This is a genomic window from Rhizobium sp. CC1099 (assembly GCF_029714385.1).
GTDB lineage: Bacteria > Pseudomonadota > Alphaproteobacteria > Rhizobiales > Rhizobiaceae > Rhizobium.
Genome location: NZ_CP121642.1, coordinates 2,288,716 through 2,345,550 on the forward strand (window position 1 = coordinate 2,288,716; position 56,835 = coordinate 2,345,550).

The 56,835-nt window shown below is 59.7% G+C and carries 49 protein-coding genes and 13 pseudogenes (2 of these 62 cut by a window edge); 36 read left to right on the top strand and 26 right to left on the bottom strand.

Translation table 11 applies throughout. From position 1 onward, the window contains the following. The 7 genes from eutB to QA644_RS32280 form a co-directional block, all read right to left on the bottom strand. A protein-coding gene (gene eutB / locus QA644_RS32250; protein WP_283073099.1) for a hydroxyectoine utilization dehydratase EutB crosses the window boundary here: on the bottom strand, window positions 1–546 show its 5' portion. It extends 456 nt beyond the left edge of the window; the window shows 546 of its 1,002 coding nt (coding positions 1–546); it begins with the start codon at window positions 544–546; its stop codon lies beyond the left edge, outside the window. Window positions 547–550: 4 nt separating this feature from the next. After that, window positions 551–1,330 (bottom strand): ectoine utilization protein EutA, encoded by a 780-nt coding sequence (gene eutA, locus QA644_RS32255; protein WP_283073100.1) that lies wholly within the window; start codon window positions 1,328–1,330, stop codon window positions 551–553. A 1-nt stretch (window position 1,331) separates the two neighbouring features. Beyond that, complete coding sequence (gene ehuD, locus QA644_RS32260) at window positions 1,332–1,991, bottom strand: ectoine/hydroxyectoine ABC transporter permease subunit EhuD (RefSeq protein WP_074072804.1); 660 nt, start codon at window positions 1,989–1,991, stop codon at window positions 1,332–1,334. Between the two features lie 4 nt (window positions 1,992–1,995). Then, window positions 1,996–2,655: an ectoine/hydroxyectoine ABC transporter permease subunit EhuC gene (gene ehuC / locus QA644_RS32265; protein ID WP_074072805.1), complete on the bottom strand. Its 660-nt coding sequence runs from the start codon at window positions 2,653–2,655 to the stop codon at window positions 1,996–1,998. Window positions 2,656–2,724: 69 nt separating this feature from the next. Then, window positions 2,725–3,564 (bottom strand): ectoine/hydroxyectoine ABC transporter substrate-binding protein EhuB, encoded by an 840-nt coding sequence (ehuB, locus tag QA644_RS32270; RefSeq protein ID WP_074072806.1) that lies wholly within the window; start codon window positions 3,562–3,564, stop codon window positions 2,725–2,727. A 50-nt stretch (window positions 3,565–3,614) separates the two neighbouring features. Further along, window positions 3,615–4,400 carry an ectoine/hydroxyectoine ABC transporter ATP-binding protein EhuA gene (gene ehuA, locus QA644_RS32275; protein WP_074072807.1) on the bottom strand — a complete coding sequence of 262 codons (786 nt, stop codon included), beginning with the start codon at window positions 4,398–4,400 and terminating at the stop codon, window positions 3,615–3,617. A 120-nt stretch (window positions 4,401–4,520) separates the two neighbouring features. Further along, complete coding sequence (locus tag QA644_RS32280; protein ID WP_283073101.1) at window positions 4,521–5,906, bottom strand: PLP-dependent aminotransferase family protein; 1,386 nt, start codon at window positions 5,904–5,906, stop codon at window positions 4,521–4,523. Window positions 5,907–6,006: 100 nt separating this feature from the next. Between QA644_RS32280 and QA644_RS32285 the strand changes: the two genes are divergently transcribed. From QA644_RS32285 to QA644_RS32305, 5 genes and pseudogenes are all read left to right on the top strand, one after another. Continuing rightward, window positions 6,007–6,486 (top strand): Lrp/AsnC family transcriptional regulator, encoded by a 480-nt coding sequence (locus QA644_RS32285; RefSeq protein WP_283073102.1) that lies wholly within the window; start codon window positions 6,007–6,009, stop codon window positions 6,484–6,486. A 7-nt stretch (window positions 6,487–6,493) separates the two neighbouring features. Then, a pseudogene (locus QA644_RS32290) lies at window positions 6,494–6,663 on the top strand (Ku protein); the annotation flags it as partial. A 623-nt stretch (window positions 6,664–7,286) separates the two neighbouring features. Continuing rightward, entirely contained in the window at window positions 7,287–8,783 is a 1,497-nt protein-coding gene (locus QA644_RS32295) for an NAD-dependent succinate-semialdehyde dehydrogenase (RefSeq protein WP_283073103.1), read from the top strand. A gap of 31 nt (window positions 8,784–8,814) precedes the next feature. Continuing rightward, window positions 8,815–10,194: an aspartate aminotransferase family protein gene (locus tag QA644_RS32300; RefSeq protein ID WP_283073104.1), complete on the top strand. Its 1,380-nt coding sequence runs from the start codon at window positions 8,815–8,817 to the stop codon at window positions 10,192–10,194. Between the two features lie 11 nt (window positions 10,195–10,205). Next, window positions 10,206–11,276 carry an alcohol dehydrogenase family protein gene (locus QA644_RS32305; protein ID WP_074072811.1) on the top strand — a complete coding sequence of 357 codons (1,071 nt, stop codon included), beginning with the start codon at window positions 10,206–10,208 and terminating at the stop codon, window positions 11,274–11,276. 82 nt (window positions 11,277–11,358) lie between these two features. On the opposite strand, the gene QA644_RS32310 is transcribed toward QA644_RS32305, so the two are convergent. Next, entirely contained in the window at window positions 11,359–11,592 is a 234-nt protein-coding gene (locus QA644_RS32310; protein WP_167364053.1) for a hypothetical protein, read from the bottom strand. A 430-nt stretch (window positions 11,593–12,022) separates the two neighbouring features. Here QA644_RS32310 and QA644_RS32315 point away from each other — a divergent pair, with 430 nt between their 5' ends. Next, window positions 12,023–12,799: a phosphodiester glycosidase family protein gene (locus QA644_RS32315; RefSeq protein ID WP_283073105.1), complete on the top strand. Its 777-nt coding sequence runs from the start codon at window positions 12,023–12,025 to the stop codon at window positions 12,797–12,799. Between the two features lie 649 nt (window positions 12,800–13,448). Here QA644_RS32315 and QA644_RS32320 read toward each other — a convergent pair. From QA644_RS32320 to QA644_RS32330, 3 genes and pseudogenes are all read right to left on the bottom strand, one after another. Next, on the bottom strand, window positions 13,449–14,066 hold the full coding sequence (locus tag QA644_RS32320) for a hypothetical protein (RefSeq protein WP_283073106.1): 618 nt from the start codon (window positions 14,064–14,066) through the stop codon (window positions 13,449–13,451). 351 nt (window positions 14,067–14,417) lie between these two features. After that, window positions 14,418–14,552, bottom strand: a pseudogene (locus QA644_RS32325) (AAA family ATPase); the annotation flags it as partial. 283 nt (window positions 14,553–14,835) lie between these two features. Next, a complete protein-coding gene (locus QA644_RS32330) occupies window positions 14,836–16,278 on the bottom strand; it encodes an FAD-binding oxidoreductase (protein ID WP_283073107.1) in 1,443 nt (480 codons plus the stop codon). A 188-nt stretch (window positions 16,279–16,466) separates the two neighbouring features. Between QA644_RS32330 and queC the strand changes: the two genes are divergently transcribed. From queC to queE, 3 genes are read left to right on the top strand one after another with little or no spacing between them, the layout of a single operon-like run. After that, the gene (queC, locus tag QA644_RS32335) at window positions 16,467–17,177 is read left to right on the top strand and encodes a 7-cyano-7-deazaguanine synthase QueC (protein WP_283073108.1); all 711 of its coding nucleotides are present in this window, start codon (window positions 16,467–16,469) and stop codon (window positions 17,175–17,177) included. Further along, a complete protein-coding gene (queD, locus tag QA644_RS32340; protein WP_074073169.1) occupies window positions 17,177–17,533 on the top strand; it encodes a 6-carboxytetrahydropterin synthase QueD in 357 nt (118 codons plus the stop codon). The genes queC and queD overlap by 1 nt, the downstream gene beginning before the upstream one ends. Next, window positions 17,530–18,267, top strand: a complete 738-nt coding sequence (gene queE / locus QA644_RS32345; protein ID WP_283073109.1) for a 7-carboxy-7-deazaguanine synthase QueE — start codon at window positions 17,530–17,532, stop codon at window positions 18,265–18,267. The genes queD and queE overlap by 4 nt, the downstream gene beginning before the upstream one ends. A gap of 79 nt (window positions 18,268–18,346) precedes the next feature. Here the strand turns inward: queE and QA644_RS32350 are convergent, their stop codons facing one another. After that, window positions 18,347–18,532: a hypothetical protein gene (locus QA644_RS32350; RefSeq protein ID WP_239602682.1), complete on the bottom strand. Its 186-nt coding sequence runs from the start codon at window positions 18,530–18,532 to the stop codon at window positions 18,347–18,349. Between the two features lie 145 nt (window positions 18,533–18,677). Continuing rightward, window positions 18,678–18,887: pseudogene (locus QA644_RS32355) on the bottom strand (3-keto-5-aminohexanoate cleavage protein); the annotation flags it as partial. Window positions 18,888–19,078: 191 nt separating this feature from the next. Here QA644_RS32355 and QA644_RS32360 point away from each other — a divergent pair. The 9 genes and pseudogenes from QA644_RS32360 to QA644_RS32400 all read left to right on the top strand — a co-directional run. Further along, window positions 19,079–19,414 (top strand): annotated as a pseudogene (locus QA644_RS32360) (IS30 family transposase); the annotation flags it as partial. Between the two features lie 93 nt (window positions 19,415–19,507). Beyond that, window positions 19,508–19,754 (top strand): annotated as a pseudogene (locus QA644_RS32365) (plasmid stabilization protein). Window positions 19,755–19,829: 75 nt separating this feature from the next. Next, window positions 19,830–20,753, top strand: a complete 924-nt coding sequence (locus QA644_RS32370) for an ArsR family transcriptional regulator (RefSeq protein ID WP_283073110.1) — start codon at window positions 19,830–19,832, stop codon at window positions 20,751–20,753. A 212-nt stretch (window positions 20,754–20,965) separates the two neighbouring features. Beyond that, complete coding sequence (locus QA644_RS32375; protein WP_283073111.1) at window positions 20,966–22,474, top strand: alpha-N-arabinofuranosidase; 1,509 nt, start codon at window positions 20,966–20,968, stop codon at window positions 22,472–22,474. A gap of 190 nt (window positions 22,475–22,664) precedes the next feature. After that, complete coding sequence (locus QA644_RS32380; protein ID WP_283073112.1) at window positions 22,665–24,569, top strand: ABC transporter substrate-binding protein; 1,905 nt, start codon at window positions 22,665–22,667, stop codon at window positions 24,567–24,569. A 116-nt stretch (window positions 24,570–24,685) separates the two neighbouring features. Continuing rightward, a complete protein-coding gene (locus tag QA644_RS32385; RefSeq protein ID WP_283073113.1) occupies window positions 24,686–25,690 on the top strand; it encodes an ABC transporter permease in 1,005 nt (334 codons plus the stop codon). Window positions 25,691–25,693: 3 nt separating this feature from the next. Further along, window positions 25,694–26,551 carry an ABC transporter permease gene (locus QA644_RS32390; protein WP_283073114.1) on the top strand — a complete coding sequence of 286 codons (858 nt, stop codon included), beginning with the start codon at window positions 25,694–25,696 and terminating at the stop codon, window positions 26,549–26,551. 1 nt (window position 26,552) lies between these two features. Next, window positions 26,553–27,542: an ABC transporter ATP-binding protein gene (locus QA644_RS32395; protein WP_283073115.1), complete on the top strand. Its 990-nt coding sequence runs from the start codon at window positions 26,553–26,555 to the stop codon at window positions 27,540–27,542. Further along, on the top strand, window positions 27,539–28,351 hold the full coding sequence (locus QA644_RS32400) for an ABC transporter ATP-binding protein (RefSeq protein ID WP_283073116.1): 813 nt from the start codon (window positions 27,539–27,541) through the stop codon (window positions 28,349–28,351). The genes QA644_RS32395 and QA644_RS32400 overlap by 4 nt, the downstream gene beginning before the upstream one ends. A 123-nt stretch (window positions 28,352–28,474) precedes the next feature. Here QA644_RS32400 and QA644_RS32405 read toward each other — a convergent pair. Both QA644_RS32405 and QA644_RS32410 read right to left on the bottom strand, forming a co-directional pair. Then, window positions 28,475–28,624 (bottom strand): annotated as a pseudogene (locus QA644_RS32405) (restriction endonuclease); the annotation flags it as partial. An 87-nt stretch (window positions 28,625–28,711) separates the two neighbouring features. Beyond that, window positions 28,712–28,959: pseudogene (locus QA644_RS32410) on the bottom strand (diguanylate cyclase); the annotation flags it as partial. Between the two features lie 353 nt (window positions 28,960–29,312). Here QA644_RS32410 and QA644_RS32415 point away from each other — a divergent pair. Both QA644_RS32415 and QA644_RS32420 read left to right on the top strand, forming a co-directional pair. Then, on the top strand, window positions 29,313–30,998 hold the full coding sequence (locus QA644_RS32415; protein WP_233450595.1) for an adenylate/guanylate cyclase domain-containing protein: 1,686 nt from the start codon (window positions 29,313–29,315) through the stop codon (window positions 30,996–30,998). Window positions 30,999–31,328: 330 nt separating this feature from the next. Continuing rightward, window positions 31,329–31,784: a helix-turn-helix domain-containing protein gene (locus QA644_RS32420; RefSeq protein ID WP_283074072.1), complete on the top strand. Its 456-nt coding sequence runs from the start codon at window positions 31,329–31,331 to the stop codon at window positions 31,782–31,784. A 201-nt stretch (window positions 31,785–31,985) separates the two neighbouring features. Here the strand turns inward: QA644_RS32420 and QA644_RS32425 are convergent, their stop codons facing one another. The 3 genes from QA644_RS32425 to QA644_RS32435 form a co-directional block, all read right to left on the bottom strand. Then, on the bottom strand, window positions 31,986–32,618 hold the full coding sequence (locus QA644_RS32425) for a tyrosine-type recombinase/integrase (protein ID WP_283073117.1): 633 nt from the start codon (window positions 32,616–32,618) through the stop codon (window positions 31,986–31,988). A 320-nt stretch (window positions 32,619–32,938) separates the two neighbouring features. Then, the gene (locus QA644_RS32430) at window positions 32,939–35,590 is read right to left on the bottom strand and encodes a hypothetical protein (protein ID WP_283073118.1); all 2,652 of its coding nucleotides are present in this window, start codon (window positions 35,588–35,590) and stop codon (window positions 32,939–32,941) included. Between the two features lie 346 nt (window positions 35,591–35,936). Beyond that, window positions 35,937–36,350, bottom strand: a complete 414-nt coding sequence (locus QA644_RS32435) for a hypothetical protein (RefSeq protein ID WP_283073119.1) — start codon at window positions 36,348–36,350, stop codon at window positions 35,937–35,939. On the opposite strand from QA644_RS32435, the gene QA644_RS32440 reads away from it, so the two are divergent. Next, entirely contained in the window at window positions 36,349–37,026 is a 678-nt protein-coding gene (locus QA644_RS32440; protein ID WP_283073120.1) for a hypothetical protein, read from the top strand. The two genes, QA644_RS32435 and QA644_RS32440, sit on opposite strands and share 2 nt — an antisense overlap. A gap of 289 nt (window positions 37,027–37,315) precedes the next feature. Here the strand turns inward: QA644_RS32440 and QA644_RS32445 are convergent, their stop codons facing one another. From QA644_RS32445 to QA644_RS32460, 4 genes and pseudogenes are all read right to left on the bottom strand, one after another. Then, on the bottom strand, window positions 37,316–37,948 hold the full coding sequence (locus QA644_RS32445; RefSeq protein ID WP_283073121.1) for a class I SAM-dependent methyltransferase: 633 nt from the start codon (window positions 37,946–37,948) through the stop codon (window positions 37,316–37,318). 101 nt (window positions 37,949–38,049) lie between these two features. After that, window positions 38,050–38,463, bottom strand: a complete 414-nt coding sequence (locus tag QA644_RS32450) for a nuclear transport factor 2 family protein (RefSeq protein ID WP_072378902.1) — start codon at window positions 38,461–38,463, stop codon at window positions 38,050–38,052. Between the two features lie 84 nt (window positions 38,464–38,547). Beyond that, a pseudogene (locus QA644_RS32455) lies at window positions 38,548–39,146 on the bottom strand (NAD(P)-binding domain-containing protein). Between the two features lie 32 nt (window positions 39,147–39,178). Next, a complete protein-coding gene (locus QA644_RS32460) occupies window positions 39,179–39,931 on the bottom strand; it encodes a glucose 1-dehydrogenase (protein WP_283073122.1) in 753 nt (250 codons plus the stop codon). A gap of 217 nt (window positions 39,932–40,148) precedes the next feature. On the opposite strand from QA644_RS32460, the gene QA644_RS32465 reads away from it, so the two are divergent. Continuing rightward, complete coding sequence (locus QA644_RS32465) at window positions 40,149–41,072, top strand: LysR family transcriptional regulator (protein WP_283074073.1); 924 nt, start codon at window positions 40,149–40,151, stop codon at window positions 41,070–41,072. A gap of 236 nt (window positions 41,073–41,308) precedes the next feature. Further along, a pseudogene (locus QA644_RS32470) lies at window positions 41,309–41,622 on the top strand (IS5/IS1182 family transposase); the annotation flags it as partial. Window positions 41,623–41,733: 111 nt separating this feature from the next. Here QA644_RS32470 and QA644_RS32475 read toward each other — a convergent pair. Continuing rightward, the gene (locus QA644_RS32475) at window positions 41,734–42,630 is read right to left on the bottom strand and encodes a LysR family transcriptional regulator (protein ID WP_283073123.1); all 897 of its coding nucleotides are present in this window, start codon (window positions 42,628–42,630) and stop codon (window positions 41,734–41,736) included. A gap of 129 nt (window positions 42,631–42,759) precedes the next feature. On the opposite strand from QA644_RS32475, the gene QA644_RS32480 reads away from it, so the two are divergent. From QA644_RS32480 to QA644_RS32520, 9 genes and pseudogenes are all read left to right on the top strand, one after another. After that, window positions 42,760–42,975, top strand: a complete 216-nt coding sequence (locus QA644_RS32480) for a hypothetical protein (RefSeq protein WP_283073124.1) — start codon at window positions 42,760–42,762, stop codon at window positions 42,973–42,975. 181 nt (window positions 42,976–43,156) lie between these two features. Then, window positions 43,157–44,510: pseudogene (locus QA644_RS32485) on the top strand (epoxide hydrolase family protein). 77 nt (window positions 44,511–44,587) lie between these two features. Next, the gene (locus QA644_RS32490) at window positions 44,588–45,244 is read left to right on the top strand and encodes a DUF6875 domain-containing protein (RefSeq protein WP_283073125.1); all 657 of its coding nucleotides are present in this window, start codon (window positions 44,588–44,590) and stop codon (window positions 45,242–45,244) included. A 101-nt stretch (window positions 45,245–45,345) separates the two neighbouring features. After that, entirely contained in the window at window positions 45,346–45,819 is a 474-nt protein-coding gene (locus QA644_RS32495; RefSeq protein ID WP_283073126.1) for a DUF6130 family protein, read from the top strand. A 253-nt stretch (window positions 45,820–46,072) separates the two neighbouring features. Further along, window positions 46,073–46,411: a carboxymuconolactone decarboxylase family protein gene (locus QA644_RS32500; protein ID WP_283073127.1), complete on the top strand. Its 339-nt coding sequence runs from the start codon at window positions 46,073–46,075 to the stop codon at window positions 46,409–46,411. A gap of 19 nt (window positions 46,412–46,430) precedes the next feature. Continuing rightward, entirely contained in the window at window positions 46,431–47,192 is a 762-nt protein-coding gene (locus QA644_RS32505; protein WP_283073128.1) for an SDR family oxidoreductase, read from the top strand. A gap of 479 nt (window positions 47,193–47,671) precedes the next feature. Continuing rightward, complete coding sequence (locus QA644_RS32510) at window positions 47,672–48,415, top strand: SDR family NAD(P)-dependent oxidoreductase (RefSeq protein ID WP_283073129.1); 744 nt, start codon at window positions 47,672–47,674, stop codon at window positions 48,413–48,415. Then, the gene (locus QA644_RS32515) at window positions 48,412–49,329 is read left to right on the top strand and encodes an RNA polymerase sigma factor (protein ID WP_283073130.1); all 918 of its coding nucleotides are present in this window, start codon (window positions 48,412–48,414) and stop codon (window positions 49,327–49,329) included. Before QA644_RS32510 ends, QA644_RS32515 begins: the two co-directional genes overlap by 4 nt. 297 nt (window positions 49,330–49,626) lie before the next feature. Next, complete coding sequence (locus QA644_RS32520; RefSeq protein ID WP_283073131.1) at window positions 49,627–50,736, top strand: sulfite oxidase; 1,110 nt, start codon at window positions 49,627–49,629, stop codon at window positions 50,734–50,736. Between the two features lie 276 nt (window positions 50,737–51,012). On the opposite strand, the pseudogene QA644_RS32525 reads toward QA644_RS32520, so the two are convergent. Next, window positions 51,013–51,234: pseudogene (locus tag QA644_RS32525) on the bottom strand (kinase); the annotation flags it as partial. 126 nt (window positions 51,235–51,360) lie between these two features. Between QA644_RS32525 and QA644_RS32530 the strand changes: the two are divergent. Then, a complete protein-coding gene (locus tag QA644_RS32530) occupies window positions 51,361–52,095 on the top strand; it encodes a phosphotransferase (RefSeq protein WP_283073132.1) in 735 nt (244 codons plus the stop codon). 98 nt (window positions 52,096–52,193) lie between these two features. Here the strand turns inward: QA644_RS32530 and QA644_RS32535 are convergent. Next, window positions 52,194–52,385, bottom strand: a pseudogene (locus QA644_RS32535) (tyrosine-type recombinase/integrase); the annotation flags it as partial. A gap of 103 nt (window positions 52,386–52,488) precedes the next feature. Between QA644_RS32535 and QA644_RS32540 the strand changes: the two are divergent. Continuing rightward, window positions 52,489–53,688, top strand: coding sequence for an IS256 family transposase (locus QA644_RS32540; protein WP_283070916.1), 1,200 nt, complete (start codon window positions 52,489–52,491; stop codon window positions 53,686–53,688). A gap of 70 nt (window positions 53,689–53,758) precedes the next feature. Here the strand turns inward: QA644_RS32540 and QA644_RS32545 are convergent. Then, a pseudogene (locus tag QA644_RS32545) lies at window positions 53,759–54,208 on the bottom strand (integrase); the annotation flags it as partial. 579 nt (window positions 54,209–54,787) lie between these two features. Between QA644_RS32545 and istA the strand changes: the two are divergent. Both istA and istB read left to right on the top strand, forming a co-directional pair. Beyond that, window positions 54,788–56,272: an IS21 family transposase gene (gene istA, locus QA644_RS32550; protein WP_283072757.1), complete on the top strand. Its 1,485-nt coding sequence runs from the start codon at window positions 54,788–54,790 to the stop codon at window positions 56,270–56,272. Next, window positions 56,269–56,835, top strand: the 5' portion of a protein-coding gene (istB, locus tag QA644_RS32555; protein WP_283072758.1) for an IS21-like element helper ATPase IstB. It continues 354 nt past the right edge of the window; only the first 567 of its 921 coding nucleotides appear in the window; the start codon lies at window positions 56,269–56,271; its stop codon lies off the right edge, out of view. Before istA ends, istB begins: the two co-directional genes overlap by 4 nt.

A 56,835-nucleotide genomic window follows, 5' to 3' on the forward strand; every position in this document is an offset into this window, starting at 1 on the left:
GGACAGCGGCACGAGGACCGTTGCGGCCTCGGGGCAATCCTTGAAGACTTCCAGCCCGAGTGACCCCTGCCCCGCAATCACCCTGGCGTCATCAAAGGGTGGGACCGCGACCAGCCCGTCGTCTTGTACAAGACGGTCGACCTCCAACTGGGCGTCGTCTTGGGAGCGCCCGATGATCCGGACATTTGCGCCGAGCCGGCGGATCTCGGCCACTTTGTTTTCGGGAACCAGCCGCGACATGCAGATGGTCGCCCTAGAACCCGCCGCCTTCGCGGCATAGGCAAGCGCGCGCCCGTGATTGCCGGTCGAGGCGGCAACGACGCCGCGCGCCTTCTCCTCTGCCTTAAGCGAGAGCACGGCATTGGTGGCGCCGCGCAGCTTGAAACTGCCGGTAATCTGCTGGTGTTCGAGCTTCAGGTAGACAGCTGTGCCCACACGTTCGCTGAGCGCGTCCGACCTTATGATCGGGGTTTTCCGGACCCGGCTGGAGATGCGCTCGGACGCAAGAATGATGTCCCTTAGGCTGACTGGCAAAGAAGTGGTCATGACATCAATTTTCCGGATAAGGCATCGTCATGAGACGGGCGACTTCCGGCCGCGCTTGATCCTCGCCGCAAAGCCTCAGGCAGGCCCAGGCAGTCGCAAGATTGCTGCTGACTACCGGCTTGCCGATCATCCGTTCGATCCTGCCTGCGACCTGGGCGGCACGCAGCGCCGTACAGGAGATGAAGAGGGCATCGGAGCCTGGCGCAGTGGCGTCAAGCGCAAGCGCTGCGATCTCGTCCGGCGCAATCCGCGCCATCTCGCGGTCGTCGGTGAATCCAAGGCAGGTGAATCGGTCTATTTCGAAACCGAGATGTGCAAAATAATCCGCCATCGGCCTGCTTGTTTCGACGGTGTAGGGCGTCAGGACCGATATTCTTTTTGCGCCGAAGGCGCGCAGGGCGTCGACCGCAGCCGCCGTCGGCGTGACGACCGGCACGCCGGGCTTTGCAGCGGCGATTGCAGCCTCGACCTTGGCATCACCGATGACGACCGATGCCGACGTGCATGAATAGATGATCGCATCGAGCGGTTCGCCGGGCAGGATGAGACCTGCTCCTGACGTCAGCGAAGGCTGCATTTTCAGGAGGTTTTCCGGCGTCGTCGGATTGGCGTAACGGATGCGGCTCACATAGACGCCGATGCGATTGCTCGCGACCATTCGCTGGAAGTCGACTTCCGTCGTATGGTCGGTTGCAAGGATCACAAGGCCCACGCGTTTTTCCAGAGGGCGCTCGTCCAGCCGCGGACGGCGGCTCGCCGTCAGGATATCGATCGTTGCCGTCATCTCAGTCTTCCGTCCGAGCGTAGCGCTCTTCGAGCCAGCGCAGGCCGATCACCGAGATCAGGCTGATCGCCAGGAAAAAGATACCGACCAGCGTCATCGGCTCGATATAGCGGTAGTTGCTGTTGGCGATGCTCTTGGCCTGGTTCATCAGTTCGAGCACCGTGATTGCCGAAAGCAGCGGCGTCTCCTTGAACATCGCGATGAAATAATTGGCGAGCGCCGGGATCATCGGAGGGATCGCCTGCGGCAGGATGACATGGATCCATGCCTGGCGCGTGGTGAGGTTCGTCGCCTTTGCCGCTTCCCACTGCCCTCGCGGCACATTCTCGATGCCGGCGCGGTAGACTTCGGCGGTATAGGTCGCATAGTGGAGGCCGAGGCCGATGACACCGGCGACGAGTGGCGCAAGTCTGATGCCGATATCCGGCAGCACGTAGAAGATGAAATAGAGCTGCACCAAAAGCGGCGTGCCGCGGATGAATTCGGAGAAAAAGCCGACGCCGCGCGATACCGCGGTGATCGGCGAACGCCGCACAAGCGCGATCGCAAGGCCCAGGATGGCCGCAACCACCGCACCGAGTACCGTCGCAAGGATGGTGATCTTGAAGCCTTCGATGAGCGTCGGCATGATCTGCCAGACGAAATCCCAGTCCCATTCCATCGATCTAGACCCTCATTCCGTCGAGACCGCGGGTCATGCGCCGCTCGAGCCAGCGCATCGCAGTCGAAATTGCCCAGGCCATCAGGAAGTAAAGAACGAGAATGGTCGCAAACGGTATCAGCGTATTGCCCGTCTGTGCCCGCACGACCTGCGCCTGGAAGGTCAGATCCGTCAGCGAGATCAGCGAGACGACGGCGGTCCCTTTCAGAAGTTCGATCGCATTGTTGCAGAAGGTCGGCAGCATCAAGGGCAGCGCCTGCGGCAGGATGATGTAGCGCATGCGCTGGTAGCGCGACAGGTTGAGCGCGATGCAGGCTTCGCTCTGTTCGCGCCCGATCGCCTTGACGGCACCGCGAACGACTTCTGCCGCATAGGCGCCGACATTCAGTCCGAGAGCAAGAACGCCTGCCTGGAGCGGTGTCAGGGTGAGCCCGGCAAAGGGCAGCACGAAATAGACCCAGAAGAGCTGCACGAAGATCGAGGTGCCGCGAAAGAACTCGATATAGGCTGTTGCAAGCGCCCGCACGGCGAAGAAGCGCGAAAGCCGCGCAAGCCCAGCCACGAATGCCATGACAAGCGCCAATGCCGATCCCATGAGCGTGAGCTTGATGGTGACGAGCGCACCTTCCAGGATCAATGTGAGGTAGCCGGACCATACCGACATCTGGACGGGTCCCTTTCAGGAGATTTAGAAACCGGCTCCGCTCGTTGGCGGAGCCGGACGTCCGCAGGCTTACTTTGCTGCGCAGAGCTTTTCGCGGCTGGTCGACATTGCGGCTGCGGCCGAGAAGCCGTAGGGCTCGATGATCTTTGCGAACTCGCCGGATTCCTTCATCTTCTTGAGCTCGACGTCATATGCGTCGCGAAGGGCAACGTCCTGCTTGCGGAAGGCCGCACCATCGCAATAGACGGGGGCGCCCACGACCGGTGCAACCGTCTCAAGGTTCGCATCATTGGCCTTTGCCATCAGATCGTGGATCGACAAAACCGGCAGGGAGTAGGCGTCGATGCGGCCATCCTGCAGCATCTTGATGCCGCTCTGGCCGTCCGGAACGACGATGACGCGATCGCGCGGCACGCCGGCCTCAAGCGCGAGCTTTTCTTCCGTGCCGCCGCCGGGTGCGCCGATCTTGGCATCCGCATTGTCGGCGATATCCTTATAGCTCTTGAGCTTCAGCGGGTTGCCCTTCTTGACGGCGAAGGCTTCCGCGTCGCAGAGCATCGGCTCCGAATAGGCGACGGCAGCACAACGCTCGGGCTTCATGAAGAGGCCGGCGGTGATCGCATCGTGGCGGCCGGCCTGCAGGCCCGGGATCATCGCGCCATATTCGGAGATCGAGGCGACAACTTCCTTGACGCCGAGACGCTCGAAGATCACCCGTGCAACGTCAGGCGCTGCGCCCGACACCTTTCCGTCCGCGCCGACCGACGTGAATGGCGGCTCGTTTGCGATGGCGATGCGGGCAAAGCCCTGCTCTTTCAGCTCTTCGAGATCGACGGCCTGTGCTGGCGCAATCGCTGCCGAAAGAAGTGCGGACAATGCGGCTGCACCGAGAAGAATTGTCTTTTTCATGTTCCCTGCTCCTGGTTTTCCTTGGATTATTGCTTGAGGCTGCATAGCGGTCAGATGCGATGTCCGGCCGCGATGATCTTGCGCAGGAAGGTTTGCGTCCGCTCCTGCGTCGGATTGCGGAAAATGTCGTTGGGACTGCCTTCCTCGACGATCTTGCCGCGGTCGAAAAAGAGCACGCGATCGGCAAAATCGTGGGCGAAGCCCATTTCGTGCGTGACGAGCAGCATCGTCATGTCGGATTCCGACGCGAGGTGCTTCATGACGCTCAAGACCTCCTCGACGAGTTCGGGATCAAGCGCCGATGTCACCTCGTCGAAGAGCATGATCTTCGGTGACAGCGCAAGCGCTCTGGCGATTGCGACACGCTGCTTCTGGCCGCCGGACAATTGGGCAGGAACGCTCTTGGCCTTGTCAGCCATGCCGACCATGTCCAGGAGCTCCATCGCACGCTTTTGCGCATCCGCGCGCTTGATGCCTTTCGTCAGCATCGGCGCAAGCGTCACGTTGTCGAGGACACATTTGTGGGGAAACAGATTGAAGTGCTGGAAGACCATGCCGATCTTCTCACGCATGCGATGCAGGTGGCGCTCGTCTGCCGGGACAAGCTCCTTGCCGCGCGGCATGTGATAGAGCTGCTCGCCGTCGACCTCGATATGACCGCCGCTGATCGATTCAAGCGTCATCAGGATGCGAAGGATGGTCGTCTTTCCCGATCCGGACGGCCCGATCAGAGCCAGCTTCTCGCCCGGCATGACATTCATCGACAAACCGTCGAGCACGGTCAGTGGCCCGTACTTCTTGACGATGTTGTCGATGCGGATGATCGGCGCCGTCATTCATCTCTCCCTGTTGAGACAGGCAATGCACTAACGATGACGGCCGATCCAAATCATGTCAATTCGCAAAATAATATCATGACAATTATTCTGACGCTGCTCATTTCGCGAGCAGTCGCGTCAAATCGCAAGCAGCAGCGCCTCGGGATTTCCTTGCGCCAGAGATGCGACAATCCCAAGGCCGGTGCGCAATTCGTTTTCCGTGGTCGAGCCGAGTGAGATGCGCACGGCGGGCGTCCACCCCTGGTCGGCGGTCCTGAAAGAGGTGCCGGGCGCAATCGCAACGCCACGCAGGCGGGCCTGCGACACGAAGGAATCCTCCTGGTGCGCGCCCGAAAGCGGCAGCCAGACGTGTAGGCTTTGGGGATGGGCGCGATAGGCAAGGCCCGTCAGCGTCTCTGCGGCGATCGCATGCCGGCTCTTCAGCGCCTCGCGCTGCCACCTGACAAGTTCCAGAGCCGTGCCGTCGCTTACCCAGCGGGTGGCGATTTCGGCAATCGCCGGCGTCGCCATCCAGCTCGAAACGAGATGGCGGTTGGCAACGGCGGCGACGTAGCGGTCAGGCGCTGCGAGATAGCCGATGCGCAAGCCCGGTACGGTGATCTTCGTGAAGCTCGTGACATAGAGCGTGCGCTCCGGCGCAAAAGCGGCAATCGGCGGCGCGCGATCCTCCACCAGCGGACCCAGGATGTCGTTTTCGATGATCGCGATATCGTGGCGCGCGGCGACATCGGCAAGCTGCTGCCGGCGCTTGGCGCTCATCAGCGCCGCCATCGGGTTGATGACGGACGGCTGCAGAAAGACCGCCCGGATCGGGCCCTTGCGGCAAGCCTCGTCGAGCGCTTCGGGGATCATGCCCTCCTCGTCGATCGCCAAACCTTCCAGATGAAGGCCGAGATAGGTGGAGAGCGGCACGAGCGTATGGTGGCTGATTGCTTCGGTCGCAACGGTGGAGCCAGGCGGGGCAACGCTCATCAGCGCGACGGTCATGCCGGAGGTCGCACCATTCGTAAGGCAGATATTTAGCGGAGAGACGTCCAGGCCGCAGCGCGACAGCCAGTCAGCCGCAATGGCGCGGTGACGCGGAAAGACCATGTTCGGTCTGAAAGACAGGGCCGAACTTGATGGAAGATTCTCCGAAAGCCACGCGAAGGCTTGGCGCATTTTTTCAAGATGGACCTGCTCGCAGACCGGCTTGAGGATCGAAAGGTCGATCACCTCGCCGAGCCGCTCGGGCAGGTAGGGCGGTTCGGGCTCGCGCGGCTGCGTCTGCACGAAGCTGCCGCGGCCGATCTCCCCCGCTATCAGGCCGCGTCGGATCAATTCGTCGTAGGCCCGGCTCACCGTCTGCACGGAAAGGTGCAGGTCATCGGCCATCTTTCGGTGCGGCGGCAGCCGGTCACCGTCCGAAAGCTTCCCGTCGGCAATCGCACGGGCGATCTGCTCGGCAAGCGAAAGATAAGCCGGCCGGCGAAGCTGGGAGGGATCGGGGCGCCAATTTGTCATGATTTAAACACTGCTGAAAATCAGTTCAATTGACAATGGCAAAATGCGCTCCCATTGTCTTTTCCTCACCTTTGGAATGATTTGCGCAGCCGGGAATGCCATGAAACTCGACGCCATCGATCTGCGTATCCTCGACGCCATTCAGCGTGACGGACGCATCACCAAGCTGGCGCTTGCCGAAAAGGCCGGCCTCTCGCCGACACCTTGCTGGATGCGGCTTAGAAAACTGGAAAAGGCAGGCATCGTTACCGGCTACCATGCTCGCGTCGCGCTTCGCCGGATCGCCCCGGTTGCGAGCGTCATGGTGGAAGTGACGCTTGCCAATCATCGCCAGAGCGACTTCGAGCGCTTCGAACGCGTGATTGCGACCATTCCTGAAGTCATCGGCTGCTGGTCGGTCGGCGGCGGGATCGACTATTTCTTGAAGATTGCAGCACCCGATATAGACGCCTACCAGCGGCTGATCGATGACCTGCTTGACCGTGAACTCGGCATCGAGCGCTATTTCACCTATATTGTCACGAAGACGGTCAAGGACGAGACGGTGCTTCCCGTTGGCTCTTTGATTGGTCGACCGTGAACAATCATGGATAGACGGCCATCCGTATCGGCTGGATGTCAGCCAACCAGATCCGCTTGGATCGGAAGCGCTCTCGATTATCTGCGACGCAATGAAAGCCGATAAAGTGGTCGGCGCCTCATGCCTGGTAATCGGTCGGCGCGAGCGAGCATTGTCCTTGAGCCACGGGCGAAGGGATCGAGGGGATGGAACCGTAAGCCTGTGCAGGTGTTAAGAACGGACAAGCAAGTGTTTACTCAACTCAATAGGGGATTTCCATGAATAATCTCATTTGGCTTGTCGGCGCCGTCGTCATCGTAATCGCGATTTTGAGTTTCTTCGGCCTTCGCTGATCGCAGACGTCGGTGATGTGCGGCGGCTCAACCGCGCCATCGCCGGCATACGGCAGCCTGCCGCGCGCACCGGCGTAGTGGGCTGCCGGTACTCATCTAAAATGGTGACGATAAGCGAGGGTTAATCTCTGGCAGCCCACGGCGTCTGGGACTGGCCCGGCCTCGGTAGTGAGGTCCGTCGACCATCCAATTTCAGCGCCAAAGAGCAAAGACCGCTGCAGGCGGCCTTTAAAATGGCGTCTGCTTGATACCCGTTCTCCCTTGAAGTGGTGTATATCACTGTCCTTCAGCCCATCATAGCGGATGGCGCTGCGCCATCTCGGATTGTCATGCGCAAACCGGCGCGTAGACAGATCAGCCGCGGCACGCCGGAGCCTTAGTCAATCTCTCTCTTCTGGCCACCGGCAATGGACAATTTCTCGCCTCCGCCTGTGGGAGACTTGCCCGTCGGCAATGAGGAGATAAATCATGACCGCGGTTTTTGCCCGCCCCGATTTCCACAATGCGCTTTCACGCCTCAAGGACAGGCATCTCCTGCGTGATCTCGCCTATATCGGCGGACGCTGGTCGGCGGGCGACGCCGGCAAAAGCTTCGAAGTCACCGATCCTGCTTCCCGAACAACAGTTGCCTGGGTAGCGAGTCTTGGCGCGGACGAGACGGTAACGGCGATCGACGCGGCGGCGCGGGCAATGCCGGCCTGGCGCGCCATGCTGCCGCAGCACCGGGCAAAAATCCTGCGCAACTGGTTCGATCTGATCCTGGCATCAAAGGAAGATCTCGCCTTGATCATGACGCTCGAGCAGGGCAAGCCGCTTTCGGAATCCTTGGGCGAGATCGATTATGCCGCCTCTTTCGTCGAATGGTACAGTGAGGAAGGCAAGCGGCTGAATGCCGAAAACGTCACCAGCCACCTTTTGGATGCCGAGATGATCGTCCGCCGCGAGGCGCTCGGTGTCGTCGGTATCGTCACGCCGTGGAACTTTCCGTCCGCCATGATCACGCGCAAGGCTGCGGCAGCAATTGCTGCGGGCTGCACCGTCGTTGCCCATCCTTCATCCGAGACCCCGCTTTCAGCACTCGCACTTGCCGAGCTCGGCGAGCGCGCCGGGATTCCGGCGGGCGTATTCAATGTTGTCACCGGTGATGCGGCAACCATCGTCGGCCGCATGTGCGAGGACGAGCGCATCAGGGCGATGAGCTTCACCGGCTCGACCGGGATCGGCAAGCTCATTGCCGCTCAATGCGCGTCAAGCATGAAAAGACTGGTGATGGAGCTTGGCGGACATGCACCACTGATCATATTCGACGATGCCGACATCGAGCGTGCGGCCAGAATTGCCATCGACGCCAAGTTCGCCACGTCGGGCCAGGATTGCCTGGCCGCCAACCGCATCTTCGTGCACCGCTCAATTGCCGATCGCTTCGCTGAGGCATTCGCACGCCACATCAAGGCATTGAAAGTGGCAAACGGCCTTTCGGCGAATGCCGATATCGGCCCGCTGATGCACGAACGTGCCATCGTCAAGGTCGAGGAACAGGTCTGCGATGCACTGAAGCGCGGAGCCAAACTGGTCACCGGCGGTAAACGTCACGTCGCCGGCCAACTGTTCTTCGAACCGACGCTGCTGACAGACGTTCCTGCCGATGCTCTCATCATGCGCGAGGAAACTTTTGGCCCCGTGGCAGGCATCAGCGTCTTCGACACGGAAGACGAAGTGATCGCTAAGGCGAACGCCACCGAATACGGTCTCGTCGCCTATGTCGTCACGGACAATGGCGCCCGGCAAATGCGCCTTGGACGTGCGCTCGAATACGGCATGGTGGCGATCAACCGGGTGAAGATCACCGGCGGTCCCATTCCTTTCGGCGGCTGGAAACAATCCGGACTTGGGCGCGAGGGCTCGAGGCACGGCATCGAAGCTTTCACCGAGCTCAAATATCTCTGCATCGACACGGCCGCCTGAGGCCCTTCCGTTTAACATCAAGGATAATGCCATGCTGGAACGAAGCAACGAACTCAACGCCTGGGACCGGGATCATTTCTTCCATCCCTCCACTCATATGGGCATGCACGCACGTGGCGAGACGCCGACGCGGGTGATCGGCAACGGTGAAGGCGTCTACATCACCGATACGAGCGGCCGCTCCAGTCTCGATGCCTTTGCCGGACTTTACTGCGTCAATGTCGGCTACGGCCGGCAGAAAATCGCCGATGCGATCGCCGAACAGGCAAAGAGCCTTGCCTACTATCACGCCTATGTCGGCCATGGCACGGAAGCATCGATCAGGCTGTCGAAGATGATCATCGACCGCGCGCCAGAAGGCATGAGCCGCGTCTACTTCGGCCTTTCCGGGTCCGATGCGAACGAGACGAACATCAAGCTCATCTGGTATTACAACAACATCCTCGGCCGTCCGGACAAGAAGAAGATCATCTCGCGCTGGCGCGGTTATCACGGCTCGGGTGTCATGACAGGATCGCTAACGGGGCTCGAACTTTTCCACAAGGCTTTTGACCTGCCGCGCGCGCCCATTCTCCACACGGAAGCTCCTTATTATTTCCGCCGGCCCGACCGCTCGATGGACGAGGAGCAGTTTTCGCAATTTTGCGCCGACAAGCTGGAGGAGATGATCCTTGCCGAAGGTCCCGAAACAATTGCCGCCTTTATCGGCGAACCAATCCTCGGGACAGGCGGTATCGTTCCGCCGCCCGCCGGATATTGGCAGAAGATCCAGGCCGTGCTGGAAAAGTACGATATCCTGCTGGCTGCAGATGAGGTGGTGACCGGTTTCGGCCGCTTGGGCACGATGTTCGGCTCGGACCACTACGGCATGAAGCCGGACCTGATCACCATCGCCAAGGGCCTCACCTCGGCCTATGCGCCGCTTTCCGGTACGATCGTTTCCGACAAGGTCTGGCAGGTGCTCGTCCAGGGCTCCGATCAGATGGGGGCGATTGGTCATGGCTGGACCTACTCCGCACATCCGATCTGCGCCGCCGCTGGGATTGCCAACCTGGAACTGATCGATGAGCTCGATCTCGTGAGGAATGCCGGCGAGACCGGCGCCTATTTCCGCTCGGAACTGGCAAAGGCCGTCGGCGGTCACAAGAACGTTGGTGAGGTGCGTGGAGACGGGTTGATGGCGGCTGTTGAGTTTGTTGCAGATCGGGACGATCGCAAATTCTTCGACCCCTCGCAAAAAATCGGTCCGCAGGTGGCCGCTGCACTGCTGGAGCGCGGCGTCATCGGCCGCGCCATGCCGCAGGGCGACATCCTCGGTTTTGCGCCGCCGCTTTGTTTGACCCGGGGCGAGGCCGATACTGTGGTCAAAGCTGCGGCCGAAGCCATCGACAGCGTCTTCAAATCCATCTGAAGGAGTGTGAGATGACCGTTGTTCCGAAGACGATGGCAGCCGTACAACTCGTCGGTCATGGCGGGCTCGACAAGCTGGTCTATAACGAATCCGCTCCTGTCCCGATGCCGGGCGCAGGCGAAGTGCTCATCAAGGTCACGGCCTGCGGCATGAACAACACCGACGTCTGGGTCCGCCAGGGCGCCTACGGCACCGAAGACGACCCGTCGGCCGTCTCCACGTGGCGCAGGAAGGGCAATACGCTGACGTTCCCGCGCATCCAGGGGACGGATGCTGTCGGCCATATCGTCGCGGTTGGCGCCGGCATCGACGCAAAACGGATCGGCGAGCGTGTAATGGTCGATTTCTCGATCTATAATCGCGAAGACGACAGCCTTGCCGACATCGACTATATGGGTCACGGCCGGGATGGCGGTTATGCCCAATACATGGCGCTGCCTGCGCAAAACGCCCATATCGTCGATACCGATCTCACCGACGTCGAACTTGCAACCTTCTGCTGTGCCTACCTGACCGGAGAACGGATGCTTGAGCGGGCGCGGCTTGCTGCGGGCGAACACGTGCTGGTGACGGGGGCATCGGGCGGTGTCGGATCGGCGATCATCCAGCTCGCAAGAGCGCGCGGCGCAATCCCGATTGCGATAGCTGGTCCTGGCAAGGAGCAGGCTGTGCTGGACATCGGCGCAGAAGCGGTCGTCACACGCGGCGGCGATGATCTCGTCGAAGCCGTCGATCGGGCATCAGCCGGCCGGCCGATCGACGTCGTGGCCGATCTCGTCGCCGGATCGATGTTCAACGATCTTTTGAAGATCCTGCGCCCCGAAGGCCGCTATACGACGGCCGGTGCGATCGGCGGGCCGGTGGTTCAGCTCGACTTGCGGACAATGTACCTGAAGCAACTGGAGTTGCATGGATCGAGCCAGGGTACGCGCGCCGACTTCCGTCGGCTCGTCCGCTATATCGAGGACAAGAAAATCCGGCCCCTGGTCGGCGGCGTCTATCCGCTATCGGATTTCCATCGGGCTCAGACGGACTTCATGGCCAAGAACTTCATCGGAAAGCTCGTCGTCGTCCCCGACTAAACGAGATTTGCGGTCTGGACCCGGCGCCGCAGCTCTCGCTCTCGGCGCCGGCCGTTCCAATTATGACCTACGCGAATCGGGGTCACAGAGCAGGGACGAATTTCCAAAAGACTCCTTCCTGGCGATCCGTATAATACTTGAACTCGCACTCAAACTTCCGTCCGTAAGCTTTGGCAGCCTTCAGGCATTGATCGCTGACCGGATTCATCCCTGTATCAGGGGCAAACCAGTCCTCAAGCAGATCGTCCGGTACATACGTGCCGATGCGCAGCGGAAGAGTGGCGAGTACAACGTCCATTTCATTTGGCACCATGATCAAAGCCTCCTTTTCGGATTAACCGCGGTCGGATGAACCGGTTCCATGCTGCCTTCCACTACATCCCGCAGACCGCATCATGTCAACGAAACCACTGCCCGGACCGGCTTTGGCGGGCACCTTTCGACACTCCTCTGGACCGTTGCGGCGTTAGCAGGCGAGAGCCGATGACATCAGCGGTGCCAAGCGACCGTCCAGCCTGAATTCCTGATGTTACAATGGCCTAAACCACCGCGAATACGCTTCGAGAAGCCGAGAACGTGCTGCTCCATACCGCCGTCAATAATAAACTCGAAACTGTCTTCCTCGAACTGCTGGAATTCCCCATAGTGACCACCGGTTTCTCGGCCGTCACATTCGAATTTAGCCGCATCATGTAATCACAAACGAGATGGGTCCATTAAGACTTGAATAAGGTGTATCGGCCGCGATGACGTATCTGAAAAATGGTGTGCTTATCGCAGCCGTGATGCTGGCTGCATTGATAACGTCCTTGCCGCCGGCTTTTGCCAAAGATTGTGAGCAAGAAACGTTCGAGGAGGTGCGATACATTGTCTGCACCCTGGAACCGGGGAAAGCTGACCTGCGATTGTTCTGGAAGGGCGTGGATGGCGAGCCTTACCGTCATTTCTCGAGCGTCGCCGAAGCCGTGGGGAAAGCGGGACGAGCGCTGACATTCGCGATGAACGCAGGGATGTACCGCGCCGATTTTTCTCCGATGGGCCTTTATGTCGAGGCCGGCCGAGAACTACGACCCGCCAACACGGCCGGAGGTGAAGGCTCGGCCGGTCTGCTGCCAAATTTCTATAAGAAGCCGAACGGCGTGTTCTTTTTTGACGACACAAGCGCTGGAATACTCCCGACAGATCAATTTTTGAAACGTCGGCCCAAGGTGCGGTTCGCGACCCAGTCTGGTCCAATGCTTGTCATTCAGAACAAGCTGCACCCGGCCTTTATTTTAGGGTCGACAGACCGAACCCGTCGGAGCGGCGTGGGAGTCTGTGGCGGTGGCACAGTTCGCCTTGCCGCAAGCGACGACATGGTGAATTTCCACGATTTTGCGCGCCTGTTCCGCGACCATTTGAAATGCCCCAATGCATTGTTTCTCGACGGCGGACGAGGTGTGGGGATTTACAATCCGAAGATGGGCCGCAATGACAGATCCTGGCATGGCGGGTTCGGTCCGATCTTTGGAGTTGTAGAATAACGCCACGAATGGCTACGACAATGAGCGCGGGAAGGTCATCATCGACCCGGGCCGCCGGGGCGGTTGGCCGCCAAAATTGAAGCCAGCCGATCTGAAAGCAGGCGGTGCGCTCCTGGCCGATCCGGAGATCAACCTGGAGGACGTGGCCCGCCGCCTGGATATCTCGCCGGCGACGTTTGCCGATATTCCCGCTGCTGGCTCCAGCATGGGGTTAGCCGACTACGCAGATAGGAAAGGGTCTCGGAACGCGCTGCACAAGCGCTATAGTAAAGAGGCCTCTCCTATCTGCGGGGAGAGTACGCACCGTCGTCGCTCGGACGCCCGCCTTGCCCGCTCGCTACGGCGCTATGGGAGCGCCCTCGTGACGCTGCTCGCGGTCATTGTGACGTACGCAATCGCCAGCCGATAAAGCCTTCGCCCGCGCGCTGATGGTCAACCCCTCAGCGTGGGAGCGATGGGGCAATGGCGGCGATAGCGATGGCGTTAAGGGTTATGTTCCGGCTCCGGAAGTCGACGGCAGACACAGCCGATCGGCAGCCCAACACGGCCGCGGGAGATCAGAGCTGTATTCGTATCATCCTGAACATGACCCAGGTCCTTGCTGGAATTCTCTCAGGAGTCGATCGGAGGAAAATCAGGGGGCTTGCCACTAGGCAGCAAGCGCCGCAGCCATCCTGCGCAACTCAGGCATCATCCGCGGCTCTTCAGGTTCAACAATCTCCGAGCCAATATCCATCACGATGGACTTGACCAACGTTGTCTTATTCAACGCACTTTTCTTGACGAGTTCGTCAAACTCGTCGCCAACGCGCGGGGTTACCTTCATCGAAAGCCGTTTTGACGGGGCATCGTGCCAGCTTTTCCACTTCGCTCGATGAACCTCCGCGTTTCTGCGAAGCCGCTCGACCAAGGAATCATCGTTTACAGACCTGTGCACGAAGTACGCTATCAGCGATTTTCGCAGGATCACGCCAGCTGAAGGATCAATCCGATAGGACGCTAGGTCCAACATATCCATAAACGGCGCAGCCATAACCACTTCCAGGGGCCTACAGGCAATCTCGCGAGCAACCCGGATTGCTGGCGTCGACTGCGGCGGGATAGCCACAACAGTACCACACTCGTCGCAGGTAGCCGCCATGATCTGCTTCGCCACGCCGATCCCACTCTCGAAAGGCACATCGTGGTAGTCGAAGGTCGTCGTAACGACTTTCCGGCACTTCTCGCAGAGCGCCTTGCTCTTATCTCCAGCATACCAGATTTTCATGTTCGCCTACTTTGATGGATGTACACTTATGAAGACCGTATCCGGGTCAACGAAATAGAACTTATGTACCATCCATCTCGCTTGAGGATGTGGACTTCAATGCCCTCGAATTCATGGTGTTCAGAACTCGCATGATGCGTGCCATTGCATCTGTCGATGATCGTTATCAGTTGCTCGGGGGAAATATCCCCAGTCATCAAGGCATTCTTGTCCTCGATGTTCCCACGTGCTGCGTGCTGATAAGTACCTTCCTTCAGTGCCCTGATGACGCGATACCTGACGCCCTTGAAAGCAATTTCTTCCTCAAGATACGAAGTTCTTCGTAAAGTTCAACAAAAAATGCGTTCTGCGCTCCCAGTGCATGTCATCAAGATGAATAACTGTATGGCAAAGTCGCGTGCGCAGGCGACGGGCAAGCCATGCCTTGCCCGTTCCCCCGTTGCCCATAACGAGAATCCGCTCGAAGGCTGCTGATGCGTCTTCCATTGCCGCCTTTTCATTGGGCTGCACAGCTGAGATTTTTACGTGTTTTTAGCGGGAGATATCGGGTGGCTGCAAATCAAAATTGAAACCATCATTCTGAAGCGGTTGCGGTCGCGCCCCCGTCCGAAAGCCAAATTGCGCCTCGGCACTTACGGCGAAGCCGCGATAGACCAAGCCTCCTGGGTCCGCTTGGAGACGGATGGAGCGATCCCAACTCATTGCGGTACCGCCGAGGATCAGCATTGCGGCGGCACCTAGCGTTTCATCCAATTCCGTTGCTGACCGGTCAGCCGGCGGCCCGCATTTCCGCCTGTGGCTGCACATTCTGGTTCATGCGGAACAGATTCTGAGGATCGTAACGCCGCTTGATCTCCGTCAGACGTTTGTAGTTGCCGCCATAGGCCGCTTCGACACGATCGCTTTCATCCTCCGGCATGAAGTTGATGTAGGCTGTGCCGATGGCGTGCTTCTTCGTTGCCTCGAAAAGCTCGCGTGCCCAGCCGATGCACGTGCTGTCCATCGATTTCTCGCGCCAGCGCGCATGGACGTTCATGACGAAATGCGAGTTGCGCTGTGGAAAAGCCGTATCCTCCACTGCGATGCGGCCCGCTGCACCGCCCACATGGCCAATGAAGATCTCGCATTCCGGCCCCGGAAGCTTGCGAACGGCATCGAGGAGAGCTGCAATCGTCGCATCCGAGAGCTCTGCGAAATCCTGGCTCTTCCAATAATTGCGCGCGCCTGGGGTCAGCAGCGGGTCGAATGCCTGTTGCCAGGCGGCAAAAGGTGTCGGACCGACAACATCGGCAATCGGATTGCCGATGTCACGAAGCGCCGCGGCAGCGACTTTGCCCGCTTCGATGTCGCCGCAATGGCACATGGCGAGTGCAAGGATTTCCCTGCCGTGCCATTCGGCGGGCAGGAAAGGCAGCGGCGGTGCCTTGCGCATGACCGCCCAGCATGTGAGTTCGTCCGGCGCCGTTTCGAGCACCTGGCGATATTGCCTGAGCACCATTTCCGCGTCGGCAAAAGGATGGACGACCAGACCTGCCAGAACCTCGCCCGGCAGGTCGTGGAGCCGGAACTCAAAGGAGGTTACGACGCCGAAATTGCCACCGCCCCCGCGTAGCGCCCAAAACAGATCCGGCTCTTCGTTCTCGCTCACGCGTACCAGCTTGCCTTCAGCGGTTACGACCTCCATCGAAATGATATTGTCGATCGTCAGCCCGAACTTGCGTGTAAGCCAGCCGAAACCGCCACCAAGTGTCAGTCCGGCAATGCCGGTCGTGGAATTGATTCCTGTCGGTAGAGCCAGCCCGAAAGCCTGTGTTTCGTTATCGACATCAGCAAGCGTTGCACCCGGCTCGACCCGTAAACGCCGTGTGCCCGGGTCGACCCTTACCGATTTCATCGGCGACAGATCAATGACCAGGCCGCCTTCACAGACGGCATTGCCGGCGATGTTGTGCCCGCCACCGCGGACCGCCAAAAGAAGATTGTTTTCGCGCGCGAACCGGACGGATCTCATAACGTCGGCGGCACCAGCGCAGCGCACGATGAGACCCGGGCGCCGGTCAATCATCCCATTCCATATGGCCCGCGCCTCGTCGTAGTCGACGTCCGTTCCCGTGAGCAATCTGCCGCGCAGACCTGCCGCGAAGGCATCGAGCGCAACGTCCGACATGGCCGTTTGGCCCTTCTGCAGGGTCGTAAGGTTCAAGTTGTCCATGATTTCCTCCCCAAGGCGGCAGAGCCCCGTTCCGCCGTGGCAGCATCTTGCGCTTCGTTCCTTTGCTACGCAAGATAATGCTAATAAAACATTCCTGCCGGGACCCTTCACAAGCTGGGTTTATTGCTTTAGAAGCGCTCCCGTAATCCGGTCGCAGCCCACCCGGTCAAAACAAGGGATCCGACATCATGAAAACCATCGTCATCTGCTCCGGCGGATTGGACTCCGTTTCGCTTGCGCACAAGGTTGCCGCGGAACACGAACTCATCGGCCTTCTCTCCTTCGACTACGGACAGCGGCACCGCAAGGAACTCGATTTCGCGGCTGCATGCGCCAAACGCCTGGGTGTGGCCCATCAGATCATCGACATCAAGAATATAGGCCGCCATCTGACGGGATCGGCGCTGACCGACGACATCGATGTTCCGGACGGGCATTATGCCGAAGAGACGATGAAGGCGACCGTCGTACCGAACCGCAACGCCATCATGCTTGCCATCGCCTTTGGGCTTGCGGCGGCGCAGAAGGCCGATGCGGTCGCAGTCGCCGTGCATGGCGGGGACCACTTCATCTATCCGGACTGCCGGCCAGGTTTTATCCAGTCCTTCCAGGACATGCAGAACCATGCGCTCGACGGCTATGCCAGCGTTTCGCTTTTTGCACCTTACGTCACCGTCTCGAAGGCCGACATCGTAACGGATGGCGCCAGGAACGGCACTCCGTTCGCAGAGACCTGGTCGTGCTACAAGGGCGGTTCGCGCCACTGCGGCCGCTGCGGCACCTGTGTCGAACGGCGCGAAGCGTTTCATCTGGCCGGCATAGACGATCCGACGGACTACGAGGACCCGGACTTCTGGGTGGCCGCAACCACGGGCTTTGCTGCTGAAGAGGTGAAATGATGTTCCGCATCACCAAGGAATTTCATTTCTCCGCCTCGCACCGGCTCACAAGCCTGCCCGCCGACCATCAATGCGGCCGCCTTCACGGACACAATTACGTCGTGGAGGTGGAACTTTCGGCAGCAACCCTCAACAGCCACGGATTTGTCCGCGATTACCACGAGCTTGCGCCGCTGAAGTCCTATATTGACGAGTCCTTCGACCACCGACACCTGAACGAGGTCCTCGGTCATGATCAGGTGACGGCTGAGTGTCTGGCGAAGCATTTCTACGATTGGTGCAAGGATCGCCTGCCGGAAACCTCGGCCGTGCGCGTCAGCGAGACGCCGAAGACCTGGGCGGAATACCGGCCATGACCGTCGCCCGCAAGGCCGAAATCCGCGTCAGCGAGATCTTCGGGCCTACCATTCAGGGGGAAGGTATCTTGATCGGCCTTCCGACCGTTTTTGTCAGGACGGGGGGCTGCGATTACCGTTGCTCATGGTGTGATACGCTGCATGCCGTCGACAGCGAGTATCGCGATCAATGGCGTGCGATGTCGGTCGACGATATCTGGCAGGAGGTCTTGCGGCTTTCGGGCAACAAACCGCTGACGGTGTCGCTATCAGGAGGTAATCCGGCGATCCAACCGCTCGGGCCGCTGATAGAACGCGGACACAGCGAGGGTTTCCGTTTCGCGCTGGAAAGCCAGGGCAGCATTGCCAAGGATTGGTTTGCCGATCTCGACGTTCTTGTCCTGAGCCCGAAGCCGCCGTCAAGCGGCATGGAGACCGACTGGTGCGCGTTCGAGGCCTGCCTGAAAATGGCTGCCGAAAAGCCGCAGCTTGCGCTGAAGATCGTTGTGTTCGACGATCGCGATTACCTCTTCGCCCGGACCGCCGCGGCACGTTACCCGACGCTTCCCGTTTATCTTCAACCCGGCAATCATACGCCGCCCCCGCTCGTAGACGAAGACGCAAGCGTCGATATCGACGGCATCATGGACCGGATGCTCTGGCTGATCGACAAGGTGACGGAAGATCGGTGGTTCGAGGCGCGCGTGCTGCCGCAACTACATGTGCTGCTGTGGGGCAACAAGCGCGGCGTCTGACGATTCCTTCGGCCACACCGGAGATGGCGACGGAGGGCTCAGCCATTCGTCGCCGATCCCGAGGCACAAAGGACATCGATCAGCGGAACCGCGGCTGTTTCGGCGAGACGTTCGCCCGAATCTCATGAAGGGGTGCGTTCTTGCCAAGCAACCGCAAGAGCTTGCGCTCCTCTGCCGGATCAACCCCAAGTTTCTTGCAGTGATCGGCAACGTCGCGCTCGTGCGGGCCTGGCACATGCACTTGCCTATTGTTCATATTCTTCATGGTCATTTCCTCCTTGTGAGGATAACGCCGGACGATCACAAATCGTTCATTAGGTGGCTCTAAAGTTGACAGGAACGCCTTTCGACGAGCTCAACCTCATACGCTTATACGCGTTCAAAAAACGGCGTTTTCGCGCAGGTTGCGGTTAGTCCGGCCTGCGAAACGCCACCGGTCGCAGATGCTTTCTGAGCGCAGCGATGCGGAAAATGGCTTTGCCGCGCCGTATCTCCGATAGCCGCGCCTTTCGACAATCTCGAAAAACGGACTTCACCGTAGGACTGTAGAGCTGGAAATATTCGCCATGCTCGTCGCGCACAGAGCGATTGTTGTTCGCCTTCAATCGTTCCGAAAATTCCGCTGGATATGAAGCCGTTGCGGCAAGGCCGCAGCGGTAGCGAAGGTATCGTGTCCGTGAGATAACGGCAGCTGTTGCGCAGTCGCAATCTTGAGAACGGTACCTTTCCTGCGGTCCCGCGCCGGTCATCCGATCGACTGAAGGCACACCGGTCGCCGGAGCCAGATCGCCGGCCGCGTTTGTCCGGAGACGTCTATCGCGTCATCTACGGCAAGGAGGTTTATGCTCTGGAACTTTATTGGCGTCGGCCCGAAGGCCGTCGCATGTGCCGACGACGTGGATTGCGCAAGCCCGCAACGGCTTGATCCCATTTGACTGCAGGATCGATCAACGTCCTGGTTTGTTGACGACCGCTCGCAGTTTGGACACTGGGAAGGCGATCTCCTGATCTTCCGACGAGGATTCGGTACAGCCAATGTCACCTCACTGGACGAGCGCAAGAGCCGCTACACGGTGATGATCAAGAACGGAGGCCGCCACTCGTGGCTGATCATGGACAAGATCGTCGTGCCTTCTCGTCCTTGCCTACGCCTGTCGCGAGCTCGGTCCGCCGACGAACCGCCCTAACAGACTGAGGCTGCGCCGCATCTGGTAACCGTCGCTTGATAATTGAGGCAATGATGGCCAGGATCACGATCCGCAATTTCGATGAGAGATTGAAGCAGCGGCTGCGCGTTCGCGCCGCCACGCATGGCCGTTCAATGGAAGACGAGGCACGCGATATTCTGCACGGCACTTGCGAACACCGAGCCGGTGGCGCGTAATCTCGCCGATACTATCCGTGCCCGCTTGCAATCGGTCGGAGGAGTTGCGCTCGACATTCCACCCCGGCTGTCGATCCCGGACGCGCCGGACTTTGACCTGTGATTGTTTTTACCAACATCCCCTTGCCGTATCATAATTTCCGATATACATCACTTCACCGGAAATTATGGGGAAGTGATGGAACGTTCGTTTTTGACAATTGCCGCTGGGGAGAACAGCGAGGCCATTCGGGCGCTTTCGGCACCGGCGCGGATCGAGATTCTGAAGCTGCTCTGCGCCAAGGGACCGCTTAATATCAACGACATCGCGCAGGCGCTTTCCCTTCCGCAATCCACCGTCGCAACCGGCATCCAGATCCTGGAAGATGCAGGGCTGGTGGATTCCCGGCTGGCAAAGGCGCGGAAGGGAAATCAGAAGATCTGCTCGGCGGTCTATAGCGAAATTCTGATCAGCTTCGAGGAAAGTGCGGCGCAGAGGGCGAACAATATCATCGAGGTCGAGATGCCGGTCGGGCTCTATACGAGCTGCGACGTCCATGCGCCATGCGGCCTCTGCTCCACGGAGAGCGTTATCGGTCCGCTCGATGTGCCCGACTACTTCCTCGATCCGCAGCGGATGCAGGCCGGGCTCGTCTGGTTCGGCCGGGGCTATGTGGAATATAAATTCCCCAATAATGCCAAGGTGTTGAACAAGGATATCCGCGCCATCGAATTTGCGCTGGAGCTGTCGTCGGAGGTGCCCGGGACCAATCCGGATTGGCCTTCCGACATTACGCTCTGGGTCAATGGCATGGCGATCGGCACCTGGACGTCGCCGGGCGATTACGGCGACAAGCGCGGCGCTTTCACGCCGGCCTGGTGGAAGCTCGAGGGTTCGCAATATGGGATGATGAAGACCTGGCGGATCTCGACGCGCGGCACCTTCATCGACGGTGTGGCAGCATCGAATGTCACCCTCAACGATCTGGCGCTCGCCCAGCATTCTTCCATCCGGCTGAGGGTCGGTATCGCCGAGAACGCCGGCCATACCGGCGGGGTGAATATTTTCGGCCGCGGCTTCGGAAATCGCGGCCGCGATATCATCATGCGGCTACATGTCTGAGGCAGTTAATATCGGATATCCTGATTTAAAAAGCTTATTTATTTCCAGTTTTAGCGACGCCCAAATGTATTTAACTATATGTAATTAAATGGATTTATCTGAATTCTTCATTAGTATGATTAAATCCGTGAATCGGTTGACAGAACGACATTGCTGATATCAAGTTAGAGACAAGAAAACAAAATTCTTGATACATAAAACGGGAGTATCCGTTGAAGACGAATATCGTTGCCCACCGCGATTTTCGCATCGCGACCATTGATGCCAGGCTCTACAGCTCGTTTCTCGAGCACCTCGGCAGAGCGATCTACGGGGGCATCTATGAGCCAGGACATCCCACAGCCGACGAGGACGGCTTTCGCCGCGACGTGCTCGATCTGGTGCGCGAGCTCGACACGCCTTACTGCCGTTATCCCGGCGGCAATTTCGTCTCGGCCTATAATTGGGAAGACGGCGTCGGCCCGCGTTCGGAGCGCCCCGTTCGCCTCGACCTGGCCTGGCGCACGCGCGAAGCCAACCAGATCGGCGTCAACGAATTCGTCGACTGGTGCAAGAAGGCCAATACCAAGCCGATGCTCGCCGTCAATCTCGGATCACGCGGCCTCGACGCCGCCCGCAATTTCCTGGAATATTGCAACCATCCCGGCGGCACCTACTGGTCGGATCTGCGCCGCAAGCACGGCTGGTCCAATCCGCACGACGTGAAATTGTGGTGCCTCGGCAACGAGATGGACGGCCCCTGGCAGGTCGGCCACAAGTCGGCCTATGAATATGGCCGGCTGGCGGACGAGACGGCCAAAGCCATGCGCGGCTTCGACAAGTCGCTCGAACTCGTGGTCTGCGGCTCGTCCAATTCCGACATGAAGACCTATCCGCAGTGGGAGGCGGAGGTTCTCGACCAGTGCTATGACAGCGCCGATTACATCTCGCTGCATATGTATTTCGCCAACCGCGAGAAGAATACGCTGAACTATCTCGCCCGCGCGACAAAGCTCGACCGCTACATCACCACGATCGGCGGCGTTATCGACTACATCAAGGCGAAGAAACGCTCGAAGAAGACGATCGGCATTTCCTTCGACGAATGGAACGTCTGGTATCATTCCAACCAGCAGGACAAGGAGATTCTCGCGCGCGACGAGTGGCCGGATGCGCCGCATCTGCTTGAGGACGTCTATAATTTCGAGGACGTGCTGCAGGTGGGCGGCATCCTCAACACCTTCATCCGCCGCTCCGACCGGGTGCGCATAGCCTGCATCGCCCAGCTCGTCAACGTGATCGCCCCTATTATGACCGAGGACGGCGGTGCTGCCTGGCGCCAGACGATCTATTACCCCTTCTACTACGCCTCCAGATATGGCCGCGGCGCAGCACTGCAGTTGGTCGTCGACGGCCCGAGCTATGACAGCGACGAGGAGAACGAGGTGCCCTATCTGGACGTCTCGGCGGTCCATTCCGAGGACGGCAGGACGCTGACCTTCTTTGCCGTCAACCGCCATCCGGATACGGCGCTCGATCTCGACGTGCGGCTGGAAGGTTTTGGCGGCGCCCGGCTGATCGAACAGGTGGAAATGAGCCATGGCGATCTCGAAGCCGTTAATACGGCGCAGCGGCCGGAGACGGTCGTGCCCACAAAGGTCGAGAGCGCCGGGGTTGAGGACGTACGGGTGCGGGCGGCGCTGAAACCGCTGTCCTATAACGTCATCCGGCTGTCGGTGTGACAGCCGCCGCCGGGTTCGCCCCCGGCTGAGGTTATTCGGCTCACTGCGAGGAGGCAGGCGAGCCGGAGGGATGGTTCGTCGAAGACTTGGGCGCTCTGCCAAGTCCTTGAGGCTTCTGCGATCCGGCAACCGCGACATGCCCATGCGCGCCTTTGCGGCCGCGGCATGGTCGCTTTCAAGGGAGGAGTTCATGCAAAAGTGGAAGAGGTTTGCATTCGGCTTCGTGCTGGCCACGTTCGGCCTGACCGCAGTGGCCGGAGCCCAAGAATACACCTCCTTGCCACGCAAGGAGACGCTCATCGTCGAAAATCCGGAAGGGACGATCAAGAATCCCGGCTGGTTCAACATCTGGGTCAATGGCGGCGGCGGCGTATCGACCGGTCTGCAGCAGCTGACCATGGATACGCTCTGGTATATCGACCCCGAACAAGGGCTTGGCGGCGCGACATGGGACAATTCGCTGGCCGCCGACAAGCCGCAATATAATGCCGACTTCACAGAAATGACCGTGAAACTGCGCAAGGGGCTCTATTGGAGCGACGGCGTGGAATTCACGGCCGATGACGTCGTCTATACCGTCAAGACGCAGATGGACCACCCCGGCATGGTCTGGAGTGCGGCCTTCACGGTGCAGGTGGCAAGCGTCGAGGCGACCGATCCCCAGACCGTCGTGTTCAAGCTGAAGAAGCCGAATTCGCGCTTCCACGCCATCTTCACCGTGCGCTGGAACGGCGCCTGGATCATGCCCAAGCATGTCTTCGAGAAGGTGGAGGATCCGCTTCGCTATGATTTCGCCAATCCGGTCTCGCTCGGCGCCTACAAGCTCAAGGCGTACGATCCTCAGGGCCAGTGGTATACCTGGGAGAAGCGTGAGGATTGGCAGCGGACATCGCTTGCCCGCTTTGGCGAACCGGCCCCGAAATATGTGACCTATGTCGATCCCGGCCCGCCGGATAAACGCACCATCGCTCAGCTCGAGCACAATCTCGATATCATTCACGACAATACGCCGGAGGGCATGTTCACCCTCAAGGAGAAATCCAAATCGGTCGAAACCTGGTTCCCGGGCTTTCCTTTCGCCCATCCGGATCCGACACTTCCGGCTGTCATTTTCAACACCCAAAATCCGCCCTTTGACAATGCCGATGTGCGCTGGGCGCTTGCCCTGCTGATCGACATCAAGGCCGTCGACATGGCGAGCTACCGCGGCGCTGCCACGCTGTCAGCGCTCGGCGTGCCGCCCACGGCAGCCACGATGAAAGATTACCAGGCGCCGATGCAGGATTGGCTGAAGGACTTCGAAATCGATACCGGCAAGCGCAAGATCAAGCCTTACGATCCGACGATCGGGCAACAGATCGCCGATATCCTGCGCAAGCAGCCGAAGTTCAAGGACCAGATCCCGACCGACCCGCAGGCGATCACCACGGCATTCGGCTATGGCTGGTGGAAACCGGATCCGCAGGCAGCGACCGAGCTTCTGGAAAAGGCCGGCTTCAAGAAAACCGGCGGCAAGTGGATGACGCCGGACGGCCAGCCGTTCAGGATCCGGATGACGGTGGAGGGCGACACGCGCTCCGTCTTCACCCGGGCCGGAACCCTGATCGCGCAGCAATGGGCCTCCTTCGGCATCGACGCCAAAGCGGTGCCGGCCGCGAAGCTTTGGCAGGTGGCGCTGCAGCCCGGCGATTTCCAGGTGGCGATCGCTTGGAGCGTCGAAACCTGGGGCGGCGATCCCGACCTGTCCTTCTTCCTCGACAGCTGGCACTCGCAGTTCGTGGCGAAGAAGGGCGAGAACCAGCCGCCGCGCAACTGGCAGCGCTGGTCCAATCCGGAGCTCGACAAGATCATCGAGAGCATCCGCGGCATCGGCGCCGAAGATCCGAAGGGCATCGAACTCGGCAAGGATTATCTGAAGCTCGTTGCCCGCGAAATGCCGACGATCCCGCTGATGTCCTATAACGTCTTCACCTCGATGGATACGACCTATTGGACCGGCTATCCGACCATCGCAGACCCCTACACCGATCCAGTGCCGAACTGGGCGAACTCAAGGCTGATGATGGTCAAACTGAAACCGGCTCAACCGAAATAATCCTCCCAACGCCGGCGCGCAGCCATCGCGCCGGCCCCCTCATCGACGGGCATGAGCCCCAGCTGCCATGCTCGTCGATCCTTTCCAGAAAGGAACCAGAGAGGAACCTCCGCCTTATGACGTCCTATCTGCTCTTTGTGCTGAAGCGGTTCGGTCAGTTTCTGCTCGTCGTATTTCTCGGCGTGACGATCACCTTCTTCGTCACCCACCTGACCCCGATCGATCCGGTCGAAGAAAGCATAGGCGCCATCACGCAGATGGGTCAGTCCGACCCCAATGCGATCGAGCTGATGCGCCAGTCGCTTCGCGAGCTTTACGGCATGGAAGGTTCGATCTGGCAGCAATATCTGAATTTCTGGCTGCGGCTTGCCACAGGCGATCTCGGCCCGTCGCTCTCGGCCTTTCCCACACCCGTTTCCACCATCATCCTGCGGTCACTGCCCTGGACGATCGGGCTGATGACGGTCTCGACGCTGATCACCTTCGTGCTCGGCAATGCGATCGGCGCGCTCGCCGGCTATTACCGGAAGAATATGGTGCTGAAGGGCGTCAGCCTCGTTTTCATCGCGCTGCTTCCCATTCCCTATTATATCCTCGCCTTCGTGCTTCTCATTGTCTTCGGCTATCTCTGGCCGGTGCTGCCAATCAATGGCGGCTACGAGATGAACGCCAATCTGGACCTCTCCTTCGCCTTGGTTCTCGACATCCTGGAACATTCAATCCTGCCCGCCCTGTCGCTGATCCTTGTGGGAGCAGGCAGTTGGCTGATCGGGATGCGGGCGCTCGTCTCCAACATCATCACCGATGATTACGTCACCTTCGCCGAGCTCGGTGGGGTCCCGAAGAATAAAATTCTCCGCTCCTACATCGCCCGCAATGCCATGGTGCCGCAATTCACCGGGCTTGCCATGTCGCTTGGTGCGATCTTCAACGGCACTGTCATCACCGAAATCGTCTTCGGCTATCCGGGCATTGGAAACCTGCTGATCTCGGCGGTGCATGCCGGCGACTACAGCCTGGTGCTCGGCCTCAGCGCATTGTCGATCGTCGGCGTTGCCGCCGCCGTCTTCATCATCGACATTCTGAGCCCGCTGATCGATCCGCGCATCAAGGTGGAATAGAGCATGTTTACGATCATCCGCGACCTCTCACGCCACAACATGGAATTCCTCTGCGGCCTGCTGCTCTTTGCGGTCATCGCCGGGCTGGTCATCATGTCCTATTTCTCGCCCTATGGCGCGACGGACATCTATCTTCTGCCGGCCGACATGCCGCCCGACGGCGAATATTGGCTGGGCACGACATCGCGCGGCCAGGACGTTTTCTGGCAGCTGACGACAGCCCTTCGCAACACCCTGTATTTCGGCATCGGCGTCGCCTTTCTCTCGCGCATCATCTCGCTGGTGGTCGGCCTTGTCGCCGGTTATGCCGGCGGCACGGTCGACCGGGTGCTGATGGCCATCAACGACAGCGTCATGGTCATCCCGCAGTTTCCGCTGCTAATCCTTTTCTATTTCGTGCTGAAGGACAGCATGACCTGGACGGCGCTGATCGTCATCATGGCCCTGCTCGGCTGGTCCTATGACGCCCGCCTCATCCGATCGGTGGCGATCGGCCTGAAATCCAGGCCGTTTACCACCCAGAGCGTCTATTCCGGCATGACGATGCGCAAGATCCTCGTCGAGGAGCACCTGCCGTATGTGCTGCCGATCGTCTTCGCCACGACGATGAACAACATGATCTGGTCGATCGGTATGGAGATCACGCTTTCGGTGCTCGGTTTCACCGATATCGAGACGCCGACCATGGGCATGATGATCTACTGGGCTAATGCCCATTCGGCGCTGATCTCAGGCATATGGTGGTGGGTGGCCGCCCCCGTCGCCGTGATCGTCATTCTCTTCCTGGCGCTCTTCCTGCTCTCCATGTCGATGAACGAATACAATGATCCGCGCAGCCGGCTCAACCGGATGGGAAGTTAGTATGGAGCCTTTGGTCGAAATCCAGAATCTGAAAGCCTATTACCGCGCCTTCCTCTTCGGCGTCGACCGCGAAGTGCGGGCCGTCGACGATATCAGCCTGACGATCGGCCGCGGCGAGGTTTATGGCGTTGCCGGCGAATCGAGCAGCGGCAAGACGACGTTGATCAAGACCATCGCAGGCGCCATTCGGCCGCCGCTGAGGGTCGTATCGGGCAATGTCAAATTCCATTTCGCCGGCGGCACCCAGGATATCTACGCGATGACGCCTGACGAGCGCATGGCGCTGCGCTGGCGGCATCTGTCCTATATCATGCAGGGCTCGATGAATGTGCTTAATCCGGTGCGCCGGATCCGCCATTCCTTCACCGATTTCGCCTTTCGCCACATGAAGGTCAGCAAGGGGATCTTTTTCGAGAAGGTCGCCGCCCATCTGCAGCGGCTGAAGCTCGATCCGCAGCTGCTCGACGCCTATCCGCACGAACTATCCGGCGGCATGCGCCAGCGCATGACGATTGCGCTCGCGACCATCCTGACGCCGGAGTTCATCATCGCCGACGAGCCGACGACCGCGCTCGACGTGATCGTTCAGCGCGACGTGCTTTCGATGATCCGCGAAATCCAGCGCGAGATGGGCTCGTCCTTCCTATTCGTCACGCATGATATGGGGGTGCATGCGACGGTCTCCGACCGCATCGGCATCGTCTATGCCGGGCGGCTTGTCGAGGAGGCGCCGACCCCCAAGCTCTTCAGCATGCCGCTCCACCCCTATACGCAGCATCTGGTCGGCAGCCTGCCACGCATCGGCGACGCCACAGCGCGGCCCTCGCTGGAGGGACGGCCGCCGAACCTTGCCATGCCGCCGGAAGGCTGCCGGTTTCACCCGCGCTGTCCAAAACGGATGGACATCTGCTCACAGAAGGTTCCGCCGCTCGTCACCGTCGAGCCTGGGCGGCGCGTGGCGTGTTTTGCCGTTACGGGAGATCCGGTTTGAGTGCTCTGCTTCGCCTCTCGCATGTCACCAAGGTCTACCGCCAAGGCGGCCTGCTCGGCCGGCGCCTAATCACGGCGGTCAAGGACGTCAGCTTCGAAGTGGGGGCGGAACCGGAGATCCTGTCGATCGTCGGCGAGTCCGGCTCGGGCAAATCGACGATCGCGGCCATGATCCTGGGGCAGACCGAGCCGACGGAAGGACGGCTGGAATTTTCGGGAAAAACCGTCTCCATCCATAGCCGATCCGAACGCACGGCTTTCATGAAGGAGGTCCAGCCGGTCCTCCAGAACCCGTTCGAAGCCTTCAATCCGCTGAAGCGGGTCGACCGTTACCTCTTCGAGACGGCCCGCAATTTCTCCGCCTCGGGAAAGCGGCCGGACCGGAAAGAGGCGGAGCGGATGGCCGATGCCGCCTTGGTGCATGTCGGCCTCACGCTGGAGGAAGTGAAAGGCCGCTTTCCCCACGAACTATCCGGCGGCCAGCTTCAGCGCGTCGCTATTGCCCGCGCGCTGATCCCGCAACCCCGCCTGCTGGTCGCCGACGAGCCCGTCTCCATGGTCGACGCCTCGCTGCGCATGGCGATCGTCAACCTCTTCGGCCGCCTGAAAAACGAGCTCGGGCTTTCGATCATCTACATCACCCACGACCTCGCCACCGCCTATTACATCAGCGACAACATCATCATCATGCGCAAGGGCGAAATCGTCGAACGCGGACAGGCCCGCCCCGTGCTTGATAACCCGCAGCATCCCTATTCACGCGCTCTCAAGGACGCAGTGCTGGCGGCGGATTTTAGCGCGGCGGTGTGAGTGGGTGCGGGGAAAAGCGGCGAGTGTGAGCGTCCTATAATCCGGAATGATTTCTTTGCGGTGGCAACCGGAAAAGGTGGCCATTCGCGCAAGCCAACTGACAACAGTGACCGACAAATCGGCAGCCGCGACCTTGCGGGGCTCGTAGTAAATGATCCAATCTCCGAGGCAGGCTTGCATGCGGCCGAGATCCTGGCGCGGGAACTGATATTGTTCTGCCGGGCTGTCCTCGTAGATCGAATCTGAGCGGTGAATGAATACCCCGAATCCCATGCCCGATGCCTAGCACGACGAGGTCGGTTCAGATATGGTACTTGCATCCTGCACTCGAAGAGAATCGATCACGCGCACGACGTGGCTTTATGAGCCCGCGGAAATCAGCCAGCATCCTACGCCGCGCGCCCTGTCCCGGCCGCTCAGCTTGGCGGCATAGAGCGCCTGGTCGGCGCGCCGATAAAGCTCCGAGGCGCTGTCTGACGGGAGGCAGGCGGCGATGCCGGCGGAACAGGTGTAGCTGAAGTCGGAGAGTCAGAGAGCGGTCGGGAGAAGCGGATCACCGTCAGCATGCGCTCGATGATGGCGATGGCGTCTTCGGGGCCGGGAGCGGGCTGTCCGCTTTCAAGGCCCGAACTGCAATAGCGGCCATTCAGATCAGAGGCAGGCAGCTCCGCCAACGCGGTCATTGCGACCTGTTTGCCATGCGCACGGTGCGCGAAATGAACGTGACAAAGCAGGATTAGCTGCCTTCACACCCTAGTCGAAAAGCAAGAGAGGGGCTGGATGGCGATGCACCGGCCTTCTTCCAAGGACTTTCGAAATTGAGCCGAGCGCCCCATGGGGGGCTCGTGCTATAGTGCGTGCCTTAAAACTGGGAGAAAGGTACGAGTCCGTGGGCCAGCCCCAGGTGGAACGCAGACTGGCAGCTATTCTGGCTGCCGACGTCGTGGGCTTCAGTCGGCTGATGGGAGTCGATGAAGCCGGAACGGCGCGTGCGCTGCGGGGCCACCGCGAAGCCATCTCGCCGATTATCACAGACCACGGCGGTCGGATTGTAAAGACCATAGGCGACGGCGTGCTACTGGAGTTCCCCTCGGTCGTCGCGGCCGTCGCGTGCGCAGCGGCCATCCAGAAGTTGATGGCGGAGCGAAATGCGGTGGCACCCGCCGATCAACGGATGCTGTTCCGCATCGGAATCAATCTCGGCGACGTCCTGATCGAGGGCGATGACATTCTGGGAGACGGTGTCAACGTGGCGACCCGGCTTGAGGAGATTTCCGAGGCCGGCGGAATCTGCATCTCCGAAGACGTATACCGACAGATCGATGGCAAGGTCGATATTAGTTTTGCCGATATGGGCTTGCACCACCTTAAGAATATCGCGCGCCCGCTGAGGACCTTCCGAGCGCACCTCGAGCAGATCATCCCGTTGCGGGCGCCTGGACCCGCGTTACCGGACCGGCCATCGATCGCAGTACTGCCGTTTGGGAACATGAGCAGCGATCCAGCACAGGACTATTTTGGCGACGGCATCGTCGAAGAGATTATCATCGGGCTGTCGCGCATTCGCTGGCTCTTCGTTATCGCCCGCAATTCCAGCTTCACGTACAAGGGGCGCGCTGTCGACGTGAAGCAGGTCGGGCGCGAATTAGGCGTGCGCTACGTGCTGGAAGGCAGCGTGCGCAGGGCGGCCAATCGAGTGCGCATATCTGCCGAGCTTGTTGAGGCCACGACGGGCGTACATATATGGGCGGATCGCTTTGAAGGGGAACTGGAAGACATTTTCGAACTGCAGGACCGAGTAACCTCGAGCGTGGTCGGCGCCATCGGACCGAAGCTCGAGCAGGCTGAGATCAAGCGGGCCAAGCACAAGCCTACCGAGAACCTCGACGCCTACGATTACTTCCTTCGGGGCTTGGCAGCCTTGCATTGCTGGAGCCGAGAAACCAACAATGAGGCTCTGCGGCTCTTTTACCGCGCCATCGAACTCGATCCGGAATTTGCTGCGGCTTACGGCATGGCGGCGCGCTGCTATTCTCAGCGGAAGGCAAGTGGTTGGATGGTCGATCACGCGCAGGAGGCTGCCGAAACCGAGCGGCTGGCCCGGCATGCAGCGGCCCTGGGCAAGGATGATGCGGTGGCGCTCTGCACCGCTGGAATCGCCTTCGCGTATGTTCTTGGCGCACACGATTATGGCGCAGATTTATTGCAACGTGCTCTTGGGCTCAATCCCAATTTGGCCTCAGCATGGCTGTTCAGCGGGTGGGCCAGGATTTGGCTTGGCGAACCGGAGGGGGCAATCGATCATCTCACGCGGGCCATGCGGCTGAACCCACAAGACCCCCAGATTTGTAATGCGCAAGCCGCAATGGCCGCCGCCTACTTCTTTGCTGGCCAATACGCGGATGCGTCATCATGGGCGCACGCGGCCATTCGTGAGCAGCCGGTCCACTTCATCGCAACCTGCGTCGCTGCAGCAAGCCACGCACTGGCTGGACAAGCTCCAGAGGCCACGGAGGCGATGACACGATTGCGTCAGCTTGATCCCGACTTCCGCCTCTCCAGCCTCAACGATTTCTTCCCGATCCGGCGACCGGACGACGCCGCACGATGGGCCGATGGTTTGCGAAACGCAGGCCTGCCACCGTGACGGCTCATTTCGCTATGCGAGAAACCTGACCGTAATTCGACGATGTCGCGGTCATGCCGGCGGGTAGGGCTGCGAGGACTTGTCGCTTTATCTTTAAAATGTAAGACTCGTTGGCCAATGATTTCAATTGGTTGCCGTGCCACTTAATTTGGGATTTAGCAGTTAATGTGAGATTTTGACTTGGCTTTTGGGAGATTCAGGCGATCGAGATAATCGATGGTGCCTTGGCAAATTGACGCATTTCCTGATGAAGTCGATGAAGCGCTTTGGGATGAAGCGTGCAAACGCGCAGACGGCATTCGGGAATTCCTGAAGCATCGAACTGGTCCGATGACCGCCGCAGACGTGAAACAACTTACAACTGAGCTCGACGTCAGCCGATCAACGGTTTACCGCCTTATCAAACTGTTTCGATCAGGTGGGACGGTCACCTCTCTAGTCGACCGTAAACGTGGCCGGCCTGAGGGCCACCGGGTACTGGATGCAAAGCGGGAAGAGATCGTCCGCGTTACCCTTAGCAAATACTACCTGACGCGAAACCGTCCGACAGTTTCGCAACTGATCCGGGATGTGCGGACGAATTGCATATCAGCCGGGCATCTAAATCGGCAACGACGAAATCGCATCGTTCGATCCCCGTCGCGTAAGTTAGTTCACTCGGGACGTCGGCGGCGGCCCAGTTCCAGGCGATTTGACGTTGACCCAAAAGACTCGGCAACGATCCCAGGTCGATGCCAAAGGGCGCCGAAATGTAGCAGCGGTGAAACCTGCGAGGGGGCTCTTTAAACATTGCTCACTCCCATCGCTGCAATTCACACAGTTCGTGGATGCTCGTCAATCTGGCCCAGGGGATCGGCAGCTCACAGTACAGCTAAAAAGCAGCCCGAATGGCCGAAATGAGGGCGCATGGCCGCTCAATCGAACTGCTAAAACCGGAAACATTTTCCCCAAGAGGCACGGCCCCGCTGGGTTCGGGGCCGCACTCTGTCAAATCTCTGTATGCTCTGCTAGTTCCAGCGCATCCTCGATGTCCACACCAAAGTACCTGGCCGTGTTCTCGATCTTGGTATGTCCGAGCAGAATCTGGATTGCACGAAGATTGCCCGTCGCTTTGTAGATCATCGCGGCCTTCGTGCGTCGAAGCGAGTGTGTGCCGTAGTCTTCGCGTCCTAGCCCAATTGCAGTTACCCACTCATCGACCAATCGGGCATACTGGCGAGTGCTGAGATGATCGGAATGATCGACTCGACTGGGAAAGGCGTAGTCGTCAATTGTTCCACCTCTCCGTTCAAGCCATGCAAGCAGACTTGCCCTGACGTCGGCCGTGATCTCAAACTGTACGGGACGACCGGTCTTTTGCTGGACGACCATGGCGCGGGTTCGAATTTCTTGACCTGTGACGAGGGTTCCGATTTTGACCTTAACAAGATCGCAGCCTCGGAGCTTACTGTCGATTGCTAGATCAAACAGCGCGCGATCTCTCATGCGCCCCTCCCGGTCGAGGAAGAAGCGGATCGCCCAAATCTGGCGCTGCTTCAGGGGTTTCTTGACGCCGACCTTTCGGCCGGCGTTCCATGCCGGTCGGCCCAGTGCGGCAGGATCGTATTGTGCAATACCCATTTGAGTTCTCCTTCGGCCATCATTGGCCTTCAAGAAAACGCATGATCTCAAGGATTCACGGGGCCGGATGCTGTCTGGCAGCTTGCAGATCGAGCAGGCGCAAAGCAGACGTTCGGGGTGGCTATCCGACTTGCAACGACGATCGGCAGGGTATTGTCGGTGAATGCTGGCCTATATAGCGAAGTGCGCGGTCGGGGCCGCGCCTCTGGCCCTCAGCCAAGCCTATCGGGCACCAGGATTGTGCTCAGAACCAACGCTTCGCAGACCTTGCGGTCGCTCGTCTTCCCGAGCGCGACCTACTGGCAAGACCTTTTCCATGCCTACCGAACAAACTGATAATCAATCCACACCTGGATTTCCGAAAGTCCGCTCAAATCCAGAGAGCTCGCTTCGATTTCGTGCGGCTCTATGGTGATCTCCCATTCTCCGCCCACGCCCCGACCCCAGATGGCCAATGACGTCGGGGCGTCGAGCGCTGGGTCGGTGTTCACGATCGGCCGGTCCAGCCGCGTGGTTTTCGCTCGGCGATTGATGGTTTGCGGCGCCAACTGCTGCACGTCTACCGTTCCATCCGGTCGACGCTGCTCATATTGTCCGCCGTGCCGCACCATGCACGAAATCTCTCCGCTTCGGTTGTCCGCTCCGACAAAGGAAACGAGCACGTTCTTGATCTTGGTTTCAAAGTGACTTTCGTCGAGGTCCGTCGCTTCGACCCTGAATCTGAAGCTGTGCGTATCACGAAGCGATGGTAATTCGAGCCCGTCCCCGTTGAAGGAGATCCTGTGGGTATCCCAGCTCGGCCTTGCGTCGAAGAAGGAAATATAGGCGAGCTTCATATTGATCGGGTTCAATATGTTGCCCCATGACCTCACCAACGCATTGGCGAGAGGCACTTCATCTATTTCGCCTTCATAAAAGGCCCTGCTGTCGTCCGGACTGATCATGCCGGCTTCGAGGAACACGTTCTGTTTATGATTTTCCAGCGTATAGATCTCGACCGATCTTTGTGCCCTGAATGCCAGGGTCTGCAATGACTGCGCTTTTGAAGCCGCTATGTCTATGGCGGCGAGGCCAACCTGCCGGATCGTGTGCCGCCTGTTCTCTAGGTCATCGATCAGTTGGTTCACCGAGGTGACGACGGCTTCGGCCCGCGCCAGCCTGGCGATTGCAGCCTCGAGGCGCTGCTGGGCCAGCGTCGCCCGGTTGCCGGCGAGCATCAGCTCGTGCGCCAGCTCGGTGCCCTGCTTGACCAGCGCCACATATTTGGAGCTGTCGGGGGCCGCCCCTGCTGCATTGAGGCTCTGCACCAGCTTGACGAAGCTGACGATGGATTTGCCGCCCTTGACCACGGCGTCGACATTCTTGCCGACTTTCTCATAGGCCTTCTTGACTTCATTGAGGTCCTCGTCCTTGACCTTGGCGCCATCGATCAGGGCCTTGACGATCGGCTCCGCATTGTCGCTCAGGGAATTTGTCAGCGCGACCAATGACGGTGCCAGCGCCACGACGCTCGCGCCGCCCGTCGGGATCGCGGCCGCAATGCTCACCACTGCCGCGCCGATTGAGGCGATCGTGCCGATGAGCCCGCCAAATGAAAAGCTCTTGGTCTGCATCACCGGGCGTGCGGTCTGGATTTCCGCGATCACCTTGTCCAGCCGCTGTTTGGCATAGGTGACTTCTTCGGCCGAATTCTTCTGTTCGGCCTTGGCGATATCGAGTTCGTCACTGCTGTTGTCGCGCGCTGCGGTGACTTCCGTGAGCTGCTGCGTCGCAAACTCGGTCATCGCCGCGATTCCCTGCGCGCTGGCGAGCGACGCTGTCCCCATGCTCAGGAAGTCCAGCACCAGCCGCCCGAAGCTGGTATAGGCATCAATGTAGTAGTCAAAGCGCGGCAGCAGGTCCATCTCGCGTGGCAGGCCCAGCGCGTTGTTGCCGCCGCCCTTCCACACCACCTCCTCGGTTCCCGCGGCAGGCTCGGGAAAGCCTACCATCTGCCTTTGCAGCCGCAGCGCCTCCGCATTGTCCGGCTGAAACTGCAGCGCAGCCGCAAGCTCTCCTGCAGCCAGCGTCAGATAGCCCGCCCGATGGGCCACGCGAGAATTATACTTGTGGTAGAAATAATTCCCGACAGCGATCCGGAACGGCGCCCAGTAGTTTGCGTAGACCCCGATATCGTTGCGAACGAGCGCCAGGAAATCGGCCTCGGAAACAACTGTGTAGGAGACAGCAGAAGCTGCACCCGAGGCCCCGTCCGCTCCGCTCGGAGCTTGTTCCTGGCCCAAAAACCCTCCCGGGCCGCCGGCACCCCCGCCGCCGCCCTCAGCGAGCAGGGTCGGAAATTCGTCCTCGATCATGCTCGTGAAGATGAGCGTGCCGGCATTTCCGCCTGCTCCGCCGTTTCCACCCATGCTGGGAGGGGTGCCCGGCGTGCCGGGAATGACCTCGCCCGGTATCCATTCCTCATGCGTGGTTTCCATCGGCCAGGGATCGGGCACCGTCACCCATCGTCCCTCAATAATGGTGTCGGGCACGCCTTCGGTGCCATCCGCCCCCACCCCGCCATCGGCGCCCCGGCCGCCGGACACGCTGATATAGGCGCCGGTCGATCGCTTGCATCGCACAATGACGGTGCCACCGTTTCCGCTGGGGAATGCGCCGCCGGCGTTTATCATTCTCCCATTGCCGTGATACTCGTCGGCGATGATGATCAGCGGCCTCGAGCCGATAATGAGGTCTACCTCATGGGTCACCACGCGACCGATTAGAAAAACCGGCCCGGCTCCCGCAAATTTTTCGTAGAATCCCCGGACATAGGCATTTATTACAATTTTATCACGTATATATGGATAATCGTACGCACCCATTTGACTCCTCCACCCCAGGCCAAACGCGAAGTCGATGCCGATTATATGCCATAGCAGAAATACCGCGGTAAGATGGCGTAGCATAAGTTCGATCGGCGCCTTCGACAATAGCGCCGATATCGAGTGATTACACTTCGGCACCGCAGGTCGAACGGCGGTATTGGCCCTACCGGCAAGCCGGCCTCTTCCTATAGTTTTAGGTTCCGCTTTGAGGGCAATCGAGATGTTTGTAGGCGTCTCGCCAATGTCTGCCTTCGAACGATGGCCAAGCTCAGCACTACGTCGACATGGGGGCGCGTTGCTGACTGGCACCTACCCTTGGGGGCCGTTCGCTGCCCGTCCGGTTCTGGCCGTGGAAATCGGTAACCTGCCGTTCCGCTGAGGACCTCTCTCACGATGTTCCACGATCTATCGCAGCTTCGCGCAAGAGGAATGGTGCCACCCGTGCGGCGTTTCATACCTGCGGGCTGACGGTACCGAGCCATTGCGCAATTGCCGAGGGGACCGAGCGCCCTGTATTCCTGAGATCGTACATGCACTCTTCCCCTACCTGTACACGGCAGACCGTGAAAGCCAGCCGCTCCTCACGACTGTTGTCAACGAACACCGTTGCATCGGCAATCGTTGAAGCTGCGCCAATGGCACGCTGGGTTTTCGGGAATCGGCGTATCAGACGCTCCGTCTCAACGTCATGCCCGTGTTCCGCGACACGTGTCTGAACGCGAAGGATAGAGAGTTCGACATTGGAGAGACCGACAAATAACAACAGAACAAAATAGCCGGCTGCCTGCATGTCGCGAATAAGCTCGAGCTTGGAATGGACGGTGCCATCCGCAAGCTCCTCCCAGTAAGAAAAAACCGTCTCCATGGCGAAGGGAACTTTTTTTAGATTGCATCGCGTGGCCGACGAAGGCCTGAACGCCGTCCTGCGCCACTTTCATCCAGCTTTGGTCGGTGTCTCTGAGAGACTGCGCCCATGGAACCAGAGCCCCGTCGCTGCCCGCCTCAGGCAGGATGGACAACATCATTCGGTCGGCATTTATGAGTGGGATTTGGAGCCTATCCGAAAGGACCTTCCGCCACATCGTCGACTTTCCCGAACCGTTATGGCCTGCAAGGATTATCGCAAGCGGCTTTCCTGTTATCCGCTGAGCGTGAAGAATCTGATCAATCGCTTCGTTCAGACGCCTCAATCAATGACCTCGAAAACGCCGTTTACCAAACGACCACGTTCGGTACGTCCGTCCAAGCGTCGTATGAACACGCCAGCTTCGTTTTCTGCAATCGAGAAGCGGGGGACGCCTTTCTTAGAGCGAAGGGACACGCCTGGCTTCGCCAGTTTGGCTGTTACTCTCGCAAGCGCTTCGGTGCTTTTTTTGACGTTCACCTGCACGAGCTCGGAACTAGGCTTTGCACCGGTAACAACGACACTACCGAACTTCACCTTGCTAGGACGCGAACTCCTAGAAGTACGCATTGTGAGTGTCGATGCGGCCCCGGTGGCTCGTTTTTTGGACGTCGTCTTTGCCATACAGGGAAGATAGCGATTCTTTGACCGCGTCGCCACCCTTTAATGCAAGAGAAATTCTCCTCTCCAAGCAGGCCGACGTGTCGGATTGATCCGTGCCCGGCGCTGCTCATGGGTGAGCACAACTGCCTGCATCGTGAGGCGCTCAACCTACCGGCGGAACCGGGGCCGACAGCGGACGATCCGGTTTCAACCAGCTTCTGCGGTAAGCTGTCGTTCCGAAACCAACCCACAATCGGTCATCGCACTTGTCAGAGCCGCCTTCCGTACGAGAGCCGACCTCATCGTTGGCGAATAGCTTAGTGTTAGATCTTCACGAACCGATAGGCGAAACGATCGGTCTGGCCCTTGATCGGGGGATCGAACACCTTGATCGAGTGCGGATCGTCGTTGTTCGCGAGCATTGTGCTTTTCGCATCCAGTACGAAGCCGGCCGCCTCCACCTCCTCGCGAACAGAGGCAGGGTCGATCCGATGCAGCGACTGGGCGTCGCCCGTGCCCGCCCCTGCAGCGGCGGCGTGGTCGACGATGACGTAGCACCCACCGGGCTTCAGCCGCTCGTAGACGGCTCGATTGAAGTCGGCCGCCGTCGCGCCCTTCTTCTGAATCAGCGCGGTGTGGAGATCGTGGTAGAACAGGTGCAGCCACAGCACATCCGCTGGTTGCGTGGCCTGCGGCATCGCGACGAGGTCCGCCGAGACGGCTTCGACGTTCTCTCGGCCCGGTTCCTTCGCGAGCGTCCGCATGCGGCCAACCGGATCGTTCTTGAAGTCGGCGACTTCGGCCGGCACGAAGCTGTAGACCCGCCCTTTGGGTCCCACGACGTCGGAGAACAGGCGCGTCCAATCACCGTCGCCTGGGTAGACGTCAATGACAGTGGAGCCCGCATCTACACGTGCGAACCGGATCAACTCGGATAGTTTGGATTGGTCGTACATCGGAATCTCCTTTACGGTTGGGCATTAGACGAGCGCGCGGCGTACAATGGGGCGATTTTCGGCTGATCTATCGTCTACCCCGAACCGATGGCCGAACAGTGCTATGCAGGCCCGGCCGCGCCCATCTGCGCGGCGCGCGCCAATGCTTGTGTGTCGACGTATTCCCGGATGTTGGTCAGTCTGCCGTCCCGGACGGTGATGGCGAAGATCCAGTCGTCCTCGAACGTCTTGTTCGTGGCTTTGATCCTTCCCCTCGCGAAGCCGAGCACGAGGACCCGGTCTCCTTGCGCCACGAACTCCCGGGGTTCCGTGGACGTTTCAATCGACTTGGATGCCGTCTCAAGCAAATCCTTTAGCCCCGCGTGTCCGCGGTGCGTTCCGGCCAGCGGCCAGTCTTTGCCGGGGATGATCCACTCGATGTCTTCGGCGACCAGTGCCAGCAGGCCATCCCTGTCGCCGCGGCCGATCGCGGCGAAGAAGTCCTTCACGGTCTGGATGTTCTTCTCAATGCTCATGGGAATTTCTCCATTTGGCACCGATCGCATCGTGCTCGATCCGATCCGTGCATCGTGGCCCTGCCGGTTGGCACGTCGTGTTCATCAGTCGAACTTGACCAGGTCCTTGAAGATCAGTTGACCCCAGCTATTTCCGCGCGCCTGGACCAGCAGCCCACCTTCCGACAGCCCGCCAAGTTTGATCGGCGCGAAACCGAGATTTTCCGCGAGCACACCAATCTCCGCTGCGGCGTCGTCATCGTCGCTCGCCAGGAACACGACCCTCCTGCCACCATGCACGGCCGGATCCTGATCAAGGACGGCAGCGACCAGATGGTTGAAGCCCTTGACTAGTTTTGCACCAGAGAATGCCTGTGCAACAAACTTGGAAGAAGGCTGTCCCCCCAGTTTTTCAGGAGGCACGCCGTAGGCGTTGGTCACATCGACGATGGTCTTCCCCTGCCAGCTGGCGAGCGCCTTCGCGACCTCTGGGTGCGACTCGAAACGGACAGCCAAAAAGATGATATCCGCCTTGAGGGCTTCTGCCAGTGTTTTGGGAATGATCGTGGGTCCGATCGCGGCCGATCGGATGCAAAGCTTTCTGGGTCGCGTGTGGTTGCAACGGATACTTTGATGCCGTTGCGGGCAAACGCCTTGGCCAATGCGTGGCCGATATTGCCGAATCCTATAATTGAATAGCTCATAATGCTTCTCCGATCTTGTTTTAACGCCGGGGTCAGACCTGCGCCATGCCTCCGTCGACGGCGAGATCCACGCCAGTGATGAAAGAACTTTCATCGGAGGCGAGGAACGTGACGGCAGCCGCGATTTCCCCTGGTTTGCCCCTGCGACCCATTGGGATCTGTGACGCAAACTGGGCGGCCGCTTGCTCGGCTTGCTCGGGGGTAAGGCCTGCCGTTGTCTCTAAGGCGGGGGTCTCGATTGGCCCGGGGCTCATCGCGTTCACGCGGATTTTGCGGTCTTTCAGCTCCAGTGTCCAAGCGCGCGCAAAGTTGCGCACAGCAGCCTTACTCGCGGCGTAGGTGCTAAACCCGGGAACCCCCAACACGTTCGACACTGAAGAGTTCAGGATAATCGAACCGCCGTCTTTGAAGAGAGGAAGGGCCTTCTGCACCGTAAAGAACAGACCCTTCACGTTCACATCGAAGGTCTGGTCAAAATGGGCCTCAGTAGCGACCGCGAGCGGTGCGATTGTCCCTGCGCCCGCGTTCGCGAAGAGAATGTCGATGTGACCATGTTTCTCTTTCACGACGGCATAGAGGTGGTCCAGATCTTCCAAGCGTGACACGTCGCCGACGACCGTCGTAACGTTTCTCGTAATGAAGGCTGCGGCCTCCTTCAGCTCTTTCTCTCTTCGCCCGGTGATCACGACGTGCGCACCTTCTTCCACGAAGCGCTTGGCTGTCGCTAACCCGATCCCGCTGCTTCCGCCCGTGATGACTGCGATTTTACCTTCGAGTGCTTTCATAATCTTTTGTCTTTCGCTGATTGGCTGTACGGAGAGGTTTCATCGAGATCCTCAAGATGGGTTCGCCGAAGTCAGGCGGTGAGTGCGGAATCGCGCACATCGGTGGTGCGAAAACGATCCAGCCGGACGATTGAACGCCGCGACATCGCGCCCACTACAGATCAGTGTGTTAGATATGGGTTTTGGAAGGCGCACCGCCGCGGTGCGGGATTTCACCATGATCGACTGGGATGACGTTCGCTACTTTCTTGCCGTCGCGCGCGGAGGCTCAGTGCGGGCCGCCGCCAAGCGCCTCGGCGTGAACCACGCGACCGTGCTGCGACGCATCGCTCAGCTCGAGGAAAGCTTGGGGGCGCAGATGTTCGAAAAGCTGCCTTCGGGCTACCGCCTGACGGCTGCGGGCGAGGAGGTTCTCGATCTCGCACACCAGATGGAAGCGTCGTCGCATTTGCTGGAGACGCGCGTCTTCGGTCGCGACCAGAGCGCGCGCGGGCTTTTGCGGGTGACGCTTCCACCGTTCCTCGCCACACACTTGCTCATGCCGGATCTCGCCGACTTCGCGCGTTTGCATCCGGACATCGAGATCGAAATCTTGACTACCGGCGAGGTGGCAAATCTGACCAACCGAGAGGCCGACGTCGCGGTCCGCATTGTCGCCGAACGCAAGACCCTGCCTCTCAATCTTCACGGCCTGAAGGGACCGCAGTTGTTCAGCGGCGTCTACATGTCTCGCGATCGACTAGCCGCGTTGAGTGCGGGCAAGCCTGATCCCATCCGGTGGATCGTCATAGACAATCATGGAATTCCGGACTGGGCGCGCGAGGCAGAAGTTCACACCACGGGAGCTCCGTTCAGGACTCCGGACGCCGAGACGCAGATCATCGCGGCGCAGCAAGGGATCGGGATGACGAAACTCCCGTGCTTCGTCGGAGATACCGACCCCCTGCTGGTGAGGGTGCCGGGCACCAACCTGCCCATGCATGGGACACTCTGGCTTCTCACGCAGGGGGAGACACGCAAGACCAAGCGCGTGCGGCTCTTCACGGAGTTCGTATCCCGCAGGCTCGCCGCGCACGCGCCGCTTCTCGCGGGGCTTTCTGTATCGCGCGAGGCGACGGTGCAGCCGTCGCCGGCCAGATGACCGATTGGCGGCTGTTAGGAGAAAAGAAACTTTGGCACGAATGACCGAAATGAAGGCGCTTTTCCGTTCGGCAAGATCGGGGCCGGGAACGGATGGGCAGGTTTCCGGCGCAGGATCGGCAAAAGAGGACGCTGATTCTCGCAGAGATTTAGGACAACGATGACCGGTGTTTGCGTGCATCCGTGAAGCAGACAAGGATACCGACCAGCATCGGCAGGGTGCTGCGCAGAAACGGTTGGCTGGTGCACGAGCAAGGCATCAAGCCGCCATTCCGGTCTTCGATAAGTCGGGCAGAACAGATGGCACATTCTCCCGCAAGGACTTTACTTGGGATCGGCAGAACGACGTTTACCGCTGCCCCGCAGACAAGGTGTTGACCACCAGCGGCACTATCGTCAACGACAACCAGCTTCCGTACCGCGCGAGCAAATACGATTGCGAGGTCTGCGAACTCAAAACGAGATGCTGCCCAAAAGAACAGGCACGGAAGGTTCCGCGATCAATCCATGAGGGGGCGCGGGGCATGGCACGCGATATCGCCAAAACGGACGCCTAGCCTTGCAGCACTTTCGATCAGTTTTTCCACGAGGAAGGCTTGTGTGCCCCAGATGGTTTGTCGAGGTCGAGTGCCAAATACGGGAGGACGAATGGTCTAAGCTGGTTACGAACCAAACCGTTCTCTGAGACGCGGGACCGAAAAGTCCAGAAAGGCGCGCAGTTTCAGTGGCACCTGGCGTTGGCTGGGATAGACGAAGCTGACCGGTATAGCGGAGGGTTCATACGCCTCCAGCAATGTGACGAGCGCGCCCGAGTTCACCAAGTCGTCGATCTGGTATGACAACACTCGGGCAATGCCGGCCCCGGCAGTTGCAGCGCTAACCGCCGCCTCGCCCGAGTTCACGACAAGCCGGGATGGGATTGGTATAATCTGCGGGGCTCCCACCGAATGGAAGTTCCAATTACTCCCAAGCACCAAATCGTCGTAAGTTACACAGTCGTGCGAGGACAGATCGGTTGGCGTCTTTGGCACACCTCGCATTTCCAAATAGCTCGGACTGGCGCACAGCACTTGGCGTATCGACGCAACGCGCGTGGAGATCATACTGCTGTCGGGCAGTTTGCCGACGCGCAGCGCGAGATCGACATTCTCCTCGAGCAAATTCACGTTCCGATAAGTCATCTGCACGCGCATGTGAATGTCCGGAAAGGCGCGCAGAAATTCCGCGACGACGGGCATGACATGGACGCGCCCCATGGCTGGCGACACGCTGATGGTCAGTTCCCCTCGGGGTGTCAGAAATTCGCCGGCGGCCACGCGCTCGGCTTCCGCGATGTCTTCCATGATCCGTCGGCATAAGGCGACGTAGCTGCGCCCGGCGTCGGTGAGCGCCAGCTTGCGGTTGCCACGCAGCAGCAAGCGGATTTTCAGGTGCTCCTCCAGCTCAGAGACCCGTCTGCTCACCGTCGTCAAGGGTAAGCGGAGCTGGCGACTGGCGGCGGAGAGGCTCCCCGTGTCTACTGCGGCAAGCAGAATGGTCATGGCTTCGAGACGGTCCATAGCCTTTCACCAGTGGAAGGATGCCTGCCAAGTTTACCGTCTAATCGTCGAAACTGGAACGGTCTATGTTCTTCGCGTCGGCTTCGAAAGCTCGGCAAATCCCAACGCTGCTCGAAAGGAGACAATGCAATGACCATGCTCATGCAGACGCTTGCCGCCGTCGGCACCGTGCTCGCCACCAGCGCCTTCGCCCACGCCGCTGTCCACAGCGCGAGAGAGTTCCGCGACGCTCCAACCTTCGTCGCGATTGGAGGCGGGTCCGCACGCACGCTGATCTGGGATTCTCCGCTCCCTCGATTCCCCAGGCGCTGGCCGAGGCCGCCCTCTGAGGCCAGCACCGAGTGAAGAAACGCGCTAATCGCACCCGTGTTAGGGGGCGGCACCCTCCAGGCATCACCGGTATTGGCATCTATCTATAACTGTCGATGACCTGCCCTGGCGGTGGCCGCCACTAGTCCAGCAACGCTCGCAACAACCGACATGCAGCACCCGGTCTTAGTGGATCGAAGTCCGGGGTGAAGACCCCATGAGAAAAGGAACCAACTCCATGCACAAGGAAATCATTGCTGCCGCTTTTGCGGTTCTGTCGTCTAGTGCCGTCTTTGCCCATGCCGAACACTTGTCCGCCGGGTCGCCGGATAACGGGACCGTCAACACCGCGCCGACCAGCAAGGCCGACGCAATCATCCCCTTCCGCGTCCACGTGCCGGACGCGGACCTTGCCGACCTGAAGCGGCGCCTCGCGGCGACCCGCTGGCCTGACAAGGAGACGGTGGCCGATCAGTCGCAGGGCGCACAGCTCGCAAAGCTCCAGGAACTCGTCCGCCACTGGGCCACGGATTACGATTGGCGGGAGGGGGAAGCCAAGCTCAACGCCCACCCGCAGTTCATGACGACCGTCGACGGCGTTGACATCCACTTCATCCACGTCCGCTCGCGCCACCCGAACGCGATGCCGCTGATCGTTACGCACGGTTGGCCCGGCTCGATCTTCGAGCAGATCAAGATCATCGGTCCGCTCACCGACCCAACCGCGTTCGGCGGCCGGGCCGAGGATGCCTTCGACGTGGTGATCCCGTCCCTTCCGGGCTACGGCTTCTCGTCTCGCCCCACCGAGACCGGATGGGGCGTGGAGCGCATCGGCAATGCCTGGGACGTGCTGATGAAGCGGCTGGGGTATACGCGCTACGTCGCCCAGGGCGGCGATTGGGGGGCGGGCGTGGTTGAAGCGATGGCGCGACAGGCGCCGAAGGGACTGCTCGGCATCCATACTAACCTGCCGGCGGTGTTTCCGCCGGATGCTGCCGAGGCGGTCGCTACCGGCGAGGCCGCTCCTGCGGACCTGACCTCCAAGGAGCGCGCGGAATTCGATGCCATGCAAGGGTTCATCAAGAATGGGGGGGTGGGGCTACCTGACGATGATGAGTGCGCGACCGCAGGCCGTCGGCTACGGCTTGACGGACTCGCCCGCCGGCCTCGCGGGATGGATGCTCGTACACGGCGGGTTCGGCAAATGGACGTATGGCAAGGATTCCGAACAGCGGCCGACGCCGGACGAAGTGCTGGACAACTTTTCGCTGCACTGGCTGACCAACACCATATCGTCTGGGGCGAGGCTCTACTGGGAGAATCGCGATCAGAACCTCATCAGTGCGGCCGCGCAAAAGACCAATGAGATCACGATCCCCGTGGCGATCACGACGTTCCCGGACGACGATCTTTTTCGAGCACCGGAGACATGGGCGCGCCGCGCCTTCCCCAGCTTGACCTATTTCCACGATGCCGAAAGAGGCGGCCACTTCCCCGCCTGGGAGGAACCGGTGATTTTCACCCGCGAACTCCGGGCGGCGTTCAAGCCGCTGCGTGAGGAACTTAATTGAGAGGGTGCGGGGCGGACGCTTGCCGCCCCGCACTCTCCGAGAAGCAGACCGAAACATAAAGACCAGAGGAGAATGCAATGACCACCAACCTCTTCCTCCCGGAGGATCTCGAGGACGTCAGCAGGACGCGGAAGCTCGCGGAACGCGATCTGAAAGCGCTTCACGCCGTTGCGGACTGGATCAAGACTTTCGTGGCCAGACCTCACAAGGATCTCGGCCGCGCTGGGCCTGTCTGTCCTTTCGTACCTCGGGCCTGGGAACGTGAAACACTTTGGCTCGCTCCTGAGCGGATCGCCGACCGGAGCGTGCTCGACGTTGTCCAACTCATAAAGGTTTATAGGAAACTGTTCCTGAACGCTCAACCTATTGGCGGCGAGGACGCGATCGACAAATCAATCGTCGTTGTATTCACCGATTTGTCGGCGGATCGAGCAAGTGATCTCTTTGACGGCGTCCTACAGCATCTCGGAGTACCGTCCTATGCAGAAGATGGACTGGTGCTCGGAGGGTTTTACGAAACCAATGAGGGGGCTGCGCTATACAACCCCAGCTTTCGACCGTTCACAGCGCCCGTGCCGTTTCTGCTGATCAGGCACACCGTCATCAGCGATTGGAAATTCTTTCTGGACAACGAGGAACTGCTCGATCTTTGGGCGCGTCGCCATGGAGAATCAGCGGTGCCGGCTCTCGCTGAGGAACTACGCGGCTTGCCGTGGCGCGCGAGGCGCGACTAGCCCGAAAGACGCATACGAGGGTCGGCCGGAAAATCGCTGCGGACCTCGCGGCGACCCGTTGGCTCAATAACGTCCTGTACTCATCAAAGAAAGGCAATGCCATGACTCTTATCAAGACGCTTGCCGCAGCCGCGGCCGCCACCGTGCTCGCCACTGGCGCCATCGCCCAGAGCGCGAAGGAGATCCGCGGCGCTTCACCCTATGTCGCCATTGAGAACGAGCCTGCGCCCAGGCTGATCGTGGATCCTCCGCTTCCCGAAGGCCTGGCACAAGGCGTCTTCTGGGCCCAGTACCGGGTCGAGAATTTGCACATAGCACCGGTGTTCGGGGCGGGTGCACTCCAGGTGTCTCCACGCGTCGGCCACCTGCACATCACCGTCGACGAACTGCCCTGGTGGTGGGCGGATGCGAGTGACAACAACACAGTCGACATAGCCGGACTGCCGCCGGGCGAGCACAAGGTGAAGATCGCATTGGTCGACGCTAACCATAACTTCGTCCCCGGACAGATGGTGATGGTGGCGTTCACCGTGCCCGACTCGGCACCAACGCAACACATTCACACTGCGGAATGACACCAGCGGCCCGGAAGCACGAACGCTAAGTACCCTTTGATCACGCAATTCTTGACCCGGAATTGCGTCTGGACGCGGACGGACCTCCTCCCGCCGTCCGCGTCCTCTCAAGGATCACGGCATCCAGATTAAGCAGTAACGCCGGCGTCCGAATGGCCGGCTATGGCTGACAAACACCACTGATGAACCGGCAACGCGAGGGCCGTCAAAGTCAACGTCAACGTTAGCAACTTAGGAGAGAAAGGAAGTTAATTTGCTCGACTGGAAGAAGAATATCCATGATGTGAACGGGCGGCTCAAGGAGCTAGCCTTGCGTACGCCCGATACCCTGCGGGGCGCTGCGCTCCTCGCCGGTGCCGGAGCGAAAACCAACCATCTCGATGCGAAAACCCGCCAACTGATCGCTTTGGCAGTCGCGGTGACGACGCGCTGCGACGGTTGCATTGCCTTTCATTCGGCCGAAGCCGTGAAACTCGGCGTAAGCGACGACGAGATTGCAGAAGCGCTCGGCGTGGCGATCAACCTCAACACCGGCGCGGCCATGGTCTACAGCAGCCATGTGCTGGACGCCGTCAGCACCCTCAAAGCCTAACCCAAGAAAGGAACATAGCATGGTTAACGGCAAGACAGCACTCATCACCGGCGGAACCTCGGGTATTGGTCTCGCGACTGCCAAGCTTCTGCACCACAACGGCGCGCGCATTGCGATTAGCGGCCGCGATCGGGACGCCCTTGAGCGGGCGCGGGAGACCATCGGGGAGAATGTCCTACTACTGCAGGCAGATGTGCTTTCCCGAGACGCCTTGCAGAAGATGGCCACTGACGTTCAACAGGCCTTCGGCGCACTCGACGTCTTGTTTGCAAACGCGGGCGTCGCTTATGTAACGCCTCTGTCCACCACCGACGAAGCTCAATACGACCGTCTCATGGATACGAACGTCAAGTCCGTGTTCTTTTCCATCCAAGCGGTGGAGCCTATCATGAAGGAGGGGGGCTCGATCATCCTGAATACAGCCTGGCTCAACCATGTCGGCGTGCCTGGTCGAGCGATGCTTTCAGCATCGAAGGCGGCTGTGCGATCCCTCGCCCGCACGCTGTCGGCGGAACTGCTCAACCGGCGCATCCGCGTCAACGCAGTCAGTCCGGGCCTCATAGAGACGCCCATTCTTCGCGGCGTGGGCCAATCGGAGCATCCTGGGCAGACCGAAGAGGAATTTCGTCACTACCTCGCTGGCGCAAGTAGATTGATTCCGATCGGGCGGCTTGGACAGCCTGAAGAAATCGCCGCCGCCGTGCTGTTCCTTGCCAGCGACGCATCCAGCTATATGCTCGGTTCCGAATTGGTCGTCGACGGTGGGTTCGGCGAACTTTGAATGCAACTGCAGCCGGGGGCTTTGCCCCCGGATTTTTTCTCAGGTCAAATTCTTGCCAGCGACGTTGCTGATGGCCATTGTGACCAAATCCTTCCAAAGAGTTCGTCGCCCCAAATGGTGGCCAACGCAATGCAAGCCTCTGCTGCATCAATCGCTACGATGTCCGCTTTGAAGCTGTAGCGCGTGACCGCTGAACGGCTGATTGGAAGGCGCGAAGTTACCGTTCTCTTATCAAGTTCACTGAAGCGGCGCAGAGTGGCTTCGCTTTTTCCGTCCCGAACGTCCGCATGGTTGAGGAATTGGCATTTCACATTTGCAACTGGAGCCAGCACAGACCGAAATCTGTCTGAGTTGAGTCGCGCCCAATCAAGCTTTTCATTGTCCCCGCCCAAGCGCGAAAATGATGACTCTTTTCAGCTCATTCGAACGTCCTTGTCGCGACTGCCTTTGCGCGGTTTGGATCGAATGAGGAAAAGAACATGGATTTGGATGGAAAACGAATAGTCGTCGTCGGTGGTAGCCGCGGGTTGGGCTTCGGAATGGCCGAGGCGTTTGTGGCGCGCGCAGCTAAAGTGACCGTCGTGGCTCGCGACGCGACGACTTTGCAAGCGCTGGGCGAGCAACTAGCCGTCACGACTGTGTCTGCTGAGGCGACCAGTGCCGACGCCGCGAAGCGGATCATGTCAGAGACACGACCTGATGTCGTCATCATGAATGCTGGCGCGGAACCGCCCATGGAACGTATCGACCGAGTTGGCTGGGAGGCGTTCACGACCAACTGGAACGTCGATGTGAAGGCCGCCCTGCATTGGGTCCAGGCCGCTCTGACGTTGCCGATGGCGTCGGGCGGGCTGGTCGTTCTCGTTTCCAGCGGAGCCGCGGTGCAGGGCTCGCCGCTATCGGGAGGCTATGCAGGAGCAAAACGGGCGCAGTGGTTCATTGCAAAATATGCTGAGGGCTTGTCGACCCAGCTCGGCCTGGGCCTGCGTTTCCGGGTCATTGTTCCCCGGCAGATGTTCGCAGGAACCGGCGTGGGCAACGCCGGAATCTCCGGCTATGCTGCGGCGGCGGGCCGGACATTCGCCGAACAGGCCGCTACCTGGCCGGACATGACACCGCGTGGCTTTGGCGATACGGTAGCCGAACTGATCGGCAAGACGGCGCTAGAAGAGGCTATGATCTATGCCGTGCGTGGAGATACGGGTGTGACGGTCATCGAATGATGGATGAAGCTGCCCTCGAAGCAGAAGCGAAGAACACACTGTACGCGGCGCTGGCCAAGGAGGCGGATGCAGTTCGCCCGGAACTGCACCGCTATGCCGCCCGATTGGTCGGCTCGGTGATCGACGGCGAGGACGTGATACAGGACGCGTTAGTCAGTGCGTTCGCGATGGTCGGCTCGATCTCGTCCGGCACGCCGCTGCGACCTTGGCTGTTTCGCATTGTTCACAATCGCGCCATTGATGCGCTGCGCCAGCGAAGTACCCGTCGGTCGGAGCCGCTGGAGACGGCCTTTGATCTAGCTGATGTCAGTGCTGTTGATCCAGAGGATGCACTGATCCGGCAGGACACGGTGCGGATCGCCTTGGCTCACTTTGCTAAATTGCCGGTGCCGCAGCGTAGCGCGGTGATCCTCAAGGATGTGCTGGGAGAGTCCATCGCAGACATCGCCGCGCTATTAGGCCTGAGTATCGATGCTGTCAAAGCCCATCTCTCACGTGGTCGGGCAGGATTGCGATCCATCTCCGAGTCAGAGTCCGAAGTTCCGTTGCCCCCAAGTGCCGAGGTTCTGAATTTCGCAGCGCTCTTCAACGCGAGGGACTGGACCGCCCTGCGCAGGCTGCTTGCCGAGGATGTTCGGCTTCGTCAGGCACGACGGCCGCAGGTCTCCGGTGCGGCGAACGTTGGCCGATTCTTTTCCTATTATGCGGACTATCCGCGGGTTTGGATCGAACCGGCTTGTCTGGAGGGCAGGGAAATACTGCTGGTCTCGGCTGCGCCGTCCGCTGCTCCTGCTTACTTCATGCTGCTTGAATGGAGGGACCAAAAGATAACACTGATCCGCGACCATCGATATGCGACCTACGTCATGGAGGGCGCGGCTGTGACGCGGGCCGCATCGCAACGCGAATATTAGGCCTGGCGCTCACACGGCTCGTGTTGGCGCACAGATGTCGTTGCGTCAAACCAATGCGATGGCCGCTTTCGGTCCGAGGCAACAACTGCCTTTATGACCGACAAGAGAAGGCGCAATGCAGTCAAGACCGCCGTCGGCCCCTTTGCTGCCGTTCGAGGTCGATCCGAGGAACGTGCGGTATGTGCTAGAATGCGGCCCGAAGGCGGAATGCGACAGACGCACTGCGAGGGGCTGATCGTACCGGAATTCGCGCGACCGAGAGCCGACGTTGTGCTCTTGAAAGGGGAGACGAGGACGATGCCGACACCACAGCAACCCAGTCTAATAGTTCGACAGAAATCCCCACAGAACATCGAGTTTCCGTTTGCGTCGCTCTCCGATTGGCTGATCCCAACCGAGCTGTTCTTCGTGCGAAACCATTTCCCGTCGCCGGACCTCGATGCGCGAGACTGGAGATTGCGCGTTGGCGGGACGGTGGAGCGGCCGATCGAACTTGACCTCGACAGCATCAAGGCGATGCGGAGCACGACTTTCACCGCCGTCGTCGAATGTGCAGGGAACGGGCGCGTCTACTATGTGCCGCCGAAGGAGGGGTTGCAGTGGCAGAACGGAGCCGTCGGCAATGCCGCGTGGACAGGTGTTCTTCTGCGCGAGATTTTGGAAATGGCGGGCGTTAAGCGAACCGCACGTGAGGTTCTGCTCGCAGGCGCCGACAGCGGCGTCGTCGACACAAACAAGAAAACGGCTTCTCCCGGCCCCATCGCTTTTGCGCGCAGTTTACCGCTTGAGAAGGCCATCGTTGACAGCACGATCCTTGCCTATTCGATGAACGAGGAGCCGTTGACGCGCGATCACGGCTACCCGCTACGCGCGGTCGTGGGTGGCTGGTTCGGCATGGCTTGGGTCAAGTGGATCACGCATATCACGGTTGTGGAGCAACCGTTCCTTGGCTACTGGCAGGCGCGCGACTATTTCCGTTGGGAGCGCAGCCTCGGGGAACCCAGGCTGGTCCCCCTTGCGGAGATGGAGGTCAAAGCGCAGATCGCGCGTCCCGTACAGGGGGCGCATCTCATCGCCGGCCAACCGTACCGGATTTTCGGAGCCGCCTGGAGCGGAGAGGCTGCTATCCGGCAGGTGCAGGTCTGCACCGGAGATGGCAGGGGCTGGCGCGAGGGAAGGCTCCTCGAAACAGAACGTCCCTTTGCATGGCGCTTGTGGGAGTACATGTGGACCCCTGAAGAAGTGGGGCGATATATACTGCGATGTCGCGCGATCGATGGGGCGGGGTGCGTGCAGCCCGACCTCCAGCGTTCCGACTGCGAGAGCTACGCGGCCAATTGGATCGTTCCGGTGGAGGTTACGGTCGTTCCCGAGCCACAGACGTACGAGGAGGAATTCGTGATCTAATCACCCGCATGGGGCGGAATGGCGGCTTTTGGCGCAACTGCGACCCGCGTTGTCACTGCGTCATGTCCGCTTTGCAGCAACAGCGACGGGTGGCTCGATGACCATTATGAGGCGCAAAGCAGTCTGCCCCGTTGCGACCCCAAAGCAGACCTTCGCAGCATGAGCACGACGGCCAGAAAGCTGCTATAAATAATTGCGCTGTCATCTTACGAGAAATGAACGAGCTGGTCCGGACCCGCCTACCGCAGACTGAGAATACCCTGGCGTTGTGGCGTTTCATGTAAGGGCGGTGATGGCTGGATGGATTTGTCGATCGTAAAGCGCCAACTCCTCGGCGGTTGGCGGCTCGAACAGCTTCGACCACCTAAGCAGGTCCGCCCGCGAGATGTCGAACGTGCCGACTGGAAACTCGGCGTTTCGCCGGGAGACCCGGTCCCAAAGCTCATCAAAGGGAACGTCGAGGAAGCAGAGGACGACGCGGGCACCAGTTGCGCGAGCTGCCGTTCGATCCGCGACTAATGCGCACAAGCTTAACAGCGTCATCGTAGCCGAGCTGATCCACGTTGTCCCGATCCTGCGCTTGGTTTACTCAAGTCTCAATAGGGTTGATCAAGGATGCCGCGAGTGGGATGGGAAGCACTAGAGCTGTGGGGCAAAGATGCGGCTCGCATCGAACGGCTCGCTGGCGGGGTTGCCAATGACGTCTGGAGCGTGCACGTCCACGGGCAACTTGCAGTCGGTCGTCTGGGTACCAGGAGCGACGCTGATCTGGCGTGGGAGGTTGAGCTCCTCCGGCACCTTGACCGCGAAGGTCTGAGCGTGCCGGTGCCGATCCCGGCGGACGACGGCCGGCTATTCGCGGATGGCCTGATGGTAATGAAATACATGCATGGCGGACCACCCGAGACCGAGGGCGACTGGCGTCGCGTAGCCGAGACCCTCCGCGAACTGCATCGTTTGACGCAAGGCTGGCCGCAGCGCCCAGGGTGGCGATCCTCGACGGACCTCCTGCATGCCGAGAAGGGGACGAGGATCGACCTTGCCGCGATGCCGCCAGATGGCGTCGCTCGATGCCGCGCGGCGTGGGCACGGCTTATCGGACGTGAGACAAGCGTCGTCCACGGCAATCCCAACAACCCTGCCAACATCCGCATGACCACGGACCGCGTCGCACTGATCGACTGGGATGAGTCGCATGTCGACGTCCCCGACCTTGACCTCGTCTTGCCCCACAATGCTGCCGATCTGGAAGCCGGGGCGTATGACATCGCCGCGCAAGCATCGGCCGCATGGGAAGCCGCCGTCTGTTGGGATGACGTATACGCGAAACAGCGACTTGCCGAAGTTCGAGCGGTCTAAGCGACGGCTCCTGGCGCATAGCCGCTCAATCGAACTGCTAAAACCGGAAACATTTTCCCCAAGAGACACGGCCCCGCTGGGTTCGGGGCCGCACTCTGTCAAATCTCTGTATGCTCTGCTAGTTCCAGCGCATCCTCGATGTCCACACCAAAGTACCTGACCGTGTTCTCGATCTTGGTATGTCCGAGCAGAATCTGGATTGCACGAAGATTGCCCGTCGCTTTGTAGATCATCGCGGCCTTCGTGCGTCGAAGCGAGTGTGTGCCGTAGTCTTCGCGTCCTAGCCCAAGATCGTGTCCCGGCACGTGGTGTAGGTTTTGAGGAGTAAGGTGGCCATCAGTGTTTTCCGGTAGGGTCGGGTTGTTCAAGACCAACCTGACGGAAAGACCACCGATGACCAATGACATGATGAACGTGCGCTCGCTTGTTGAGAAGAGCGCCGATGCCGATTTATTGCGCGAGATGATTGGCTTTGCAGCCGAGCGGCTGATGGAGCTGGAGGTTGGCGGAGCCACCGGCGCTGACTTCGGCGAGAAGAACCCGATGCGGCTCGCTCAACGCAATGGCTACCGTGATCGGGATTGGGAGACGCGAGCCGGAACGGTCGAGCTTCGCATTCCCAAGCTGCGCAAGGGCAGCTACTTTCCGAGCTTCCTCGAACCACGTCGGATGGCGGAGAAGGCTCTGACGGCTGTTATCCAGGAGGCTTATATCCAAGGCATCTCGACGCGCTCAGTCGATGATCTCGTCAAGGCGATGGGTATGAGCGGCATCTCCAAGAGCCAGGTGAGCCGCCTGTGCGAAGAGATCGACGTCAAGGTGAAGGCGTTCCTCGATCGTCCCATCGAAGGCGATTGGCCATACCTTTGGATCGACGCGACTTACCTCAAAGTCCGGCGTGGTGGTCGCATCGTCTCCGTCGCCGTCATCATCGCCGTCGGTGTCAACAGCGACGGGCGGCGTGAGGTTCTGGGTATGGAAGTCGGCACGTCCGAAGCTGAGCCGATCTGGACGGAATTCCTGCGCAGGCTGACACGCCGGGGTCTGCGTGGCGTCAAGCTCGTCGTCTCCGATGCGCATGAAGGGCTCAAGGCCGCGGTCACCAAGGTTCTCAGCGCCACCTGGCAGAGGTGCCGGGTTCACTTCATGAGAAACGTCCTGGCACATGCCGGAAAGAGCGGCAGGCGGGTCGTATCCGCTTTCATCGCAACGGCCTTTGCCCAGGAGACCCCGGAGGCAGCAAGCGCTCAATGGCGCAGCGTCGCCGATCAGATCAGGCCGAAAGTGCCGAAGCTCGCCACCATCATGGACGATGCCGAAGAGGACGTGCTCGCCTACATGACCTTCCCGAAAGAGCACCGGGCAAAGCTGCATTCGACGAATCCAATCGAGCGTCTCAATGGCGAGATCAAGCGACGCACCGAGGTCGTCGGCATCTTTCCGAACGACGAAGCCATCGTCCGTCTCGTCGGCGCACTGCTGCTCGAACAGAATGATGAATGGGCCGTCCAACGCGCCAGATACCTGACACTTGAGACCATGGCGCAAATGAGCGATGATCCCCAAATCAGTCTGCCCGCTGTGGCGCGCTGATATCCCTCCGGCCCTATGTCGGAAAGCACGGCCATCAGCCGCGAGCTACACCACTTCCATGGACACGATCTAGCCCAATTGCAGTTACCCACTCATCGACCAATCGGGCATACTGGCGAGTGCTGAGATGATCGGAATGATCGACTCGACTGGGAAAGGCGTAGTCGTCAATTGTTCCACCTCTCCGTTCAAGCCATGCAAGCAGACTTGCCCTGACGTCGGCCGTGATCTCAAACTGTACGGGACGACCGGTCTTTTGCTGGACGACCATGGCGCGGGTTCGAATTTCTTGACCTGTGACGAGGGTTCCGATTTTGACCTTAACAAGATCGCAGCCTCGGAGCTTACTGTCGATTGCTAGATCAAACAGCGCGCGATCTCTCATGCGCCCCTCCCGGTCGAGGAAGAAGCGGATCGCCCAAATCTGGCGCTGCTTCAGGGGTTTCTTGACGCCGACCTTTCGGCCGGCGTTCCATGCCGGTCGGCCCAGTGCGGCAGGATCGTATTGTGCAATACCCATTTGAGTTCTCCCTTCGGCCACCATTGGCCTTCAAGAAAACGCATGATCTCAAGGATTCACGGGGCCGGAAGCGGACTGACAGCTTTCGAGAACTGAGACCATGAAAGCTGCCGATCCGAGACAGCCTTGTGAGAACTGCGGCCATTCAGTGCGAGCCCACCCGCTGGAGCTGAACGACAGGTATGGCCGCGAACCCTGGCTGACGGCATGACAGAATATTTGACGCTCTCTAAGGCATTGGCTCGCTGTCCGAACCGCATGCGACCCGAGTTGGAATGAGCTAACCAACCGAAGCTCCTACATCAGGTTGAAACGCCCCATGCCGAATAGGTGCGCCGACGAGCCTCCGCCATGATCTCGGCGTCTTCAGGTGCAGGGCGGCAATCAAGGTGAGACGAAGCGTCAATCAAGATGAGACTCGGCAGCAGCAGTGGAACGTCGTGAGGGCGTAGCCCGAGTGGAGTTTCACTGCTGCTGAGCGCTGATTTTGCGTCTGGTGATCACGGTTGGCCGGTACTTTGGGTTCTTCGAAGAACGGGGAACCACTCTGTGCCAGGTCGTCACGTAACCGATCATCAGATGAGGCTTTTCATGAAGTTACGACAGGAGCACACGACTGAAGTCGCCGCCGCAAAGGCTTCGATCAGTAGAGCGACCGCTTACCGCATCGAGAAGAAGCCGCAGCTTCCATCACAAACCAAGAAGACGCGGGAACGTCGTCGTCCCGATCCACTCGCTCATATCTTCGACGCCGAGGTCGTTCCGCTTTTGAAGGCGGCACCCGGAATTCGCGCCGTCGCTGTCTTTGAGGAGATGCTGCGCCGGCATCCAGAGCTGAGCGAAGGCGTTCGCCGCACAATGGAGCGCCGTATTCGTTCATGGCGCGCTGTTCACGGCGAGGAACAAGAAGTGATCTTCCGGCAAATTCACGAGCCAGGTCGATTAGGATTGTCCGACTTCACAGACATGAATGAGATTGGGATCACGATCGCAGGCCAGCCGCTCGATCATCTGCTTTATCACTTCCGCTTGGCATATTCCGGCTTCGAGCACGCGCATGTCGTCCTTGGCGGCGAAAGCTTCGTGGCTCTGGCAGAAGGATTGCAGAATGCTTTGTGGTTCCTCGGAGGCGCTCCGCTTTATCATCGCAGCGATAGCCTGTCGGCGGCCTTCCGCAATCTGGATGCCGATGCAAAGGATGACCTGACCCGGCGATACGCCGAGCTTTGCGCTCACTATCAGATGACCCCAACGCGCAACAACAAAGGGATAGCTCACGAGAATGGCTCGATCGAGAGCTCGCATGGTCATCTCAAGAATTCGATCCGCGATGCGCTGTTGATGCGTGGCACGAGAGACTTCGACGATCTCGATGCCTATCGGGGCTTCATTGATGAGATCGTCAGCCGACGCAATGCCCGATATGGCAAGCGCATTGATGCTGAGCGTGCCGCGCTTCAGCCGTTGCCCGGAACACGGTCCAGCGATTTTGAGGAAGTTGTCGTTCGCGTTTCTCGCAGCGGCGGCTTTACATTGCGAAAGGTCTTTTACACGGTGCCATCACGCTTGATTGGGCACCGGCTACGGGTGCGCATGTTCGATGATCGTCTCGACGTCTTTATAGGCGGCACGCATCTGATGACGCTTCGAAGAGGTCGTGGTCACGCCAGCGGCAAACATGACCAGGTCGTCGATTACCGGCATGTCATCCATTCCCTTCGCAAAAAGCCGATGGCGCTTCTCCAGCTTGTTTACCGCGACAAGCTCTTCCCTCGACAGGAATATCGAAGAGCCTTCGAGATCCTGCTCGACCGGCTTTCCCACAAGCAGGCATGCAAGATCACCGTCGAACTCTTGGCCTTGGCACACGATCGCGGCTGTGAACATGAGCTTGCCGGAAGGCTGCGCAAAATACTCGACGCGGGTGATCTGCCGGACATCGTCAAACTGCGAACCTTCTTCGCTCCCGACCCCGCGCGGTTGCCGACCGTCAACGTCCATCTTGCCTCTCTCAATGGCTACGAGGCCCTGATCGATACTCGCCACACCGGAGACGCCGCATGAAGAACGCCCACGCTATTGATGCAGCCAGGCTCGGCATCATGCTGAATGAACTTAGGTTGCCGGCAATAAAGGTACTTTGGCCTGACTTTGCCGAGCAGTCCGACAAGGAAGGGTGGCCGGCGGCGAGGTTCTTATCCGCCATTGCCGAGCACGAACTGTCGGAACGCGATCGCCGCCGCATTGAACGTCATCTCGCCGAAGCGCGATTGCCGCCAGGAAAGACCCTCGATAGCTTCGACTTCGACGCCGTCCCAATGGTCTCGAAGGCGCAGGTTATGGCCATCACTGCTGGCGATAGCTGGCTCGCAAAGGGTGCCAACATTCTCTTGTTTGGACCACCAGGTGGTGGAAAGAGCCATCTCGCTGCAGCAATCGGGCTGGCGCTCATCGAGAATGGTTGGCGTGTGCTGTTCACGCGCACGACGGAACTCGTTCAGAAACTGCAAGTAGCTCGTCGCGAACTCCAGCTCGAATCCGCCATCGCCAAGCTCGACAAGTCCGATCTGCTGATCCTCGATGACCTCGCTTATGTCACCAAGGACCAGGCGGAGACGAGTGTGCTC

What these genes read in the sequence shown, in the direction of transcription:
- eutA (WP_283073100.1), bottom strand. Translation starts at nt 1,330, where the DNA reads ATGACGGCAACGATCGATATCCTGACGGCGAGCCGCCGTCCGCGGCTG.
- ehuD (WP_074072804.1), bottom strand. Translation starts at nt 1,991, where the DNA reads ATGGAATGGGACTGGGATTTCGTCTGGCAGATCATGCCGACGCTCATC.
- ehuC (WP_074072805.1), bottom strand. Translation starts at nt 2,655, where the DNA reads ATGTCGGTATGGTCCGGCTACCTCACATTGATCCTGGAAGGTGCGCTC.
- ehuB (WP_074072806.1), bottom strand. Translation starts at nt 3,564, where the DNA reads ATGAAAAAGACAATTCTTCTCGGTGCAGCCGCATTGTCCGCACTTCTT.
- ehuA (WP_074072807.1), bottom strand. Translation starts at nt 4,400, where the DNA reads ATGACGGCGCCGATCATCCGCATCGACAACATCGTCAAGAAGTACGGG.
- QA644_RS32280 (WP_283073101.1), bottom strand. Translation starts at nt 5,906, where the DNA reads ATGACAAATTGGCGCCCCGATCCCTCCCAGCTTCGCCGGCCGGCTTAT.
- QA644_RS32285 (WP_283073102.1), top strand. Translation starts at nt 6,007, where the DNA reads ATGAAACTCGACGCCATCGATCTGCGTATCCTCGACGCCATTCAGCGT.
- QA644_RS32295 (WP_283073103.1), top strand. Translation starts at nt 7,287, where the DNA reads ATGACCGCGGTTTTTGCCCGCCCCGATTTCCACAATGCGCTTTCACGC.
- QA644_RS32300 (WP_283073104.1), top strand. Translation starts at nt 8,815, where the DNA reads ATGCTGGAACGAAGCAACGAACTCAACGCCTGGGACCGGGATCATTTC.
- QA644_RS32305 (WP_074072811.1), top strand. Translation starts at nt 10,206, where the DNA reads ATGACCGTTGTTCCGAAGACGATGGCAGCCGTACAACTCGTCGGTCAT.
- QA644_RS32315 (WP_283073105.1), top strand. Translation starts at nt 12,023, where the DNA reads ATGACGTATCTGAAAAATGGTGTGCTTATCGCAGCCGTGATGCTGGCT.
- QA644_RS32320 (WP_283073106.1), bottom strand. Translation starts at nt 14,066, where the DNA reads ATGAAAATCTGGTATGCTGGAGATAAGAGCAAGGCGCTCTGCGAGAAG.
- QA644_RS32330 (WP_283073107.1), bottom strand. Translation starts at nt 16,278, where the DNA reads ATGGACAACTTGAACCTTACGACCCTGCAGAAGGGCCAAACGGCCATG.
- queC (WP_283073108.1), top strand. Translation starts at nt 16,467, where the DNA reads ATGAAAACCATCGTCATCTGCTCCGGCGGATTGGACTCCGTTTCGCTT.
- queD (WP_074073169.1), top strand. Translation starts at nt 17,177, where the DNA reads ATGTTCCGCATCACCAAGGAATTTCATTTCTCCGCCTCGCACCGGCTC.
- queE (WP_283073109.1), top strand. Translation starts at nt 17,530, where the DNA reads ATGACCGTCGCCCGCAAGGCCGAAATCCGCGTCAGCGAGATCTTCGGG.
- QA644_RS32350 (WP_239602682.1), bottom strand. Translation starts at nt 18,532, where the DNA reads ATGAAGAATATGAACAATAGGCAAGTGCATGTGCCAGGCCCGCACGAG.
- QA644_RS32370 (WP_283073110.1), top strand. Translation starts at nt 19,830, where the DNA reads ATGGAACGTTCGTTTTTGACAATTGCCGCTGGGGAGAACAGCGAGGCC.
- QA644_RS32380 (WP_283073112.1), top strand. Translation starts at nt 22,665, where the DNA reads ATGCAAAAGTGGAAGAGGTTTGCATTCGGCTTCGTGCTGGCCACGTTC.
- QA644_RS32385 (WP_283073113.1), top strand. Translation starts at nt 24,686, where the DNA reads ATGACGTCCTATCTGCTCTTTGTGCTGAAGCGGTTCGGTCAGTTTCTG.
- QA644_RS32390 (WP_283073114.1), top strand. Translation starts at nt 25,694, where the DNA reads ATGTTTACGATCATCCGCGACCTCTCACGCCACAACATGGAATTCCTC.
- QA644_RS32395 (WP_283073115.1), top strand. Translation starts at nt 26,553, where the DNA reads ATGGAGCCTTTGGTCGAAATCCAGAATCTGAAAGCCTATTACCGCGCC.
- QA644_RS32415 (WP_233450595.1), top strand. Translation starts at nt 29,313, where the DNA reads ATGGGAGTCGATGAAGCCGGAACGGCGCGTGCGCTGCGGGGCCACCGC.
- QA644_RS32420 (WP_283074072.1), top strand. Translation starts at nt 31,329, where the DNA reads ATGACCGCCGCAGACGTGAAACAACTTACAACTGAGCTCGACGTCAGC.
- QA644_RS32425 (WP_283073117.1), bottom strand. Translation starts at nt 32,618, where the DNA reads ATGGGTATTGCACAATACGATCCTGCCGCACTGGGCCGACCGGCATGG.
- QA644_RS32440 (WP_283073120.1), top strand. Translation starts at nt 36,349, where the DNA reads ATGGCGAAGGGAACTTTTTTTAGATTGCATCGCGTGGCCGACGAAGGC.
- QA644_RS32435 (WP_283073119.1), bottom strand. Translation starts at nt 36,350, where the DNA reads ATGGAGACGGTTTTTTCTTACTGGGAGGAGCTTGCGGATGGCACCGTC.
- QA644_RS32445 (WP_283073121.1), bottom strand. Translation starts at nt 37,948, where the DNA reads ATGTACGACCAATCCAAACTATCCGAGTTGATCCGGTTCGCACGTGTA.
- QA644_RS32450 (WP_072378902.1), bottom strand. Translation starts at nt 38,463, where the DNA reads ATGAGCATTGAGAAGAACATCCAGACCGTGAAGGACTTCTTCGCCGCG.
- QA644_RS32460 (WP_283073122.1), bottom strand. Translation starts at nt 39,931, where the DNA reads ATGAAAGCACTCGAAGGTAAAATCGCAGTCATCACGGGCGGAAGCAGC.
- QA644_RS32465 (WP_283074073.1), top strand. Translation starts at nt 40,149, where the DNA reads ATGATCGACTGGGATGACGTTCGCTACTTTCTTGCCGTCGCGCGCGGA.
- QA644_RS32475 (WP_283073123.1), bottom strand. Translation starts at nt 42,630, where the DNA reads ATGGACCGTCTCGAAGCCATGACCATTCTGCTTGCCGCAGTAGACACG.
- QA644_RS32480 (WP_283073124.1), top strand. Translation starts at nt 42,760, where the DNA reads ATGACCATGCTCATGCAGACGCTTGCCGCCGTCGGCACCGTGCTCGCC.
- QA644_RS32490 (WP_283073125.1), top strand. Translation starts at nt 44,588, where the DNA reads ATGACCACCAACCTCTTCCTCCCGGAGGATCTCGAGGACGTCAGCAGG.
- QA644_RS32495 (WP_283073126.1), top strand. Translation starts at nt 45,346, where the DNA reads ATGACTCTTATCAAGACGCTTGCCGCAGCCGCGGCCGCCACCGTGCTC.
- QA644_RS32505 (WP_283073128.1), top strand. Translation starts at nt 46,431, where the DNA reads ATGGTTAACGGCAAGACAGCACTCATCACCGGCGGAACCTCGGGTATT.
- QA644_RS32510 (WP_283073129.1), top strand. Translation starts at nt 47,672, where the DNA reads ATGGATTTGGATGGAAAACGAATAGTCGTCGTCGGTGGTAGCCGCGGG.
- QA644_RS32515 (WP_283073130.1), top strand. Translation starts at nt 48,412, where the DNA reads ATGATGGATGAAGCTGCCCTCGAAGCAGAAGCGAAGAACACACTGTAC.
- QA644_RS32520 (WP_283073131.1), top strand. Translation starts at nt 49,627, where the DNA reads ATGCCGACACCACAGCAACCCAGTCTAATAGTTCGACAGAAATCCCCA.
- QA644_RS32540 (WP_283070916.1), top strand. Translation starts at nt 52,489, where the DNA reads ATGACCAATGACATGATGAACGTGCGCTCGCTTGTTGAGAAGAGCGCC.
- istA (WP_283072757.1), top strand. Translation starts at nt 54,788, where the DNA reads ATGAGGCTTTTCATGAAGTTACGACAGGAGCACACGACTGAAGTCGCC.